This is a genomic window from Spirosoma lituiforme, assembly GCF_054776635.1.
Genome location: NZ_BAAHBO010000002.1, coordinates 346029 through 403426, shown reverse-complemented (window position 1 = coordinate 403426; position 57398 = coordinate 346029). Strand labels below are relative to the sequence as shown.

58 protein-coding genes and 1 tRNA gene (1 of these 59 only partly in view) are annotated in these 57398 nt (G+C 48.7%); 20 read left to right on the top strand and 39 right to left on the bottom strand.

Annotated features, from left to right (window positions below):
* The 5 genes from ACYU87_RS10135 to ACYU87_RS10115 form a co-directional block, all read right to left on the bottom strand.
* Positions 1-803, bottom strand: the 5' end (the start) of a protein-coding gene (locus ACYU87_RS10135) for an NADP-dependent malic enzyme (RefSeq protein ID WP_461133951.1). It extends 1465 nt beyond the left edge of the window; the window shows 803 of its 2268 coding nt (coding positions 1-803); it begins with the start codon at positions 801-803; its stop codon lies off the left edge, out of view.
* A 76-nt stretch (positions 804-879) separates the two neighbouring features.
* Positions 880-1908 (bottom strand): hypothetical protein, encoded by a 1029-nt coding sequence (locus tag ACYU87_RS10130; protein ID WP_461133950.1) that lies wholly within the window; start codon positions 1906-1908, stop codon positions 880-882.
* Between the two features lie 48 nt (positions 1909-1956).
* Positions 1957-2370: a putative toxin-antitoxin system toxin component, PIN family gene (locus ACYU87_RS10125; RefSeq protein WP_461133949.1), complete on the bottom strand. Its 414-nt coding sequence runs from the start codon at positions 2368-2370 to the stop codon at positions 1957-1959.
* Positions 2367-2615: a hypothetical protein gene (locus ACYU87_RS10120; RefSeq protein WP_461133948.1), complete on the bottom strand. Its 249-nt coding sequence runs from the start codon at positions 2613-2615 to the stop codon at positions 2367-2369. The genes ACYU87_RS10125 and ACYU87_RS10120 overlap by 4 nt, the downstream gene beginning before the upstream one ends.
* A gap of 72 nt (positions 2616-2687) precedes the next feature.
* Complete coding sequence (locus ACYU87_RS10115; protein ID WP_461133947.1) at positions 2688-3104, bottom strand: hotdog fold thioesterase; 417 nt, start codon at positions 3102-3104, stop codon at positions 2688-2690.
* Positions 3105-3235: 131 nt separating this feature from the next.
* Between ACYU87_RS10115 and ACYU87_RS10110 the strand changes: the two genes are divergently transcribed.
* From ACYU87_RS10110 to ACYU87_RS10085, 6 genes are all read left to right on the top strand, one after another.
* Complete coding sequence (locus ACYU87_RS10110; RefSeq protein WP_461133946.1) at positions 3236-3871, top strand: histidine phosphatase family protein; 636 nt, start codon at positions 3236-3238, stop codon at positions 3869-3871.
* Between the two features lie 125 nt (positions 3872-3996).
* The gene (locus tag ACYU87_RS10105; protein ID WP_461133945.1) at positions 3997-5094 is read left to right on the top strand and encodes a sensor histidine kinase; all 1098 of its coding nucleotides are present in this window, start codon (positions 3997-3999) and stop codon (positions 5092-5094) included.
* 47 nt (positions 5095-5141) lie between these two features.
* Positions 5142-5879, top strand: coding sequence for a LytR/AlgR family response regulator transcription factor (locus tag ACYU87_RS10100; protein ID WP_461133944.1), 738 nt, complete (start codon positions 5142-5144; stop codon positions 5877-5879).
* Positions 5880-5947: 68 nt separating this feature from the next.
* Positions 5948-6745 (top strand): RsiV family protein, encoded by a 798-nt coding sequence (locus ACYU87_RS10095; protein WP_461133943.1) that lies wholly within the window; start codon positions 5948-5950, stop codon positions 6743-6745.
* 237 nt (positions 6746-6982) lie between these two features.
* Positions 6983-8410 (top strand): hypothetical protein, encoded by a 1428-nt coding sequence (locus ACYU87_RS10090; RefSeq protein ID WP_461133942.1) that lies wholly within the window; start codon positions 6983-6985, stop codon positions 8408-8410.
* Positions 8407-8694 carry a hypothetical protein gene (locus tag ACYU87_RS10085; protein ID WP_461133941.1) on the top strand — a complete coding sequence of 96 codons (288 nt, stop codon included), beginning with the start codon at positions 8407-8409 and terminating at the stop codon, positions 8692-8694. Before ACYU87_RS10090 ends, ACYU87_RS10085 begins: the two co-directional genes overlap by 4 nt.
* Before the next feature lie 70 nt (positions 8695-8764).
* Here ACYU87_RS10085 and ald read toward each other — a convergent pair whose 3' ends face one another.
* Positions 8765-9895: an alanine dehydrogenase gene (gene ald / locus ACYU87_RS10080; protein WP_461133940.1), complete on the bottom strand. Its 1131-nt coding sequence runs from the start codon at positions 9893-9895 to the stop codon at positions 8765-8767.
* Between the two features lie 175 nt (positions 9896-10070).
* Here ald and ACYU87_RS10075 point away from each other — a divergent pair, with 175 nt between their 5' ends.
* The 4 genes from ACYU87_RS10075 (at position 10071) to ACYU87_RS10060 (ending at position 13760) form a co-directional block, all read left to right on the top strand.
* A complete protein-coding gene (locus tag ACYU87_RS10075) occupies positions 10071-10535 on the top strand; it encodes an Lrp/AsnC family transcriptional regulator (RefSeq protein ID WP_461133939.1) in 465 nt (154 codons plus the stop codon).
* Between the two features lie 124 nt (positions 10536-10659).
* A complete protein-coding gene (locus ACYU87_RS10070; protein ID WP_461133938.1) occupies positions 10660-11625 on the top strand; it encodes a Kelch repeat-containing protein in 966 nt (321 codons plus the stop codon).
* Between the two features lie 29 nt (positions 11626-11654).
* On the top strand, positions 11655-12554 hold the full coding sequence (locus tag ACYU87_RS10065) for a 3-keto-disaccharide hydrolase (RefSeq protein WP_461133937.1): 900 nt from the start codon (positions 11655-11657) through the stop codon (positions 12552-12554).
* Positions 12555-12587: 33 nt separating this feature from the next.
* Entirely contained in the window at positions 12588-13760 is a 1173-nt protein-coding gene (locus ACYU87_RS10060; RefSeq protein ID WP_461133936.1) for a DUF1624 domain-containing protein, read from the top strand.
* Between the two features lie 129 nt (positions 13761-13889).
* Here the strand turns inward: ACYU87_RS10060 and acs are convergent, their stop codons facing one another.
* From acs to pdxH, 4 genes are all read right to left on the bottom strand, one after another.
* On the bottom strand, positions 13890-15785 hold the full coding sequence (acs, locus tag ACYU87_RS10055; protein ID WP_461133935.1) for an acetate--CoA ligase: 1896 nt from the start codon (positions 15783-15785) through the stop codon (positions 13890-13892).
* Between the two features lie 149 nt (positions 15786-15934).
* The gene (locus ACYU87_RS10050; RefSeq protein ID WP_461133934.1) at positions 15935-16153 is read right to left on the bottom strand and encodes a DUF6814 family protein; all 219 of its coding nucleotides are present in this window, start codon (positions 16151-16153) and stop codon (positions 15935-15937) included.
* Between the two features lie 93 nt (positions 16154-16246).
* Positions 16247-17827, bottom strand: coding sequence for an MFS transporter (locus ACYU87_RS10045; protein ID WP_461133933.1), 1581 nt, complete (start codon positions 17825-17827; stop codon positions 16247-16249).
* 147 nt (positions 17828-17974) lie between these two features.
* Entirely contained in the window at positions 17975-18622 is a 648-nt protein-coding gene (pdxH, locus tag ACYU87_RS10040) for a pyridoxamine 5'-phosphate oxidase (protein ID WP_461133932.1), read from the bottom strand.
* 94 nt (positions 18623-18716) lie between these two features.
* Between pdxH and ACYU87_RS10035 the strand changes: the two genes are divergently transcribed.
* The 3 genes from ACYU87_RS10035 (at position 18717) to ACYU87_RS10025 (ending at position 22190) form a co-directional block, all read left to right on the top strand.
* Entirely contained in the window at positions 18717-20978 is a 2262-nt protein-coding gene (locus ACYU87_RS10035) for a DUF349 domain-containing protein (protein WP_461133931.1), read from the top strand.
* A 139-nt stretch (positions 20979-21117) separates the two neighbouring features.
* Positions 21118-21201, top strand: a tRNA-Thr gene (locus ACYU87_RS10030).
* Positions 21202-21443: 242 nt separating this feature from the next.
* Positions 21444-22190 (top strand): DNA/RNA non-specific endonuclease, encoded by a 747-nt coding sequence (locus ACYU87_RS10025; RefSeq protein WP_461133930.1) that lies wholly within the window; start codon positions 21444-21446, stop codon positions 22188-22190.
* A gap of 129 nt (positions 22191-22319) precedes the next feature.
* On the opposite strand, the gene ACYU87_RS10020 is transcribed toward ACYU87_RS10025, so the two are convergent.
* From ACYU87_RS10020 to ACYU87_RS10010, 3 genes are all read right to left on the bottom strand, one after another.
* Positions 22320-23195, bottom strand: coding sequence for a hypothetical protein (locus tag ACYU87_RS10020; RefSeq protein ID WP_461133929.1), 876 nt, complete (start codon positions 23193-23195; stop codon positions 22320-22322).
* Positions 23195-23770, bottom strand: coding sequence for a hypothetical protein (locus ACYU87_RS10015; protein WP_461133928.1), 576 nt, complete (start codon positions 23768-23770; stop codon positions 23195-23197). Before ACYU87_RS10015 ends, ACYU87_RS10020 begins: the two co-directional genes overlap by 1 nt.
* Before the next feature lie 472 nt (positions 23771-24242).
* A complete protein-coding gene (locus tag ACYU87_RS10010; RefSeq protein WP_461133927.1) occupies positions 24243-24587 on the bottom strand; it encodes an NINE protein in 345 nt (114 codons plus the stop codon).
* A 233-nt stretch (positions 24588-24820) separates the two neighbouring features.
* On the opposite strand from ACYU87_RS10010, the gene ACYU87_RS10005 reads away from it, so the two are divergent.
* Both ACYU87_RS10005 and ACYU87_RS10000 read left to right on the top strand, forming a co-directional pair.
* A complete protein-coding gene (locus tag ACYU87_RS10005) occupies positions 24821-25330 on the top strand; it encodes a helix-turn-helix domain-containing protein (protein ID WP_461133926.1) in 510 nt (169 codons plus the stop codon).
* Positions 25331-25340: 10 nt separating this feature from the next.
* The gene (locus tag ACYU87_RS10000) at positions 25341-25865 is read left to right on the top strand and encodes an IS630 family transposase (protein ID WP_461134362.1); all 525 of its coding nucleotides are present in this window, start codon (positions 25341-25343) and stop codon (positions 25863-25865) included.
* A 257-nt stretch (positions 25866-26122) separates the two neighbouring features.
* On the opposite strand, the gene ACYU87_RS09995 is transcribed toward ACYU87_RS10000, so the two are convergent.
* Both ACYU87_RS09995 and ACYU87_RS09990 read right to left on the bottom strand, forming a co-directional pair.
* Complete coding sequence (locus ACYU87_RS09995) at positions 26123-27406, bottom strand: Y-family DNA polymerase (RefSeq protein ID WP_461133925.1); 1284 nt, start codon at positions 27404-27406, stop codon at positions 26123-26125.
* Positions 27407-27450: 44 nt separating this feature from the next.
* Entirely contained in the window at positions 27451-27921 is a 471-nt protein-coding gene (locus tag ACYU87_RS09990; protein WP_461133924.1) for a S24 family peptidase, read from the bottom strand.
* 100 nt (positions 27922-28021) lie between these two features.
* Here ACYU87_RS09990 and ACYU87_RS09985 point away from each other — a divergent pair, with 100 nt between their 5' ends.
* From ACYU87_RS09985 to ACYU87_RS09975, 3 genes are all read left to right on the top strand, one after another.
* Entirely contained in the window at positions 28022-28219 is a 198-nt protein-coding gene (locus ACYU87_RS09985; RefSeq protein ID WP_461133923.1) for a hypothetical protein, read from the top strand.
* A gap of 420 nt (positions 28220-28639) precedes the next feature.
* Entirely contained in the window at positions 28640-29401 is a 762-nt protein-coding gene (locus ACYU87_RS09980) for a hypothetical protein (protein WP_461133922.1), read from the top strand.
* 152 nt (positions 29402-29553) lie between these two features.
* Positions 29554-30567: an acyltransferase family protein gene (locus tag ACYU87_RS09975; protein ID WP_461133921.1), complete on the top strand. Its 1014-nt coding sequence runs from the start codon at positions 29554-29556 to the stop codon at positions 30565-30567.
* A gap of 244 nt (positions 30568-30811) precedes the next feature.
* Here the strand turns inward: ACYU87_RS09975 and ACYU87_RS09970 are convergent, their stop codons facing one another.
* Positions 30812-30940, bottom strand: a complete 129-nt coding sequence (locus ACYU87_RS09970; protein ID WP_461133920.1) for a DUF4113 domain-containing protein — start codon at positions 30938-30940, stop codon at positions 30812-30814.
* The gene (locus ACYU87_RS09965) at positions 30937-33585 is read right to left on the bottom strand and encodes an NHL domain-containing protein (protein ID WP_461133919.1); all 2649 of its coding nucleotides are present in this window, start codon (positions 33583-33585) and stop codon (positions 30937-30939) included. Before ACYU87_RS09965 ends, ACYU87_RS09970 begins: the two co-directional genes overlap by 4 nt.
* Positions 33586-34204: 619 nt before the next feature.
* Between ACYU87_RS09965 and ACYU87_RS09960 the strand changes: the two genes are divergently transcribed.
* On the top strand, positions 34205-34462 hold the full coding sequence (locus ACYU87_RS09960; protein WP_461133918.1) for a hypothetical protein: 258 nt from the start codon (positions 34205-34207) through the stop codon (positions 34460-34462).
* 198 nt (positions 34463-34660) lie between these two features.
* Here ACYU87_RS09960 and ACYU87_RS09955 read toward each other — a convergent pair whose 3' ends face one another.
* The 4 genes from ACYU87_RS09955 to ACYU87_RS09940 form a co-directional block, all read right to left on the bottom strand.
* Positions 34661-35902, bottom strand: a complete 1242-nt coding sequence (locus ACYU87_RS09955; protein WP_461133917.1) for a tyrosine-type recombinase/integrase — start codon at positions 35900-35902, stop codon at positions 34661-34663.
* A gap of 340 nt (positions 35903-36242) precedes the next feature.
* Complete coding sequence (locus ACYU87_RS09950) at positions 36243-36581, bottom strand: hypothetical protein (RefSeq protein ID WP_461133916.1); 339 nt, start codon at positions 36579-36581, stop codon at positions 36243-36245.
* Entirely contained in the window at positions 36581-36979 is a 399-nt protein-coding gene (locus tag ACYU87_RS09945) for a hypothetical protein (protein ID WP_461133915.1), read from the bottom strand. Before ACYU87_RS09945 ends, ACYU87_RS09950 begins: the two co-directional genes overlap by 1 nt.
* A 200-nt stretch (positions 36980-37179) precedes the next feature.
* A complete protein-coding gene (locus ACYU87_RS09940; RefSeq protein WP_461133914.1) occupies positions 37180-37389 on the bottom strand; it encodes a helix-turn-helix domain-containing protein in 210 nt (69 codons plus the stop codon).
* 339 nt (positions 37390-37728) lie between these two features.
* Between ACYU87_RS09940 and ACYU87_RS09935 the strand changes: the two genes are divergently transcribed.
* Positions 37729-38241, top strand: coding sequence for a hypothetical protein (locus tag ACYU87_RS09935; protein ID WP_461133913.1), 513 nt, complete (start codon positions 37729-37731; stop codon positions 38239-38241).
* Between the two features lie 148 nt (positions 38242-38389).
* Here the strand turns inward: ACYU87_RS09935 and ACYU87_RS09930 are convergent, their stop codons facing one another.
* The 18 genes from ACYU87_RS09930 to ACYU87_RS09845 all read right to left on the bottom strand — a co-directional run bounded on the left by ACYU87_RS09930 (position 38390) and on the right by ACYU87_RS09845 (position 57308).
* Entirely contained in the window at positions 38390-39004 is a 615-nt protein-coding gene (locus tag ACYU87_RS09930; RefSeq protein WP_461133912.1) for a hypothetical protein, read from the bottom strand.
* Between the two features lie 224 nt (positions 39005-39228).
* Positions 39229-39729, bottom strand: coding sequence for a DUF6169 family protein (locus tag ACYU87_RS09925; protein WP_461133911.1), 501 nt, complete (start codon positions 39727-39729; stop codon positions 39229-39231).
* Positions 39730-39940: 211 nt separating this feature from the next.
* Positions 39941-40585 (bottom strand): hypothetical protein, encoded by a 645-nt coding sequence (locus ACYU87_RS09920; RefSeq protein WP_461133910.1) that lies wholly within the window; start codon positions 40583-40585, stop codon positions 39941-39943.
* A 109-nt stretch (positions 40586-40694) separates the two neighbouring features.
* Positions 40695-42731 carry a hypothetical protein gene (locus tag ACYU87_RS09915; protein WP_461133909.1) on the bottom strand — a complete coding sequence of 679 codons (2037 nt, stop codon included), beginning with the start codon at positions 42729-42731 and terminating at the stop codon, positions 40695-40697.
* Between the two features lie 26 nt (positions 42732-42757).
* Positions 42758-44257 (bottom strand): terminase large subunit, encoded by a 1500-nt coding sequence (locus ACYU87_RS09910; RefSeq protein ID WP_461133908.1) that lies wholly within the window; start codon positions 44255-44257, stop codon positions 42758-42760.
* A complete protein-coding gene (locus tag ACYU87_RS09905) occupies positions 44254-44661 on the bottom strand; it encodes a hypothetical protein (protein WP_461133907.1) in 408 nt (135 codons plus the stop codon). The genes ACYU87_RS09910 and ACYU87_RS09905 overlap by 4 nt, the downstream gene beginning before the upstream one ends.
* Positions 44662-44713: 52 nt before the next feature.
* Positions 44714-45448, bottom strand: coding sequence for a hypothetical protein (locus tag ACYU87_RS09900; protein WP_461133906.1), 735 nt, complete (start codon positions 45446-45448; stop codon positions 44714-44716).
* 29 nt (positions 45449-45477) lie between these two features.
* The gene (locus tag ACYU87_RS09895) at positions 45478-46920 is read right to left on the bottom strand and encodes a replicative DNA helicase (protein WP_461133905.1); all 1443 of its coding nucleotides are present in this window, start codon (positions 46918-46920) and stop codon (positions 45478-45480) included.
* 7 nt (positions 46921-46927) lie between these two features.
* Entirely contained in the window at positions 46928-47122 is a 195-nt protein-coding gene (locus tag ACYU87_RS09890) for a hypothetical protein (RefSeq protein ID WP_461133904.1), read from the bottom strand.
* Positions 47119-47871, bottom strand: a complete 753-nt coding sequence (locus tag ACYU87_RS09885; protein ID WP_461133903.1) for a hypothetical protein — start codon at positions 47869-47871, stop codon at positions 47119-47121. The genes ACYU87_RS09890 and ACYU87_RS09885 overlap by 4 nt, the downstream gene beginning before the upstream one ends.
* Positions 47872-48152: 281 nt before the next feature.
* Positions 48153-48518: a helix-turn-helix domain-containing protein gene (locus ACYU87_RS09880; protein ID WP_461133902.1), complete on the bottom strand. Its 366-nt coding sequence runs from the start codon at positions 48516-48518 to the stop codon at positions 48153-48155.
* 67 nt (positions 48519-48585) lie between these two features.
* Positions 48586-49539 carry a hypothetical protein gene (locus tag ACYU87_RS09875; protein ID WP_461133901.1) on the bottom strand — a complete coding sequence of 318 codons (954 nt, stop codon included), beginning with the start codon at positions 49537-49539 and terminating at the stop codon, positions 48586-48588.
* Positions 49529-50791: a phage integrase SAM-like domain-containing protein gene (locus ACYU87_RS09870; RefSeq protein WP_461133900.1), complete on the bottom strand. Its 1263-nt coding sequence runs from the start codon at positions 50789-50791 to the stop codon at positions 49529-49531. The genes ACYU87_RS09875 and ACYU87_RS09870 overlap by 11 nt, the downstream gene beginning before the upstream one ends.
* A 353-nt stretch (positions 50792-51144) precedes the next feature.
* Positions 51145-51603, bottom strand: a complete 459-nt coding sequence (locus ACYU87_RS09865; RefSeq protein ID WP_461133899.1) for a hypothetical protein — start codon at positions 51601-51603, stop codon at positions 51145-51147.
* Positions 51604-51659: 56 nt separating this feature from the next.
* A complete protein-coding gene (locus ACYU87_RS09860; protein WP_461133898.1) occupies positions 51660-52271 on the bottom strand; it encodes a class I SAM-dependent methyltransferase in 612 nt (203 codons plus the stop codon).
* Between the two features lie 88 nt (positions 52272-52359).
* Complete coding sequence (locus ACYU87_RS09855) at positions 52360-52785, bottom strand: PLAT/LH2 domain-containing protein (protein ID WP_461133897.1); 426 nt, start codon at positions 52783-52785, stop codon at positions 52360-52362.
* Positions 52786-53145: 360 nt separating this feature from the next.
* Positions 53146-55587 (bottom strand): hybrid sensor histidine kinase/response regulator transcription factor, encoded by a 2442-nt coding sequence (locus ACYU87_RS09850; protein WP_461133896.1) that lies wholly within the window; start codon positions 55585-55587, stop codon positions 53146-53148.
* 77 nt (positions 55588-55664) lie between these two features.
* Positions 55665-57308, bottom strand: a complete 1644-nt coding sequence (locus ACYU87_RS09845) for a ligand-binding sensor domain-containing protein (protein WP_461133895.1) — start codon at positions 57306-57308, stop codon at positions 55665-55667.
* Positions 57309-57398 lie beyond the last annotated feature (90 nt).

Sequence of the window (57398 nt, the reverse complement as noted above, 5' to 3'; positions counted from 1 at the left end):
ACGATGCCGCCCTTCGATAAGCCAATGAATACATCGGCTCCGGCAAAGGCATCGGCCAGCGACTGGATGTTGCGGGTGGTCGCAAAGGGACGCATCAACTCGCTCAAATCGGTGCGATCCGTGCGAAGGGGGCCATTCACGTCGAACATGACCATGTTCTCGTGTTTGGCCCCGAGGGCAATGTACTGGCGGGCGCATGAAATAGCGGCCGCACCGGCTCCCAGAATCACAAATCTGGCCGTATCGATAGGCTTATGCACCAATTCGAGCGCATTGAGCAAGGCGGCTCCACTGACAATGGCCGTACCGTGCTGGTCGTCGTGCATGACCGGGATGTTCATGTCACGCTTGAGCCGTTCCTCAATCTCGAAGCATTCCGGCGCTTTGATATCCTCCAGATTGACACCCCCGAAGGTGGGTTCCATGATTTTGACCGTGCGGACAAACTCGTCGATATTTTTCGTGTTCAACTCAATATCGAAGACATCTATATCGGCGTAAATTTTAAACAGCAGGCCCTTTCCCTCCATGACGGGTTTGCTGGCAGCAGGGCCAATATCGCCCAGGCCGAGCACGGCCGTACCATTGCTGATTACGGCAACGAGGTTGCCTTTGGCCGTATATTTAAACGCATCGTCGGGGTTGGCTTCAATGGCTAGGCAAGGCTCGGCTACGCCCGGCGAGTAGGCTAATGAAAGGTCACGCTGGGTACTGTATTCTTTGGTCGGGATGACTTCGAGTTTCCCCGGACGCCCTTTGGCATGGTAATCGAGGGCATCTTCGCGCCGGATTTTCTGGTTCATACGGATGTTGTTGATGCGTTATCTGTCTCAACATTGGGAGCGCGAAGGTACGGAAAAAGTGAGCCGGGATGCCAAATCAATTCGCCCGGAGAATTTTATGCCGGTCTACATACGCCCAGCCTGTCCAGCAAAAAAGGAGCAAGACACTTAACAGAAAAGTGCGTTGACCAGGATTCGTATGGGTCGGTTCGTGAACGGGTCTGGTCGTTTGGAGCTGAACAGAGCCAGTTTGCCTGACGCCAAACGTCGGGATCTGTTTGTAGTTGCTGAATTTATCACCGAGCGTAAGCGGCTCGGTTTCTCGCAGCTTTTTGCGGTAATCGCTTTCCCGAATGAGCAAGTCAACGGGTTGCCGAAGTCTGATCGATGCCATCAGCCGATCCAAATGAATATCGTAATCTTTGCGGGACACATAAAACGAAAAGGATGGGTAGCTCCGCAGGGAAAAAGTTACGCCTTTGAGCTGACCTTTGGGCCGGTCTTCACGAACCTGCTCAACAAGGTCGGTAACCGTAACCAGCCGGGCCGGGGCTGGATCCGCCGGGTCGTGGGCCAGGTAGGCAAAGGCGATGTTAGCCAGAATAAACAACGCTAATCCGCTGATCATCCACCGGAGTCGGTTACGTTCCGCCAGCGTCATCACTTTCAGATAGGTCGTGGGCTGAGCCTGGGCAAGCAACCCTTCTTTCAGCTGTTCGTATTCGTCAAATTCATTTGATTTAATGATAAAAAAATCATCGCTCAGATATATTGTCAGGACATTGAACTGATCTCCCCGCCCAAAATCCAACCGCTCGTTGTAGGCTAGACTATCGCTGTAGCTGAATCGCTTTGGCCTTTGGGCAAATTTCTTGATGGTGAACTGAGTCTCCTCTAGCTGTACTGCTGTTGTTTGCCGCCAGTATTCAGCCGCCAACGGAACCCAGATAAAACCTGTCATGGCGAAAAAGATCGGGGCTATCGTCAGGTCGGGATAGCGCTGACCGCTAACGGCAATCATAAAAGGCACAACGATCGTCGACGCAACGAGCAACAAAAGCGGAAGCCACTTCAGAAGCAGCGTTTTTCGTTTAATCCTAAACGACTTTGTTCGGTTATCTACCATCGGCTGTGCCTGGAAAGTTTTGAATCTGAAGGCGGTTGTTCAGACTTATCACACAGCGTCAAGAATAAGACGGAACTCGTCTAAACCAACAACATTAATTTTAGGGAAGTCGATGTCTGCAAGCACATCAAAGTGGTGATCTTCAGTAATCAGATAGTTGGCTCCCGCGGCTATCGCACAATCAGAAAACTTATTGTCATCCGGATCAACCGTGATAAGCCACCAGAAGAACGACACGTTTATTTTTTCGACAAAAGGTGAATTGATAAGGGCCTCAAGTACACTATCTGTTATATCACGCCGGCGAAATCCCCACTCAATAATTTCGTCATATTCTTCTAAAATATCTGTCGTTACGCAAAGCGTAAATTGACCAGTAAAGATGGCTTTATATAGCCAATGTGACTGCGATTTTGACGAAATAGAGCTGAGTAGCTGGTTCGTATCAAGAACAACTCTCACGATTGTGTACCGGCTTCTGGTCGAACTATGTAGGCAGTGCGTAAATGGGTTTGCCGCCATTTATTCATTGTCTCTTCCGAAAGATTATCCTCATTCCACGCATCGTCAGCCAGTTGCGCGGCCTTGTGGGCGAAGTAATTTGATATAAGTGCCTTTATTTCTTTTAAATCGTCGTCGGGAACATTTCGAGAAAAAACCTTCAGTAATTCCAACTGAATATTTGAAAGGGGAAGTTTAGATTCCATGTAGTTTCTAATTGATGTAAACAAAAATAGGTAATTTGATGGATTAGAACATGCACTGGCTTATTTACGAGATTACCCCCCAATTACCGCAACCGTCAGGCGGCTTACGCATACGAGTTTGCCCTGCTCGTCGGTGATGCGAATGTCCCAAACGTGAGTTGTGCGCCCCGTATGAATGGGCGTACAGCGGCCATACACCCAGCCATCGCGTACGGAGCGAATGTGGTTGGCATTGATCTCCAGACCTACCGCCCGCTGCCTGGTGGGATCGTCCAGCATCATCCAGGAGGCAACGCTGCCCAGCGTTTCGGCCAGTACCACCGATGCCCCCCCGTGCAAAATACCGAAGGGTTGATGGGTACGTTTGTCGACGGGCATCCGGGCCAGCAGATAGCCTTCGCCTGCTTCAACGAACTCGATACCGAGGTGCTTGCCAAGCGAATCGGTATCGATGAAGCCAAGGGTAGTCAGGTCGAAATCAGCTTTCATAACAGTAACTTTACGTGAAGTTGGTGATAATGTTACCCGCGAAACCTTATCGCTGAGACAGATAAATGCGGTGTTTTTTGTAATTTTGTCTTCAAATTTGGAAAAATTTGCCAATAGGCAAGTCAATACGCTTGATACAGAAAACGATTTATCTGATTCGCCACGGCGAAACCGACTATAACCGGCGGGGAGTGGTACAGGGCAGTGGCGTCGACTCGGACCTCAACGATATGGGAAGAGCACAGGCTCAGGCTTTTTTTCAGGCCTACCAGCACGTGCCGTTCAGCAAGATTTATATTTCCGGTCTGAAGCGAACTTACCAGACGGCCGAACCTTTCATTGAGCTTGGGTTACCTTTCGAAAAATTAACCGGTCTGAACGAGATCAGCTGGGGCGTTATGGAAGGAAAAGCACCCGGCAATCTGGAAAACGAATACTACCGTGATCTGATCGAATCCTGGGCGTCGGGGAATTCAGCTAAAACAACCGACGGCGGGGAGAGCCCGGATCAGGTGGTAGCCCGTCAGAAGGTGGCCATTGATGCCATTCTCGCCCATCCCGAAGAAGAAACCGTTCTGATCGCTATGCACGGCCGGGCCATGCGCATTCTGTTATGCTGGATTACCGGGCAGCCGCTTTCGTTGATGGACCAGTTCGAGCACAGTAATCTTTGTCTGTACAAACTACAGTACAACTACGATACGGCTGTCTTTACCATTGAGTCAGCGAACGACACGGCGCACCTGCTATCATTAGCAATGGCGTAACGAGCTCCTCCGCTTCTTTGCCCGGCCTTCCCGCTTTTTTTCCACTGGTGTAGTATGTACCTGCTTACCGGGGCCAAACGATTTATATTCGCTGATTGACGAGTAGCGGGCCGTAACAGAAAGGTATGTCTAAGCAAAGAATATATTGGTTTTGTCAGCTGTTCGGCTGGTCGCTCCTCATTTTGGTGGAGTACCTGGCTTATCTGCTTGAAGATGGTTTTCAGGCCGACGAACTGTATCTGGCGATTGCCAATATTTTTCTGGGTATTACCCTGACCCATCTTTACCGGCTTATGATCCGGCGCTGGAACTGGGTGCGGTTGCCGTTCTTTCAGCTGGCACCCAGGGTGTTACTATCCGTTTTTGTGCTGGCGCTGATCATGACGATGGTCAATCTGCCCATGGATCGGCTTATTGTTCCGCAGCATTTGATGGACGAACCCTGGCCGTTGTTCGGCTACATCATGACCTGGGGTAAAACCATGCTTGCCTGGGTATTGAGCTATACGGCCTACCATTATGTGGAAGAAAATCGCAACGCCGAAATCGAAAAGATTTTACTGAAAACGAGCATTCGGGAAACGGAAGCCAAGGTGTTGCGGTCGCAGTTGAATCCCCATTTTGTCTTTAATGCCCTGAATAGCATTCGGGCGCTGGTCTACGAAAACCCGACAAAAGCCCAGCAGAGCATCACCCAGCTTTCCAACCTGCTACGCAATTCGCTGCTGGCCGACCGGCGTAAAACGGTCGAACTTCGCGAAGAAATCAAGACCGTAGAGGATTACCTGGCCCTCGAAAAAGTGCGGTACGAAGAACGCCTGGAGTCATCCATTGAACTCGACGGCCGGACGCTTTACTGGCAGGTGCCGCCCATGATGCTGCAAACATTGGTCGAAAATGCCATCAAACACGGCGTATCGACGGCGGTAGGGGGTGGCTTTATCGAAGTGAAATCCAGCCTTGTAGCCGATAAGCTTCACATCATTATTCGAAATACAGGTGTTCTGGGTGATAAAAAAGCATCCGGCGGCTTTGGTCTAGCCAACACCTCGCAGCGACTCGAACTACTTTATGGCCCCGAAGCCCGGTTTCATATTTTTCAGGAAGGCGATAGCCACCAGGAGAGTCCTGTTGTTTGTGCCGAGATAACCATTCCTGCCCAGTCGGAGGGGATGTTCAGGCGTGAAAAGGTGAAAAGCCAGGAAGGACGGGCGATACTGTAGTTTTACTCACCTATACAGAACCAATCAATTATTAGTCAATCTCTACAATGAAAACCCTGATTATTGACGACGAACGACTGGCTCGTAACGAGTTACGTCGGTTGCTGGAAAATTTTCCTAAAATTCAAATCATTGGTGAAGCGGCCAATGCCGATGAAGCCCTTCCCATGATTGACGAGCTGGAGCCGGACCTGCTGTTTCTGGATATTCAGATGCCGGGAAAAAACGGCTTCGAGCTTCTGCAATCCATTGAAGGAAAAACGCCGGAAGTGATCTTCACAACGGCGTTTGATGAATACGCTATTAAGGCGTTTGAATTCAACGCGCTTGATTACCTGCTTAAACCCGTAGAACTGGCCCGATTGTCGGAGGCCATTCATCGGGTGGAAGAAGAACAGCACAACCAGGAATCTTCCCATACCACATCAATTGGTACGTCGACAAAAATACTGGGCGAAAATGACCAGGTCTTCGTGAAAGACGGCGAAAAGTGCTGGTTTGTTAAACTGGGCAAAGTGCGGCTTTTTGAGTCGATGGGTAACTACGTAAGATTGTATTTTGATGATCAGAAACCACTGGTGCTCAAATCATTAAATGCGTTGGAAGATCGTCTTAACCCCGCTACGTTTTTTCGGGCAAACCGGAAACACATTATCAACTTGCAGTGGATTGAGAAGATTGAGCCCTGGTTTAGTGGCGGATTACTGGTCACGTTAAGAGGAGGAGATAAAATCGAAATTAGCCGCCGACAGGCTATCCGGTTTAAAGATTTGTTAAGTTTGTAGTACAGGGTACTTGGTTTGTTCCGGCTTATTTTCTGGCAACAAAAGGCTGCTGTTACGACAACGTCCTCATGAAGAACACGTTAGCCTTGCTGTTTTGCGGCTTAATCTATTGCGCTACGGCTTGCCATTCGACCAGTTCAACACCACCCGCTCTGGAAAAAAAGCAGTATGTATTCACGGGTTCAAGTCGTTGCGATACGGCCAAAAATGCCGGGGTGGATGTCTCCGTCGCGTTTGTGTTACTCAACGATAATACGGAGGGCTCTCGCAAAATAAATGACAGTCTGCGCCAGCTGGCCGCCAACAGCATTGTGGGCTGGCTCGATAGTGTAACGGTAGCTGAGCATCCCGATGCCAAAACAGATTTGGCCAAAGCGGCCTCTTTGTTTGCTACCGATTATGAGGCTGTCCGGAAAGATATGGGTAATCTGGGCGGTTGCTGGGAGGTAAAAACGACGGCTGATACGGTTCATGTTGGCCCTAAAGCCGTAACCGTTAAGTACGAAACCATGGCGTACACGGGCGGGGCGCACCCAAATTCCAGCCTGTCTTTCTACAACTTCGACCGGGAAACAGGGCAGATGCTGACGCTGGCTGATATGGTTTCGGATACAACGGCGCTACTCGGTCTGGTGGAAAAGGCGTTTCGGGAGCAACAGCAGGTAATGCCTCAGAACAACCTCGAAGAGCGGGGGTACTTTCTGCGTGATGGTCGTTTTTTTCTCCCGGCCAACGTTGGGATGAGTCCCCGAGGCATGGTATTTTATTACAACCCCTACGAAATTGCCGCGTACGCTGTCGGCCCCATTCAAGTTACGGTGCCGTATGGACAACTCGACGGAATTCTGCAAAAAGATTGGTATTGAGTGAGTTGCCGCAGGGCCATACCCAGTTACTAAATTGATCGGCCAGGAAGCCGTTTGCCCATCGTAATTCCGTAAGTTTGCCCGCCAGATGTGCCCGTCGCGGCCTGGCGATGGGTTCCTGATTTATGTATGAGAACAAAGTGGATTGCTCCGGTTGCTGCCAGTAGCCTGATTTTACTCTTATTTTTTTGGTTTAAGGTTATTCGGTTCCAAGGGTTATACTACACCTTCAATGACATGTACATCTTTCTGCAGGCGTCCTGCAGCTGGATGAATGGCCGACCAGTACTTTACGAAAACATCTGGGGATATGATGACCGGATCCATAACAACTACGCCATGTTGCTCTGGGGACCGTTCATTTACGTGGCTGGTCCGTATGCCGTGTTTGCGATCCAGACGGGACTTTCGCTGTTGAGCTACGGCTTGTTGCTACGCCAGCTTAGCAGCCGAATGGCGAGCTGGGCCCTATGGCTTGTACTGGCGGTACTGCTGGCTGGACCCGTCTGGTTCTGGTTCAACGATCACCCCGGCATTGGCTGGCATCCTGAGCTTACGTATTTCCCGCTTTCTATCTTGTTCATGCTGGCTTTGCAGGCAAACCGCCCCGGTTGGTTTCTGCTGACGGCTTGCCTGATTGTGCTGGTTAAGGAAGATGGTGCGTTGCTGGCCGGGGCTATTCATCTGGCCTTTGTCAGCATTCAGTATCTCGCTACCGATCGCCGGCGAACCATCTTTGGCGTGCTGACACAGCCGAAGTTCTGGTTTGTGCTGGTAGGCTGGGCGCTGGTGTTTATTGCTGGAATGGCTTTTTTATCCTACAAAAACCACGCAGCCGAGCCGGAGCCCCGTTTGCAGCAGGCGCTTACGGCGATTCAAAACGGGTTACACGATCGGGTCTTTATCCGTCGGAATGGCCTGTTGCTGCTACAGACCATAGTCCTGTTGCTACCTTCTGTGGGGGCGTTGCTGTATGGGTTGTATCAGGTAAACTGGCGGCAAACAGGGAGCATTTTACTCGTATACGTAGTAGCGCAGGCGGCCCTGCTGCTATCGAACTGGGTACAGGGCGCAACATATTATGGCACCAATCCTTACTTCGATCTGGTTTCGCTAACGTGGCCTCCCCGGTTTGTACTGGTTTATGCCTTTTCCGTAACCTACTGTCTGCTCGTATGGGTACTGTTTGGGGCAGGCAAATCCGTGGTTAGCTGGAAACCGATATTGGTTGGTCTACTGCTGCTCATTAGCCAGTTACCCATCGTTCAGGTCGGACGGCCAGACTACCAGTGGAGGGCTCTGGTTCGTAACCTGGTGAAGCATCGGTACGATCCGATTAAGGAACCTATGCTACCAGCATCCGATGTGGCGATCATTCAAAACCTGGGCCAGGCAATTCCAGCACATTCCAATGTGTTTATCTTCGATTTTCTGATTCCGTTTTTCTACCAGCATTACAATATCTGGCCAACCGAGAAGCATTGGGAAGATGCCGATCTGGCCATCATACCCAAAAACGATTTTCAGAATCTTGGCGAACATTTGCCCCGGGTCATGAAACATCCTTACCGGGCTATCCAGTTAAAGGATTACACCATTTACGTTACACCGGCTTACGAGCCGTACGTAAAGACTTCGTTATCACAAAAAATCGTGCTGAAATGACGCTGGAACAATTCAACGATACCCTGAGCCAACCTGAACCCCCTACTGATGTACATCCGGTATTGAAAGGGCTCTGGTACGATGCCAACGAAAACTGGGAGCAGGCTCATAACATTGCCCAAAGCCGCGAAGGAGAGCCTAGCTACGATCGTCTGCACGCCTATCTGCACCGGAAAGAAGGAGACCGGTTCAACGCAAACTACTGGTACCGGCGCGCAGGAGCCACGTTCTTTCCGGGCTCTCTGGATGAAGAATGGAACGCGTTGGTAACGCAGTATTTATAAGTTCAGTATAGAAAAAAAGGCCGCACTCTTGCGAATGCGACCTGCGTCTGTCGATGAATAAGTAATATTGTTAGGCCATTTCCTCGGTCGTCAGCAGCGTGCTAACATCGGTCAATGGCAAATTGAATGCTTCAGCAACACCTTTGTACACCACTTTGCCATCAACGACATTCAGTCCCATTTTAAGGTCTGTGTTATCGAGGCAGGCCTGCTGCCAGCCTTTGTTGGCCAGTTGCAGCGCATAAGGCAGGGTGGCATTTGTTAAGGCAAGGGTACTCGTATAGGGAACAGCACCCGGCATATTGGCGACGCAGTAATGAACAACACCGTCGATAATGAATGTCGGGTCTTCGTGTGTTGTCGGGCTGCATGTTTCAATGCAACCGCCCTGATCAACCGCTACATCAACCAATACAGTACCGGTCCGCATCTGTTTCAGCATTTCCCGCGTAATGAGGTGGGGGGCTTTGGCGCCGGGAATCAGTACGGCACCAATAATCAGGTCGGATGTTTTGATCATCTCCCGAATATTGTATTCGTTCGACATCATTGTTTGCACGTTTGGCGGCATAATGTCCGACAGGTAGCGCAAGCGGGCCAGACTAACGTCCATGATGGTTACGTGAGCACCGAGACCGGCAGCCATTTTAGCGGCCTGCGTACCAACAATGCCACCACCCAGAATAAGCACGTTCGCTGGTTTTACACCTGGTACACCCCCGAGCAGAATACCCCGGCCTTTCAGTGGTTTCTCTAAATATTTCGCTCCTTCCTGAACCGCCATCCGGCCAGCTACTTCCGACATAGGAACCAGCAATGGCAAACTACGGTCGGGCCGTTCAACGGTTTCGTAAGCCAGACAGACCGCCTTTTTTGCCAGCATGGCCTGTGTTAACTCTTCCGACGACGCAAAGTGGAAATAAGTGAATAGCAACTGGTTCTCCTTGATCAGATTGTATTCAGCCGCAATCGGCTCTTTCACCTTCATGATCATCTCGGCGATACCGTAAACGTCTTCGATGGTGGGTAGCATGGTGGCGCCAGCCGCAATGTACTCTTCATCTTCAAACCCGCTGCCCTCACCGGCATTTACCTGCACATAAACCGTATGGCCATGCTTACGTAACTCGGTTACACCAGCGGGCGTTAATGCCACGCGGTTTTCGTTGTTTTTAATTTCTCTTGGAACACCAATAACCATGACAAGTAGATACGATTGGGAGGTTGTTTATTTCCTTGTCACAAAGGTAAAGTGGCTATATTTGTTTTCTAGCAGAAACTAAGTTTTCAGGATAAAAGGCTAATGAATGTCTATATGACAGGAAAAAAGTCTATATATGATTAACTAAAATGGCTGAAGCCGTAAAAATGCCGCTATGGAAGGTTTAGACAAAACAGATCGCCAGATCCTGACGCTGTTGCAGCAAAATGCCCGTTTGACAATACAGGAGATCGGGCAGCAGATTAACCTCTCGAAAACGCCCGTTCACGAGCGTATAAAACGACTCGAACGGGAGGGGGTCATTGCGCGCTATGTGACCATTCTGGACAAGAAGAAATTAGGCAATCTACTGATCGTTTTCTGCCAGGTAACCCTCGATCGGCAAACCCGCGATGCTTTCGCTGATTTTGAAACGGCAGTGCGTGTTCTGCCCGATGTGCTGGAGTGCAACCGTGTATCGGGCACGTTCGATTATTTGATTAAAATCGTCAGCCGCGATATGGAAACGTATAATTACTTCTATCAGGAGCAGTTGTCCGTTATACCGGGTACGCTGCACATCAGTAGTTTTTTCGTTATGGCCGATGTGAAAAATTCCACCGTCATTCCCATTGAGTAAGCCACACAACTAACTTATTGATCCGATCAGCACGATTGGTCTGGTAAAACGTGGACTGGTTAGAGTAGTATCCCGCGGTATTCTGATTTATTAATTCGTCATCCTTTTTCTTCTATTCGTGTTTATGAAGGTACGTTACTTGCCCCTTTTTTGTCTGCTAGGCAGTTGGTTCACCGGGTATGCCCAAACCTGGCAGCCCGTAACCACACAGAATACCTGTTCGACCCGGCATGAGAATGCTGCTACACTGATTGGCGATAGTCTATATGCCGTTGGCGGGCGAGGCATAAAACCGCTGGAAGCGCTGAATCTGAAAACGCTCGTCTGGCAAACGCTCCCAACGCCACCCGTTGAGATGAATCATTTTCAGGCTATTACGTATAATGGAGAACTGTACGTAATGGGCGCGTTTCAGGGGAAGTATCCGCACGAAACACCCCTGCCAAACATCTACATTTATAGTCCCAAGCAAGGTAAATGGCGAACGGGTCCCGAAATACCAAAGGAACGGTTGCGGGGATCGGCCGGGGTAGTGGTCTATAAAAACAAGATATACATGGCCTGCGGCATTATTGATGGACACTACGATGGGCATGTCGCCTGGTTTGATGAGTACGACCCGAAAACAAATTCCTGGAAACGGCTGCCCGATGCACCGCGCACCCGCGATCATATTACAGCTGCCATGGTCGGCGACAAGTTGTACCTGGCGGGCGGTCGTAATTCAACAGCGCGGATCAATAAAGTACTCGAAACCACGATTGCTGAGGTCGATGTGTATGACTTCAAAACGGGACGTTGGGAAACGCTTCCGGCAACGTCCAATATTCCAACACAGCGGGCCGGGGCCACGGCTGTAACCCAAGGCGGCAAAGTCTGGATCATCGGGGGCGAAACTGTGCAGCTGCTGGCTCACAACGAGGCCGAAGCCCTCGACCCGAAGACAAACAAATGGACCGCCGGGCCAAGATTAAACCAGGGTCGACATGGTACGCAGGCCGTTGTTCATGAGGGTAAGATATACATCGTTGCGGGCTCGGCCAACCACGGCGGAGGACCGGAACTGAATACCGTAGAAGTATTGAAGTAGTAAACCCATTCCATTCTTGACCATCACTTATGAAACCATTCCTGCGCGTACTGTTTGTTATTTTGTTTCTATCCAGCGCGTCGTTTGCGCAAAAGGCGGCCAGTCAGGAAGATTGGGTGTCCATTTTCAATGGCAAAGACCTGAAAGGCTGGGATATTAAAATTGCCGGGCGACCGCTGAATGACAATTATCAAAATACATTCCGGGTCGAAAACGGGGTCATGCGTGTTGTCTATGACCAGTATAAAACTTTCGACGGGAAATACGGCCACATCTATTACAAAAAGCCCTATTCGTACTATCGGGTGCGGTTCCAGTATCGATTTTTAGGGAAGCAAACGCCAGAGGGCGATTCCTGGAATGTTCGGAACAGCGGCATCATGCTCCATTCGCAATCGGCCGAAAGTCTGTCGCTCAATCAAACCTTCCCGGTCTCCCTGGAAATGCAGTTACTGGGTGGTCTGGGTAAAGGAGAGCGGCATACGGGCAACCTGTGTACCCCCGGTACGCAGGTACACATGGACGGTAAACTGCTAACGGAACATTGCACAGACTCCGACTCGAAAACGTACGATGGCGATCGGTGGATAACCGCCGAAGCGATTGTAATGGGCGACTCGATCATCCATCACCTCATCGAGGGTGATACCGTACTGACTTACCAGCGTCCGCAGGTTGGCGGTGGCTTCGTTAGTCGCGACCACGACTGGAAGGCCGGTCGATTCGATACCAATGCCGAGAATCACTGGATCAGTCGGGCCGACACACCGCTTGGCGAGGGATACATCGCGTTGCAGGCCGAGAGCCATCCAATTGACTTTCGGAAAGTAGAGGTCCTGAATCTTAAAGGCTGCATGAATCCGAAAGCCCTGAATTACAAGTCATACTACGTGAAAGCGGATAACACACAGTGCCGGTATAAGAAATAGGAAACGGCTGATTCCGGACCAATCATCACCCATATGAAGCGCGTCACCGCCATCGACATAACCCGTGGCCTGGTCATGGTCATTATGGCACTGGATCACGTTCGTGACCTGCTGCATACGCCCGCTCTTACCCAGAACCCCACCGATCTGGCCACGACGACGCCGGCTATTTTCATGACCCGGTGGATCACGCATTTGTGTGCGCCGACGTTTGTTTTTTTGTCGGGTACATCGGCGTACCTATCATTGCAAAAACAACGGGCGGCCAGGGGCGATGACAAGTCGGCCCGCCGGTTTTTGCTGAAGCGGGGCATCGTGCTGATAGGGCTCGAACTAACGGTTATCAACTTCGCCTTCTGGTTCGATATTCGGTTTCAATCGCTTCTTTTACAGGTGATTTATGCGATTGGCGGTGGCCTGATAGTCCTATCGTTTCTGGCCAGATTATCCGTTAAATGGGTCGGTATGATTGGCTTGATTATCCTGTTCGGTCATAATATTCTCCAACTGGTTCCTGCGTTCACAAATGTGGTCGCCAGATTCGCGTGGGCGTTGTTATTCAAAACGGATTTCTTTCCGCTTAATCCACACTTCACCATGGTCGTGCTTTATCCGCTTATTCCCTGGCTGGGCATTATGCTCGTCGGATTTGCGGTTGGCCCGCTGATGGAACGGTCCATTGACCAGCGAAAGCCATTGTTGCTGCGGATCGGTCTGGGATCTCTGCTGTTATTTATACTGTTGCGTTTCCTGAATGTATACGGAGACCCGGCCCCCTGGTCTGGTCAGAGAACTGGGTTGCTTACTTTTCTGTCATTCATCAACGTTACCAAATACCCGCCTTCGCTTTTGTACGCGCTGCTCATGCTTGGCCTGATGCTGCTCTTCCTGTCGGTAATTGATGGGAAGGAGAACACCCTTACCCGCTGGCTGACCGTGTATGGCAAAGTGCCGATGTTCTATTACATGTTGCACTGGTATCTGGTACACCTGGCTATGATCGGAATGAGTTTGCTACAGGGGTATTCACTAGCCGATTTACCAACGGGACCGCTAAACTTTGGTCGGCCACCCAACGCCGGTATCTCACTGGGAGGAGTATATCTGGTATGGCTTGGCCTGGTCATCCTCCTCTATCCAATTTGCAAAGGGTATGGCCGGTATAAGGAAAATCATCCCGAAATCGGATGGTTACGGTACGTATGAGGAAGGATATTCTGGCTGGATTGGTCAGTAAGGGCAGACGGTCTTGAGGAGTGAAATTAGCTTAACGAAAAATGCAGCAAGCCGGGCGACTAGTCGCCCGGCTTGCTGCATAGTGCACATTCTCGTTTGTTACAAAGCGCCCGCTTTGATGTCCTCCACAACGGCAGGGTCGAGGAGGGTGGAGGTATCGCCAAGACTACCCGTTTCGCCCTCCGCAATTTTGCGCAGAATCCGGCGCATGATTTTACCCGAGCGCGTTTTGGGTAATCCTGTTACGAACTGAATTTTATCCGGTTTGGCAATGGGACCAATAACCCGGCTGACCGTGGCCAGAATATCGCGTTTGGTCAGGTCGGCATCGTGACCCTCGGGTATCTGATCGGTAATAACGTACGCGTAAATACCCTGACCTTTGATGTCGTGCGGGTAGCCTACCACGGCGCTCTCCACCACACCCGTGTGCATGTTGATTGCATTTTCTACTTCGGCCGTGCCGATGCGGTGGCCCGATACATTCAGCACATCATCAACCCGCCCCGTAATCCGATAATACCCGTCTTCATCGCGCAGACACCCGTCGCCCGTGAAGTAGAGCCCCGGATAGGTTGCGAAGTAGGTCTGGCGGCAGCGCTCGTGATCCCCGTAGGTGGTACGAAGCAGCCCCGGCCAGGGAAACTTGATGCATAAATTTCCGCTGACGCCGTTACCTTCGATTTCGGCCCCGTTTTCGTCAACGAGAATTGGCTGAACACCTGGCAACGGAAGCGTGGCATAGGTGGGTTTGGTCTTGGTAATGCCCGCCAGGGGCGAAACGAGAATACCGCCCGTTTCGGTCTGCCACCAGGTATCGACAATGGGACAGCGATTTTTACCAATGTGGTCGTCGTACCAATGCCAGGCTTCCTCATTGATGGGTTCGCCCACCGAGCCAAGAACCTGCAAACTGCTTAAATCGTGGTTGTCAACCTTGTCCAGCCCCGCACCCATCAACGACCGAATCGCGGTTGGGGCCGTGTACAGAATATTGACCTTGTGTTTATCCGTAATATCCCAGAAGCGTCCGGCATCCGGGTAGGTCGGTACGCCTTCAAAAAGTATGGACGTCGCGCCACTGGCCAAAGGACCATATACGATGTACGAGTGCCCCGTGATCCAGCCGATGTCGGCCGTACAGAAGAAAATCTGGCCTGGTTCGTACTGGAATACATTCTGAAAGGTGTAGGTCGCGTATACCATATAGCCCCCGCAGGTATGGACAACGCCCTTGGGTTTGCCCGTCGAGCCGGAGGTATACAAAATGAACAACATGTCTTCGGCGTCCATTTCTTCTGCTGGGCAATCGGCGGTGACCTGCTTCAGTTCCTGTTCCCACCAGACATCACGCCCTTTGAGCATCGAAACGGGGGTGCGCGTGCGCGTCAGCACGATCACCCGCTTAACCGTTGGGCAACCCAGCAGCGCATCATCGACGGTGCTTTTCATCGGAATTTCTTTGTTTCCCCGGTAAGCACCATCCGAGGTGATGATCAGTTTACACTGGGCATCGTTGATCCGGTCGGCGATGCTCTGGGCCGAAAAGCCACCAAACACAACGGAATGGACGGCCCCTACGCGGGCACAGGCCAACACCGCAATGGCCAGTTCGGGAACCATCGGCATGTACACACAAACCCGGTCGCCTTTCACTACGCCATTGCGTTTCAGCACGTTGGCAAACCGGCACACCTGATCGTGGAGCATGCGGTAGGTGAGCGTAACACCGGGTTCGTTCGGGTCGTTCGGTTCCCAGATAATGGCGGGTTGGTCGCCCCGCGTGGCCAGGTGACGGTCGAGGCAGTTTTCGGTAATATTCAGTTTGCCACCGATGAACCATTTTATGTTCGGTTCGGTGAAATTCCATTGCAGGGTTTTAGTCCAGGGTTTGCGCCACTGAAATTCCTGGGCTATTTCGGCCCAGAACGATTCGGGGTCGTCAACACTCTTTTGATAAGCTGTCTGGTATTCGTCAAAGGTTCGGATACGCATGGGTTTGTGACGTTGTTGGGGAATTGTTGCATTCAGCCGTTAAAGGTAAAACGGTCTGCGGAATTTTGGCGCACGTTTACCGGCCAAACTTCCTGATGGACCATAGACGGGTACCTTGTTGACAGGATAGTACCCCTGTTTCTGGTCCATCAGTCGTCGTATTCGCCCTGTAGCGCATAGAGGCCAAATCGAATCAGACCGCCCACAATAAGCGGCATCAGCACAAAAACGATGATGATGCCGAAAACCAGATCGTCGGTTTTGCCGGATGTGAGTTTGGGTAAACCCAGGGTCGTAATGCCAAAATAACCAGCCAGGGCAGCCAGGGCCAGCCAGACAATACCCAGGTATCGTTTTACTGCGTTCATCGTGTTAAAAGATTAAAAGTCGGTTTGGTATAATCAGGCTTCTCGTTTCCTAAGTTGAAACCCGCTGAGATGAAAGAGAACGACAGACCAGTATCAGTCGATGACTTGCGCCCGGTTCTTGATATAAAAAAGGCCGATCAATAAACTGACACCTGCCACAATGATGGGGTACCAGAGTCCTTCCAGATAAGGAGCCGTGTAGGGCAATGTCTTTCCCGCTTTATCCGCAGCCAGATTGGCCTCGTTGGCTCCGGTCGCCAGATACGTCGCCACGGCGGGTAGTAAGCCGCCAAAAACACCATTGCCGATATGATAGGGCAGCGACATAGACGTGTACCGAATTTTAACGGGAAACATCTCCACCAGAAAAGCGGCAATCGGGCCGTATACCAGCGTCACGAAAATTACCTGGATGAAAACCAGCCAGATCAGCCGCCACCGATCACGGTCATTTACGGTCACCGTTCGTTTGATATCGGGTCTGGCTGGTTCAGTGGCTGGGTTTGCCGAGCGCTTTAGCCTGGTGACCTCCGTTAGTAACGTGCCATCGGTATAGGCACGTTTACTGGTTTTGATCAGGATCGTGCCCCCCGCCACTTTCGGGTCAGGCGTCACGGTCGAATCAGTTGAAAAGCTGGCCGTAATCTCCTGCTTGTTATTCACGTTAGTCGTCTGGTACATCGACTCATAAATGGTTCGGTAGGAAAGAATGGCCACCAGCATACCAAACAGCATAATGCCCTTTCGGCCGATCTTATCCGATAGCCAGCCAAAGACCACGAAGAACGGGGTGCCCATGAGCAGCGCGACGGTCATCAGCTCATCGGATTGGATGGCGTCGACGTTACAGACCGTTTTAACGAAGTTCATGGCGTAAAACTGGCCAGTATACCAGACAACTCCCTGCCCCATGGTTGCGCCAAACAGAGCCAGCAACACGAATTTGAAATTGTATTTATTGCCAAAGCTTTCCTTAAGCGGGTTCGTCGAGGTTTTACCCTCGGCTTTCGCTTTGGCAAACAGGGGTGACTCGTGCATATTTTTCCGGATGATGTAGGAGATAAGCACCATCAGAATTGACACCAGAAAGGGAACGCGCCAGCCCCATTCATCGAAATCTTCTTTCGACATTGATTTCCGGGTGAGCAGAATGACCAGCAGGGATACAAACAGACCAATGGTTGCGGTGGTCTGTATCCAGGATGTCCAGTAACCCCGTTGCCCCACGGGTGAGTACTCGGCTACGTAGGTAGCGGCTCCCCCGTATTCACCGCCCAGCGCAAGGCCCTGCAAAAGTCGGAGCACCAGAACCAGCGTAGGAGCCAGGTAGCCAATGGTCTTGTAACTCGGAATCAGGCCTATGAAGAAGGTGGCACCACCCATCAGCATGAGGGTGACCATGAATGTATATTTACGCCCGATCAAATCGCCGAGACGGCCAAAGAAGAGAGCACCGAAAGGCCGGACAATAAACCCGGCTGCAAACGTAGCCAGCGTTGACAGAAAAGCGGCTGTTGGGTTACCTTCCGGAAAAAACTTGGTGGCCAGCACCGTAGCCAGCGATCCGAAAATGTAAAAGTCGTACCACTCGATGAGCGTACCAACCGATGAGGCCCCGATGACGCTGATCAAACTGCGTGTGCCGGACGTAGTTTTGGGTGCTTCTGTAAGCATAAAAAAGTAAGAAGTTAGGAATAGGCTTTAGGTAAAAATAGGGAGTACGTCGTATCTACTCCCTATTTTCATGTAAGCGGCTACAGCCGTGCTTCCTACTGTATTCGGGCTACACCGAAACAGATTATCTGGTGTTACAAATGCTCGTTAGGGGGCCAGCCGCTCCAGTTGCCAGGGTTTGGTAACCTCCGCTCGATGATACTGAATACGGTCGTGTAACCGGCTGGGACGACCCTGCCAGAACTCAAGTGTATAAGGAATCACCCGAAACCCACCCCAATAGGGTGGGCGGGGTACGTCTTTTCCGGCAAATTCCGCTTCCAGATCGCGCTGCCGTTTCTCCAGTACATCACGGCTATCGATAATTGTACTCTGATGCGATACCCAGGCTCCAACCTGGCTACCCCGCGGGCGACTGTTGAAATACGCATCCGATTCGCTATCGCTTACCTTTTCGACCACGCCCTCAATGCGAATCTGGCGTTCGAGCTGGGGATAAAAAAAGGTCAGCGCGGCAAAAGGCTGTTGAGTCAGTTCGCGTCCTTTGCGGCTTTCGTAGTTCGTGTAAAAGGCAAACCCCGTCTCCGATACACCCTTGAGCAGTACGATTCGCCCGTCAGGACGCCCCTCGGCGGTTACGGTGCTCAGGTGCATGGCATTGGGTTCGGGAACGCCCGCCTGAAGGGCCGCATCGAACCAAAGCTGGAATTGCGCAAACGGGTCCGCTAAAACATCAGTGGTGTCTAACCCGTTTAGGGTGTATTCATTTCGTAAGTCGCTGATTGCTGAAGGCATTGGCTGAGTTGTGTTAGTGGCTTTTCCATGACTCTGCTGCAAGAAAATCCGCATATTGTCGTACTTTTGCAAAAGTAATCGGTACGTTCCCAACATGGCAAACCAAGAACAGGAAATTAACCAGCAGCCGGAGGCTCAAAACCTGGCTACTGACTCGCTGGCAGTAAATACACCCGAAGATATCTCCACACCCGTTTCGGAGTCAACCGCTCCAGAACCTGCTGTAGAGGGTAGTGAAACAACTATGTCCGATCCAGTAGATACGGCTGAAAATACACAGCCAGCGTCCGTCGACGCCGTTACATCAACGGAAACCCAACCTCAAACACCGGTTACTGAAACACCTGCGTCCGTTGAGCCCGTTGCATCAGAAAATACCAATCAGCCGGCGTCCGAAGCAAGTGAGCCGGTTGCTGAAACAGCTCAGGCCGATCCGACATCGGCGGCTGATGACAGCCCATCGCAGCCAGCATCTGAAGCCGCCGTTGATGAAGAGATGACGGCGCAGTACGCTGAAGTTCACGAACCTGAAGACGAAGCGCTGGCTCCATCGACAATCGATTACAGCCATTTCTCGAAGCAGGATTTCGTCAATCTGCTCGAAACGCAGCTGGCGGCTATCAGCATTGCTTCCGTTACCCCCGGTGACTTCAAAAAAGCCGACCAGGTGTTGAAAGACGTGAAGCCACTGTTCGACCAGATGAAGCGGGCCGAGCGGGGAGCTGCTTCGCAGGTGTATGTTACCGAAACCGGTTCTGAGGAAGGATTTGAGTATAAATACGACGATTCTGTTCAGCGGTTCGAAGAATTGTACAAGCTGATCAAGAGTCAGAAAAATACATATTTCCAGAATCTGGACAAGGAGAAAGACACCAACTTTGCGTCAAAAACGGAGTTGCTGACTCGCTTACGTGAACTGGTCGAAACCGACGAGAACAACGCTGGTGATCAAAAACTGAGCTGGAACGAGTTCAAGAAAATTCAGGATGAGTGGAAAGCGGCCGGGAATATGAATTCCCCGCACAACGCTACGCTCTGGGCTACTTACCACGCCCTGGTCGATCGCTATTACAGCAACCGGAACATTTACTTCGAACTAAAAGAGCTCGACCGGAAACGCAATACCAGCCTCAAAACGGAGGTGATTGAGAAGGTGGAAGCAATGGCTAAAGCCGCGGAAGAAACGCCCGTTACACGCCAGACAATTGACGAAGCCAACACGCTGTTCGAAGAATACAAACACATTGGTCCGGCGCCCAAAGCGGAACAGGAAGTGCTGTGGGGCCGTATGAAGGCTGCTCTGGACGTTTTGTACGATAAACGCCGGGGTCAAACCAACGAGCAACGGAAAGAGTCGGCGCAGTTGTACGAAGAGAAGTCAGCTATATATGAAGAACTAGTGCCCATTACGTCATTCACGTCGAACAGTATCAATGACTGGAACGATAAGACGAAAGCGGTAATGGCTTTGCAGGATCGCTGGAATGCCATCAAAGGGCCAATGCCCCGCGAAGAAGGCAAAGAACTCAGCAAGAAGTTCTGGGCTGCACTGAAAACATTCTTCCATAATAAGGGAGAGTTCTTCCGCCAGTTAGAAAGTAAGCGGGAAGAAAATTTGCGTGCCAAAACGGAGCTTTGTGAGCAGGTGGAAGCTATCCTGGCAGCAGGGGAGGAGTCGCCCGAAATCACACAGACCGTTATTGACCTGCAGCGCCAGTGGAAGAACATCGGACAGGTTCCCGAAAAGCAGAAGAATTCTATCTTCGATCGGTTCAAAGCAGCCTGTGATGCATTCTTTAATAAAAAGCGGTCGAAAAATCAGGAAACTGAACGGGAGTTTGAAGGTAACCTGACCAGTAAAGTAGCGCTGATTGAACGGATTGAAGCAGCGGCAACCGCAAACGCTGATCTTTCTCAACTTAACGAGTTTAAGAAAGAATGGAACAGTATTGGCTTCGTTCCCAAAAAGGACATGCAGTCGACCCAGAAGCGGTACATCAACGCGATAAACGCACTGGTTGGCGCAACAGGTAAAATTCCGGCCAAGGATAAAGAGCGGATCATGCTCCAAAGCGAAGCTGAAGCAACCCGTGCGGGTGGCCGGGGCGACCGCGACCGGGGTGATTATAGTCGTGGCAATCGCGATGGTGGTAATCCTGACAACAAGCGGGAAAGCGATATCCGTCGGCGCATTACCTCCATTGAAAATGATATTGCTACCTATCGGAACAACATCGAGTTTTTTGCCCGCTCGAAAAACGCCGATAAACTCCGGGCTGACATCGATAGGAAAATCGCAGAAGCCGAAAAACAGCTGGATGACCTCCGTCATCAGTTGCGTGTAGCGCAGGCGTAAGCCCCTGATAAACAAAATGAAAAGTGGTCTGGTGTCAATCAGGCCACTTTTTTTATTCTTTTTTTTGTCCGTGATCTTGCACCAAAGGGTTAAAAGCACTACTTTTGCATCACAATTCGGAAACGAACTGGGAATTGTTGCCAGTGTCGGATAGCGGTCGATTCCGCCTGATTTGTAATCAGGATGCGCAAGCGCGTCGGGGGTTCGAATCCCTCCACTGGCTCATTGACTACCAAGTAGTTACAAACAGAAAACCGCCTTCAGCAACGTTGGCGGTTTTTTGTTTGCATACGTATTTGCATACAATGTCTTTTACAGGCGACTCACCTTTATGTCTTATCTATGTCGTTTCGTAATCAAATTGGCAGGGTTATAATTTGTCTTTTACTCATTGTATCTCTTGATCAGTGTAAAAAGCCGAGTGTACCTGTTGTAACCAACACACCCCCCACTCGCGACGACAACATGGCGATGGGCAATCCTGATGGAGCAAAGTCGTCAGAGTCAAGCCCAAACACTTATCTGATTACTCGCTCAACCTATTCACTTTCTTATAATCAATCCACTGGCATCGCTAACTGGTGTAGCTGGCATTTAAGTTCAGCCTGGAAAGGATCGGCTAGCCGCTACGCTGGCAACTTCATTCCGGATCAATCTTTGCCCTCTACTTGGTACCAAGCCCGGCATGCTGATTATACGAATACCGGCTTTGATCGGGGCCACCTCTGCCCTTCAGATGATCGGGATAGTACAGCCGAAGAGAACAGAACTACTTTCATTCTAACCAACATTGTCCCTCAGGCACCGCAGCACAACCGGCAGGCATGGAAGAACCTGGAAGACTACGCTCGTGGGCTAATAGCGCAGGATAATGAGCTATATATTATTGCCGGCACGTATGGCAAAGGTGGTGAGGGCGACAATGGAAAAGCCACAAGCATAGCCAGTGGCAAGCTAAGCGTTCCCGTTGCCCTCTGGAAGGTGATTGTCGTGCTGCCTGTGGGTTCAGATGATGTAAACCGCATAAACGCTCAGACGCGAATCATTGCGGTCTGGATGCCAAACACAAATGCAACAGGCGAACAGCCCTGGTCAAGCTATAGGGTGAGTGTCGATGATGTTGAAAGGCAGACAGGGTATGACTTGTTGTCGAATGTGCCGATAAGTTTACAGCGTACAATCGAGCCAACAATTGATGCTGAAAGCATTTAATTTAAAAAACTGCATCCTGAGCATCACTATAATTTTATCGAATACTCCTATGCTTCTTTATGTTTATTTGTTCCTGTATATCTACAGCATCTTCTTGAGCGGCAAACCAGCAATGAACACTGTGGCAATCTATTGAGCATCAATCGTGCCAGAGGGTAGTTGAATGACTTCTGATATGGCAGGTAGTAAGTTGTAACTATCGAGATAAATAGGCTTGCGGTCAGTGAATTCCTCTAACTCTTGTAAATACATTTCTGACGAAATTTTTTCGTAGCCGGGTGCTTTGGTGTTGATTATGGCAATCCGTTCGTAATAAAGCTCGGGCAGTGCTGCATCACCCAATATTTTGAAGTTGATGGATGCTTTAGTTGCGTCTTTTATAAACAAATCCTTTCGATTGCCTGTGATGTACATCATGCAATAGTAAACCAGATTTTGGTTGGTTCTCACATTTAGCATGGCACTAAGCTTAATCTTTCTATTATTCTTCAAAGGCATGCTATAATTGGGATACACTTGCCGTGCCCCATAAAATGATTTTAGCTGTTTATTGATTTTGGATTGAAATTGAGTCGAATGAGCAACGTCAGCCACTGGATCACTGAACTTAGTATGCATTGCAGTAACGAACATGCTAATAAAATGCCCTACATCATGCACAATGGCAGACAAGTATTTCAGCTCAGAACAAGTCTTGTAGTAGTAAATGATCCCACCACTGTTAGTGGTTAGTTTTATGTCATAATAGGCAATGTATTGTCGGGTGATACGGCTCACCATTTCTTCATCCTGTCCCTCTTCCTGCTCATAAACTGCGCTATCTATCCATCCCCCATCTGAAGAAATAAATTTACTACCATCCCAACTGACAAAAACCGATACCATCGAATTATTTATGGTAGGAATGCCCGTCAGAATTTCTAACGTATTACCGTGCAGCTTGTAGTCGAGTAAACCACAAAAGTCGGCCTTAACCGCATCATATATTTCTTTCAGGCTTACCATCAGGCAAATTTAACGTTATTATGAGGATCTTCTGGTGGTAAAAAACGAAACAAGTTCAGTTGCTGCAATATCAACAACCGTGGCCCTGATTTTACCATCAATGAACATTCCGCACAGTACTCACGCAGGCCCATATTTACATCATTGAGTATCTCTTCTTCGTTCTCCTCAATATATTCTGTTCTATATGCGTATATCACACCATCTTCATTAAAACGCTGAAAGTGTGGAGTTTTCACTGACCGCTCCAGCAGACTTAATGTTGCATTTTTAGGATTGTTATGACGTGTACCGGTTGATTCGAAGCGAAAAATAGCATCAGCCGTAAATGACTTGACGAACAATTGAAAACTATAGCTCCTCAGATGGACCATGTTCTGGCGGCACCGAAAATAACCAGTTTCGGAACTTATATGTTCGAATGGAACTGTGCCTACACCGATACTATCCCGGCCTCGATCTTCGGGCTCCAACCTCAAAGTGTTTTCGGAAGCAAATTTTGGTAATAGTATCAAGTCTTGATACACACTACTTGACTTCTTAACCTCCAGATTTATTTTATCACACTTACCCATTTTTCTATTACTGTCTATTTCTTGCCGAGCTTAACCAAGTTGACTTCAATAGCATATTTTACATGGGATGTAACCCATGCTTCTTGCTTCGTTTAAGCTCACCCGGCTCACTTCTGATCGGCATCTATTGAGGCCATGACATTCGTAGCTATGGTAAGCATAGGCGCTTCGACTTCCGCAGACTAAAACCGTTGCAACAACTGGCCGCTTACTAACCTCTCTACGATGGTGTGTCCGCGTAGCCGTCCCTTGCCCAAAGGCTGTGACAGCCGATAGAAAGCAATACAAGAAGTATCGCACTATAAACTTGGCGTTCATATAGATAATGTCTTGAATGAGTCGAACGGATTGTTACAGTGTCAGATATTGAAAGGAGATACCACAAACGCTATTGAGCTATTGGCCCTGAAGCAAAACCAATAGTGGCAATAGTGGCCATTGAAAATTGTCGTAAGCCTACATTGAATAGATATTAGCGCAACACTTGACGCTTCTGTTGGTCATACTCATCCTCTGTCAGCATGCCTTTCTCACGTAGCATGGCTAGCTTTTCAAGTTGTTCGACTGAGGACAGAGAAGTGCCTTGCATATTTGTCTGCATGAACTGCAAAGCGCCTTGATTGTATTTGCTATTGAATTTTTGCTCATCCATTGTCCAAAATATGATGGCATCAATCAAGGCCACGATAGCTGGTATGAAAGTCCAGCAAAAGACTAGGTAGAGGAAGCCAAGTCCGGTTTGGCTGAGATAAAAGCGATGGACACCTAAACCACCGAGGAAGAAGGCCAAAAGGCCAGCAGTAGATTTGCTTTTCATTGTTTGTGTGGAGAGCAGAGATTTCGTTCATAAGTGAACGAGTCGGCAATTATAATGTAAATACTATGTATGTATTTTGATTAATCTATTAATCGGTATCTAATCTGCTCATGATTAAAAGCTACACTTGTACGAATATTGAAAACTTTTTGTCATTTAACTTTCTAAAAAATAACTATGATTAAAGTATTTCTGGCCGGGACGGATGAAGACTTATTCCAACTTATTGACGTGTGAGTAAGTCTGTCATGTGGGATGCTTTTTCTAGTATGGCGACCTACAAGCAATCCGATTACGAAGCGCTAAGACGACGCTGCGTTGAACTTAGTCAGGCCGGTTGGCAGCAGTTAGCAATTGCTCAGGCGTTTGGCTTAACCCAACCCTGGGTAAGCCGAACCTTAAAGAAATACCGCCAGCAAGGAGTGACAGCCTTACAGGAAGGTAAACGAACAGGAGCACCAACCCGTTTATCGGTCGAACAGCTCAACCAACTAGTAAGTGAACTCCATAAAGGTGCTGAACATCATGGTTTTAGTGGGGCCGTCTGGACACGCCCCCGGGTCAATGAGGTGGTGAAAAGGCTCTTTGGCGTTAGTTATGATCCTTCTCAAATAGGTCGTATTCTAAAAAAGGTCGGCTGGAGTCGACAGAAGCCACAGCGGAAAGCCCGCCAGCAGGACCCTCAGGCTATGACTCGATGGGGAGAAGAGCGCCTACCCGAACTCAAAAAAAGCCAAGGATGAAGGTCGGGTTATTTTATATGTCGATGAGTCGGCGTGTTATTTATTACCCTTATTAGCCCATACTTGGGCGCCTTGTGGCCACACACCAGTACTCATTGAGCAAGCGGGGCGTACTCACTTGAGCTTGATTGCCGCCATTGCTCCTAACGGCCAGATTTATGTAGCGGGGCAAGACCAGTCCTTTACTAGTGAGGACATCGTGTGGTTTCTTACCAAGTTGTGTGGTCGTTATCGCAAACGGAACATGCTTATTATCTGGGATGGAGCAGCCATCCATCGCAGTGAGGTGGTAAAAGCCTTTTTGAAAGAGCGTCCAGGACGGATTCATCTGGAACGTTTACCGGCATACAGCCCCCAACTCAACCCCGTCGAGCTAGTCTGGAGCCAGTTGAAACGTTGTTTAAAGAACCAAGTTTTTACGAACCTAGAAGAGCTAACCGTAGGGGTTCTTAATCAAGTCAAACGTCTAGAAAGCAATCCAAAGCTAGTGCAGGCCTTCTTCAGCAAAAAGGAAATTGCCTTTATTACAGACTAATGCACGTATCAATAATATGAGTCCGGCTCCGTTGGTAGGCGATGAACTGATGCTGAATGATGACCCCTACCTGATCACCAACCGTCGCTTTGTGATAGAAGACACTGAGCGCAATACGAAAAATGTGGACTACACAATTCTATTTGTTCGAAAAAATTGGTAGCACAACAAATACTCCAGACTATCACACAGTATAATTTCTGAACAGGTAAAGGTGTATGCTGGCTAAATCAGATCGATGGTACAGATAAAAGCACTTAACCAATCTTAAGAATATCCTCCCAGCGTGTCGTGTAGCGGGGTGATAAATAAGATGGTTTCATCGGCCACTCGGGGTTATACATCTGGGAGGCCATCCTAAGCTTATCCTGACCATACCGCTTATTGACCTTGTCTATAACAGTCGAGAGTCTAATGAGCCGCTCGTCCGGTCCTTTGGTGAATACGCCTACCTGCCGGTAGTCGGCCGGCACCAGGTCCGTGAGCATAATACCGACCCGCTGGTAGTTGTAGCCAAACTTGAAGATGGCTTTCAACCCCGATTCAGCATACCTAATGATCTCCAGCGTGGAACTGGTCGGATGAGGAAGCCGTACCGTTACACTATTGCTGTACTGTTTGGCGGGCATATAGTTGCCGGGCGTTCTGCGATGCGGGTTGGTGCGCAGCCATACCGTAACCGCCCCACAGAGCGACTCCTGTTTACGCAGCTTCTCACAGATGCGGGATAAATGGACCGTCAGGGCATCCGTGATGTTGTCTAGGTCAGGAATCACTTTCCCAAAGCCCGGCTCCGTACAAATCGATTTGCGGGGTGGAGGGTTTACCTCCAATAGTTTACAAGGTAGTCCACGCAACTCATGAACCAGCCGCAGCCCGTTGACGGTCATTACTCGCCCGATCCAATCATCATTGACCTCTCGAAGCTGATACGCCGTGCGGATGCCTTGTTTCTTCAACTTACTGGCTGAGCGGCTACCGACACCCCACAGATCATCAACCGGAAAGCCCCACAGTGCCTCGTCAATCGCCTCCTTTGTATCCAGCACACAAACGCCATTAAGTTCTGGCTTTGTCTTGGCCAGCCGGTTGGCTACCTTGGCCAGCGTTTTGGTGGGTCCAATGCCCACGCCCACCGGGAGCCGCAGCCATTGTTTTACAGATTCCCGAATGGTCTGGCCCAAGCCTCGATAAGATGGGTACACGCTCGTGTATTCCTCCAGCTGTAGAAATGCTTCATCGATGGAATACACCTCCACATCGGGCGCAAACTGCGTGAGCAGGCTCATTAACCTAGCCGAGATGTCACCATAAAGTTCATAGTTGGAGGAGAAGACAACTACCCCATGCTCGTCAACAAGCTCTCTTGTCTCAAAAAACAGTTGCCCCATCTTGATGCCTAACGCTTTAGCCTCAGCACTTCGAGCCACCACATTGCCATCCCGGTTAGACAGCACAATCACAGGCTTACCTTCCAGCTCGGGCCTGAATATCTGATGGCAGCTGGCGTAAAAACTATTGGCGTCAATGAGTGCGTACATAATGGTGGTGTTTACCCTGATGACCAACCCGGCTACAATCACTATCAGCGATAGCGGGCATACCGGGGTGGTTTTGAGATGATGTAGGTGACTTCACCGAGAACAGCTACCTTATCCCGATCCGGGTGCAGATACATGGGTGCATAGTGCTCATTGCTCGACTCCAGCATGATCATCGGGCTCTTATCGATGTAGCGTTTCACGCACCAGCCCTCATTGACCCAGATGACAATGACCATACCCGTTTCGATCGGCCTGGTGGAGTCAACCACCAGAATGGAACCTGGAAAAATGTAATCACCCAGCATACTCTCTCCGGTGGCTTTAACAAAGTAGGTATTGTCAGGGTGCAGTACGCACAGGTCTTGCAGGTTCAGCCGCTGACGGATATAGTTATCAGCCGGATTAGGGAAGCCTGCCTGCACGGCGGCATCGAAAAAGGGCAATTCTTTACGCCGGGTGGGGTCAGTCAGGTAGATGTTTTCGGGAGGTATGTAGTCGATCCAATCAATCATATAGCAGCGTTTAAAGTCAACAAACCGCTATATAATACATTTGTTATATATGTTGCAACTATAGTATATTGAATTGATTTTGTGCAAACATGAATTGGATATGAAAATGGTCATTTCTCCAGGTGATCGGGTGCGGGTTACTCACCAAATCAATGGCTATGAACGGGGGCATTATAAGGGCACGGTAGTTGCCTGGACAGATAGTGGCAAGATAAAGGTTAAAGCAGACAGTGGGTCGATAGCTATTGTATCGAGTGAGTTGGTGAAGAAAGTAGCAGATGGGCAGCCTAATGGGTAAGCGTTGATGAGGTAGAGAATCGAATGGTATATGACTTGTTGTCGAACGTATCAGACAGTATAGAGCCAATAATTGAAACTGAGATAGGTAGAATTAGTATTTAAAGACAAAATAGCCCAGTCAATCAGTGGCTATTTTTGTCCATTGAGGAGATTCTCCTGCAATCCTTACACTTTAGGGGCCAGCTAATAGCCGATGAGATTTCGGGGAAGAGTACTGGGTGTGTTCGCCATCCAAGTCAAGAGGGCATTGGGTGAAATCGTCAATAAAATGGAGTGTAGGCTGGTCTATTGACCGGCCTATTTCGTGTTCACCTAAATGGTATTGCGTCAAATTAGGCGTCCATTTAATAAAATAACTTATGAATTAGTTTACACTTATCATATTTTTATACATTATAGTTTAATAATATTTATTAAAATGAACAAACTGCAATCTATTTCAAGGTTCTCAGCTATAACAATTACCCGAATATTTCCTCAAAGTAAATGGTATAGAATTGCTTACGTGGTATCTGGCATACTAGCTAAAGGAACTGGTATGCTAACGTTTATGCGGAAACCCAAAAAATATAAAGATACAGTTGCTATTGATCATGCCTTTAAGTTGAATCATTTTTTATCGGTGATGACTCAGGGTGGGAAACCTTTCCCCATTCCGACTTTTGCTCAAGGAATAGAGCTATTTCGCAAGCCAAGGCCTAATGGCGTAGTACTTTGTTCTACACATATTCCACTGTCTAAAGTGGCTGCACGCCATTTGATTGAACATAACTTTATGCCAACAATAGCCTTGGCAGCCGATCCCACTCTCATTAATTGCATTTCAATTTGGGGGATTACCGAGAAGGTTCCTGCTGTACGTACTGGATCACATGTATTGCAAAAAGCTAAAACTGTTTTAAAGGAAGGGGGGTCCGTTGTTGCTCTGGTCGATAAAACCTTAGGGGAGGTTTATTCACCTAATATCTTTCGCTTAGCGGAAAAGATCAATGCTGATATAATCTTTTTTGATGCGGCATTGCAGCCCGATGGAATAATTAAGGTGCGTTTCCATGAATCCAGGTGGAATGGTTATGAGCAGATAGATAGTGTACAGCACCAACTAAACGAGCTATACCAGCATACAGAAACGTTATTACAGCAGTACAATAACTCTGGCTATCTTACTGCTCCGTGCTAATAATCAGATGCCTATTTTTCCTTTTTCGGCTGTATTCATTGCTTACTTGCTCCTGACTTTTTAAGTATATGATCGGCAACGCCCTTGGTCAAGGGTACCCCCTTCTCATCGAAATTATCTAACCTTACCCCTTTCTTTTTCAAACCAAGTAAATGAATAGAATAAAAGAAATTGATGTGCTAAGGGGTATTTCTGCCCTGGCGGTGTGTTCCTATCATTACCTTTTTAGACACTTTGAAATTGATGCTTTTCAAGAGGGTAGACTAGGAGTTCAGCTGTTTTTTATAATTAGCGGATTTGTTATTTTTTTAACAGCAACTAGGGTTAATGACCCGCTCGATTTTGTCATAGCGCGTATTTCTCGCCTTTACCCGGCCTATTGGGCCTGTATTTTACTGACTATTTCAGCCTATATGTTAGTTGGCAATACCAGCCTTCCTCATAACTTCAAGCCGATCACAATAACTCAGGTCTTGGTGAATTTAACTATGCTTCAAAAATTCCTTAAGGTGCCTGCTATCGATGTGGTTTACTGGACACTAGCTGTTGAGTTGCTTTTCTATGGATTCATCTTTCTTGTATTGGTTTTTGGGAAATTAAAGCAATACCACCAATGGTGTTCCTTTCTGCTTCTGGTGACAATTGCCGGCATGTTAATGTCAAACAAGCCCACTTCGATAAATTATTATTCCCGATTTTTCCCCTTTTTTGTTGCAGGTATTTACTATTACAACATTTACATCAAAGGTAAAATAGAGCTTTTGGACGGGATAGGGGTCCTTATTTCCTATGTCATTGCCTGTTGTTCACAATACAATTTCGGCCAAAACACAATGCCTAACTTTCTATATGTCACATTGATGTTTACTGTTTTCCTTCTGATCTCAACAAAAAGGCTTGCTTACTCAAAGTATCTAAAAATCTTTCTCTGGTTCGGGCAAATATCTTATCCATTTTATCTGCTGCATACTCACCTTGGAATCATTCTAATGGATAGACTTCAACTTGTTGGCATCACAAATAATGCTTCACGCATTACCATTGCCTTTGGGACGGTAACAGCTTTGTCTTTTGTCGTGCACAAGCAAATTGAAGTTCTCTTTTCAAAAAGATTTCGCACATCTCTGGCTGCACTTTTAGCAAAGGCGCATTATCGCACAGCCTGAATGAAAGCGGCCAGCTGTACCGCCATCTAATAATAGCCATCACTATGAGGGTGTGCGTTTGTCATCATGCCGGGTATCTTATAACAGACCCAAGCTCCGCGGGTAGCGCATGGTAACTTTTGGGTCACCATGGCGATTGTGCCGCATGAGCCTAGTTAAGTCTTTACGATCAGCGTAACAATGCAGGTTTCAGGTATATTGATGACCGAAAGTGTATGCTCAATTAGATTATTACCTGAAGCAATCAATTAGCAGTTATAATATCGTTCCACTCAGTGGTGTATCGAAGTGACAAGTATGATGACTTCATCGGCCGCTCAGGGTTGTACCTCTGTGCAGCTATACTGAGCTTACCCTGACCAAATCGATTCATTGCAGAGCGTTGATATTGCGAGCATACACATTGTTAGCCGGGTTACTATCATAGCTGTGACTTGCATCATCGTTTATATTTACTGTGATATTGGCCGTGCCCACACTCGCTCCCGTCCGTGTCAGGCTAAACCCAATCGCGGACCGACTATTGGCGCTGACCTGCTTACCTTGGTTGAGTTTCAATGTCATCTGCGATGAACTAGTGGCACTCACCGACCAGTCCTGATTAGTTACACTTACTGGGTTTGTCGTTCCTGACACTGTGATAGACGTCAGTGAATTATCAAAGGTTAGACTGTAGCCAAGTGGCGCGGTAAGTGTAATAACGACTCTGCCAGCAGTGGATATTCCATTTGTTTCCTCGACCAGCATGGTAAAGTTTCGGGTGGCATTACTACCTGAGGCCGTGAAATTAGCCATGGGTAAACTTAGGGTAGGTGCCAGATCAACTCCTTTAACCACCAGCGTAAAACTTGTAGTAGCGGAGAGCCCACCGGCATCAACAGCGGTAATAGTTATGATGCTGCCCCCAGTGGTCGTGGGCGCACCTGAGATGATGCGCGTGCTGGAATTGAAGCTTAGCCCATTAGCGGGGCTAATAACGGCTGAATAGGTCAGGCTAGACGGCGTTTCAGTGTCGGTGAAGGCATTGACTGTGTAAGAAAATGGGCTCCCCACTCCAGCGGTTTGGTTGATATTGGTGGTAGCTATTGGTGCGGTGTTGGCAGCAGCACAACGACCAGTCCCGTTAGCGCAAAACTGGGCAAAGTCTCCACCACCGGGTAGGCCAGCGTTGGTCGAGAAATCAATGACTCGGCCTCCCCCACACAGGGCTGATAAACTGGCGGGCCAACAACCCGTTAATTGGTTTTTATTAAGCAGGAGAAATTGCAGTTTAGTCAGCGCATCCAAACCTGCCGGGATGGATCCACTCAACTGATTGTTGCTCAGATCGAGACCAGTCAGGTTAGTGAGTGCACTCAGACTCGCCGGAATCGTACCGCTCAACTGATTATTAGCCAGGTAGAGTGATTGCAGGTTAGTGAGTGCACTCAAACTGGCCGGAATGCTACCGCTCAACTGGTTATCGTATAGGTAGAGGCCTGTCAGATTGGTGAGCGCACTCAAACTGGCCGGAATGCTACCGCTCAACTGATTACCAGATAAGTTTATAGCCGTGACCTGGCCACTACTATTACAAGTAACTCCAGCCCAACTACAGGGACTACAGCCATTTAGCCATTTGCTCTTTCGGGTCCAGTTGGCTCCCCCCGTGGCCTCGAAAAGCTGCGCTAGGACTGCATAGTCGGGGCTCAGCGTACCAAGGCAGGCAGTAGTCGAAGTGATGCTGAAGGTGGTGCTGGCCGATAGACTACCCGGATCGGTGGCCGTCACGGTCACGCTACTCACCCCACTGGTCAACAGCGTACCCGAGATGACTCGCGTTTTCGCGTTAAAACTTAGTCCGTTGGTTGGGTTGATACGGGCGGTGTAGGTCAGGTAGTTCGGCGTTTCAGCATCGGTGAAGGCGTTGACGGTATAGGAAAACGGCGTTCCTACCATAGCCGTTTGGTTTGTGTTGGTTGTGGCGACCGGAGCGGTGGTGGTCAAAGCAAATGTCACCTTACGGATGCGGTAGTTGAATAAATCGGCGATATAGATATTGCCTAATCTATCTATGGCCACCCCACTGGGCGCGTTCAGTTGAGCTAAAGTGGCGAGACCCCCATCACCAATATAGCACCCTGTGTGATAATTGCACTCCGAGCCAGTACCAGCAACGGTAGTGATGGTGCCGTTGAGGCTTACTTTTCGGATACAGTAGTTACCCGCATCGGCGATGTACAGATTACCTAAGGTATCTAGGGCTATCCCAAGGGGGTTATTTAATGAATTGGCATCATACGCACTTAAGCCATTACCGGCAACGGTGGTGATGGTACCATTGAGGCTTACTTTTCGGATGCGGGAGTTACCCGGATCGGCGATGTACAGATTGCCTAATCTATCTATGGCTATCCCGGCGGGGTGGTCTATGTTTGCAGCGGTAGCTGGCCCGCCATCACCAATATAATCCCGGTTGCCTGTTCCAGCGACGGTAGTGATGAGACCATTGGTGCTTACCTTACGGATGACATTATTTCCAGTGTCAGTAATGTAAAGATTACCTGACCTATCCAAGGCCACCCACTGGGGACTTTTTAATTGAGCGGCCGTAGCTCGCCCCCCATCGCCACTGTATCCCTGAGTGCCCGTTCCGGCGACGGTACTAATTATACCAGCACTACTTACCTTGCGGATGACGTGATTATCCTGATCGGCGATGTAGAGGTTACCTGCAGCATCTATAGCTAACCCATTAGGTCGGTTTAGGTTCGCAGCGGTGGCAAGTCCGCCATCGCCACTGTATCCCTGAGTGGCTGTCCCAACAATAGTGGTGATGATACCATTAGTACTATTTACCTTGCGTATGCGGTTGTTGCCACTATCAGCGATATAGATATTACCTGATGCATCCAGAATTATATGTTCAGTAACATTTATTTTCGCAGTGGTGGCAGGTACCCCATCGCCACTGTAGCCCTGAGTACCCGTTCCAGCAACGGTACTGATAATTTGAGCCTGGCAATGGATTAAGGGCACTAACAAAATGCTAATAAGAAAGATCAGCCCCCAGTGTAAAGATAATCTTGGCCAACGTATAGAGTGGTTCATGCGAATGATTTTAAAATGGATAAGTCAAATGAGAAGGCGATACCGAGGTGGGACATTGGACTACGTTAATGGATAGGCAAGCAACTTTGATGATTGCTGACTTTGATGCCGAATAGATAAAGCAAGTTTTTGATTCTACGTAAACGGCAGATTGATAAATGGGTATTGTTAAGCTAAATGTATGGTTTTTAAATATACATTCTTGCGTAACGAAAACTTAATATTAACAATTATAATTATAAGTACACTAAACTATCATACATGCGACGGCAACGCTAGTGTTGCTACTACTCGGGTAATGAATACGCAGAACTGACCGTGTATAGTAGTTTCGCAAGTATGTTCACCAATGATTACATTCATCAAAGTGCATCAACGGCTGGCAGCGAGACGCAAATGTCAAAACACATGAAGTGAGTAAATCGAAAGAGATGATCGATAATAGTCGGGAAATGAAGGCCAGCCAAAAGAGCAGTAGTACTTCAAGTTCATCGAGTAGCAACTAAGTTACATGCCGTGTATGCGTGGAAGCCCATTTGAATCGCCCATGGCATCGCTTATGCTGGCCAGTGAAGCCTTTTCTTGTCTTGAGCCTACGGATGATGTATCTGCGGCTTTTGAGGCCTTTAGAGCCAAGCTATGGACCATGATTAAGTTATCCAATGACCCCTCACCCTATACGCAAGCCTGGAATTTAATTAATTTGTATGCTCAGAATAGTTTAGCGGAGTTTTCTCAGGGTAACATCGAAGCGCTGGACAAATTAAAAGAACGCGTCAAAGCCAGTATTGAATTGATGCCGTAGAGCCGTTACAGCGTACATTGAGCAACAATTCTTATGAAGTTAAAAGCACAACAAAAGAAGCTCGGGCATAATGCCGTCAGGCTCCTTTTATTTCACTACCACAAGCGCGTCCGTTGGCCCGTTTCTGTTCAATGGATTTACTGCTCTGCAATTCATTGGCATGCGTATGGTCATCGGTGAAGCTGGTGTTATCTGCAGCTATATCCTTCGCTCGTCATCAAGTCGAGTGTCCATCAAAATGCCCAACGAGCGTAGGTAGCGCATGGTAACCTTTGGATCACTATGGCGATTATGCCGCATGAGCCTCAGCAAATCTTTATCTTTCATGTACAGGTGGACATTGCGAGTATGCTTCCAGGCGTACAAGGTATACTCTTTATCGATCCCAAGTTTATCTAACAACTCACGATACGTTTCAGAGAAAAAATTCACGCCTACTGGCTTAGGGCCGGGCCTGGCATCGCAATAGTCCCCCGGTACGCCCTTACCTTGGTTGCCAAAAATGTACCAATCAGCAGGAAGGTCAGCTAGACTCATACTTACAATAACTTCTTCCAAACCTGGTGAAATATCAACCGGTTCAGCTCGGCCATTCTTGGACACATGGGCAGGCACAAGAATAGTGTTAGTCTGCCAGCGAATGTCACCTACTTTGAGGGCTAGTAATTCTTTTGGACGAATGCAGGTGTAATAGAGCCAACGGATGAACTGATACAACTGCCAAGCCTTTGGTGTGTCAAGCCTTTTCAGGTGGCTTGTTATTGATTCAATGTGTACATCACTGTAGGCTGTGTGACGACGAATCTCCTCGCGAAGACGTTGAATATTGTTGGCTGGGTTTACGCGGATAATCCCTCGCTTTTGCCAGTGGGTAAAGAATGCACGGACGGTACTTAGCTCCGAATTATGAGTTGTGGCAGCCCACTTTCGGTCCGTCAACCCGTAGAGGAAGTACGGCTCCAGATCAACAGTTGTAAACTCATTTAAGGGTACACTCCATAAACCTCTCCGTTTTGCCCACTTCAGTAGAATGCTGAGACCAGATTTATACCCTTTCATAGTTTTCTTTCGCAGGTTGGTTCTCTTAAATCGCATGTAAGCCTCTATTGCTTGTCCCAGTGTAGAAACTTCACCGAATACCTGCTCCTCTGGTGGCAAGAATGGATTGTACCCTTTCTTAAGTAACCCGGTAAACTGCTTGATTAATAGATCCGCGTATTTATGGCGATCGGCCTTTATTTTGATCTGGTTCAACTTACCAACCTCTCTAAATCGCTTGAATTTTCTGGTCTCAGGATCGAGGTAGGAGTAATACACGAACCAACGAGTGGGTTTACCGTTCTTGTCCGTCAGGCTATTGCCACAATCATACAGTTTGGGAAGTTTGTAGGGCTTGATGATACCCCTTTCTAAATGGGAGAGAGATTGTTTAAGCGGCATATTGAGTAATGTTTGAGTAATAGCAGAAACGATAATGCCTGCCAACTAATTAGAAGGCAGGCATTGATATGTAACTACTTCTAGAATTTTTTGTCTCTACCAAACATCACGGCTTAAATAGTCTTTTTGCACTCTTCGACTCAATCTAGCTGCGAGTGACGTATTTCAATTAATGCCTTCTTGACCATGAGACCAAGATTTAGGCTAGTGCTAAGCCGTTTACGTAGAGCCAGCAAGTATTGTGTACAACTTGTTTTGTCTCTTAAAGGTCACGGCTACTACTTGCGCTTTTTATCATAATCCAATGGTTCAGCAGGTCCTTAACGTAAAGCCTCCTCGCTCATGGAGCCGTACTTACTCCGGCCGGGCCATCCTTGTGCACCTGAGTCATGAGCCGCTTGACATCTTCAATTTGCTTACATTGGTCGAAAACCTTCACAATGAAGTTTACCACTGTCAGTACCTCTTTAAGTTGCTTCTTACTGCGCTTCTTGGTTGAGGTCGTCAGCCAGTGATAGAGCAAGGTATTAATAGCCTCCACCGGATAGGAGGCATAGTCATCCTCAACGAATGAATCCACGATCTTCAGTAGTTCGCTTTGTGCTTTGTATACGTGAGGGTTCACTGTAGCCGATGAGGCCACTACTGGCTTGTTTGGTTGTTGATCTGGTGTGTTCATTATGGTTGATCGTGTTTAATGTTGTGGAGGATAGATGCTGATTCAGAAAGGCGGCTGTACATGCGGTCAAGGATCGTGTCTCTCAGCTCATCAATGAGGTCAAGGGTGAGTTCCGTGTCTCCTGTCCACTGACGAACCGTTTTTTCGTAAACGGTGAGAGCTGACAGCAGAACATCAAGTTGAGAGACCTCGACACGACCATCCTCTTTACCCTCAACGTGCAGGTAGATTGGCACATTGATGTAAGCAGGGTCGAAGGGTATTGAATGCGATGGCCGATTGTCAGCCGCAGGAGTGGTTTGGGCCTGTGTATTGGCCATTGGTGGATTTGGGGTAGCCGTTGGCTCATTGAAGGTTGTAGAATCCCCTTTCCCCACGTAGTTTTGCTCCGTGTTCATTTTGACTTCATGGTTAGATGTTACACTTGCCCCTCTGCTGCTCCGTCGAAAGCTCAGCACTGGGGCTTTTCTTTGTCAACTCGGTTCGTACGGTCCAGCGGGCAACCTCCTCGGCACTATATCGCCTTTTCTGTTCGTCATTGACATAACAAAGATAGCTAACTTGCCATAAATAGCAAGTGTGCTATTAAAAAAATATTCTACTTATGGAAAGTTATTCTAATCTGCATACCTAAGGCATCCGCTATTCTTTTGAGTGTTTCGACAGTCAAATTTTGTTTCCCACCTTCATACTTATTTACGGTCGGTTCGCCAACCCCTATCTTCTCACCCAACTCCTTTTGGGTTAGACCCTTCTCAATACGAGCCTGCCTAATTAAATTACCTGTTTCAACTTTGAGGTCTGTCATATCTGTTCTAAATCTGGTGTAAATATAGTACTTCGAGCTTCTATATATGGAAAGGTTAGTTTGCTATTTGCCGGGTGTTATTAAACGGTAGCAATTTACGTGCTTCATAGAAATGACTATTCAATTCCATATGCGTAGTGAGTGAAGCTATATCCACTTTGTTAAAAGGGGTATTTTTCCCGTATGTAATTGACATCTCGATGCAGTTATTGCGACAATAGTAAAAAGCTAAAATCTCAAGATTTTCGGTTAATTATTCAGATGTGTAAATTTTTAGGTTTTGTTTTACTCTGTAAACGAGTAGGTTAGAAAAAATTTAACAACTCATTATCATTATAAATGGAATCCGAAACAAGATTGCCCTTTGTAGGGCACGAATTTGAAGTCGTTAGGTATAGACATGAAGATCAATCAAAGCTTTTACAATTAATGGCTCAAGTTGACCTCCAGCTCTTTAGTGGCTTCTTAACAGTTCAACTTGCTTTTGGAAGTTTTCTGGTACAACAAGATCTATACAATAATTATGTCAGATTTGGTCTCATATCCGTTAATCTTAGTCTCGCGTCAATTTGCTTTATCTTATTGAGAAACAACTATAAAAGAAGGAAAGAAGTCGTTGCCACGCTTAAAAATTGCAATGAAGCATTAGGGCTTAATCAGCAGGGAGCCTTTATACCGGGAAAATCAATAAATTCAGATACGAAATTCAGACCTTGGTTTCATTGGTATTCAATTGCCATTTTGCTAAGCTTCACAGGTATTTGCTTAATTTTATTTAGCCCCAAAAAGACTGAGCAAAAAGCAGCAAATGCAGAACCGGTTAGGACACAAATAATAGACAACCGGCAGTAGCTAGGCTGTTCTCACATAAGATAGTAGTCATACCGTGTCAAGAGGCATGCGCGGAGTGAGGCTGCATAAATAAACTAATTATTGTATATGCAGCCTCCTCCTCCTCGACATATTAGTACGGGATTAGCATCATGATATCGGTTTGTAATCAATCTGGTCGTTGAGTCATGGTTAATCCTAACTTTCTTATTTCTTCACCTATTACCTTATACTCTGAAGCAAAGTCAATATCGGTGAGGTCAAGCACCATCTTGTCGTTGATCTGCTCTTTCCAGTTGAGACGCTCAGTTAGTTCAGGAAACTCAACCCCAATATTCATTGTAATCAAAGCCAATAACTCAGAGAGAAGCTTTATTTCATTGTTAGTGAAAGGAATATTATAGCTAAGGCTCTTGTCTTGATGGGAAAATATGGGCTTACCATTTATTCTTAGATTATGGGCAAGAATTTGATTACGATACGTTTTGAAATCTTTCCACTTATCAATTCGCTTAGTAATGGGTTTAACTTGCCGTCTGAAGTTTAAGATTCGGGTGGCAAACTCAGGGTGTTTATTTGATGTAAACTCTGTATTGAACTCATCAAGAATTGAGCTGCATAGTAATAAACTGTGGTTATAAAGAGTTGCACCAACTGTAAGGTCAGAGTGAAAGCGGGAGGCATGGCCATCCAGTTGAATTAATTGCCTGAACAGTATTTGTTGTTCTTTTATTTTTTCCGCAGCATGAATCATCAAAGTCACTTGGGTGAGTTGATGAAGCATTATTTTAAAGCTGTTCAATAATCCATCCATGCTCATTAAATAGTCAACCTCACACAGACTTATAGATTTTACGCAGGCAAGTACTCTCAGGTAGCAAATAAAGTAAAAATGTATTCACACTGGGTCTCCGTGCGATACGATTCTGCAAGGGGACCCAGCTTTTACCTTTACACTCGAAAAAGCTCGTTTGAATAGAGTGTTGCGGGTTTTTCTGTTTGCTTCAATTATTTGCCGAAATAGATACCATTGAAACTACTCTCAATAAGGTCTCGATAGGGATTGTCATTCCTGTAGATGGCAGCTGAATATATACCCTCGTTATCTGTGTGCTGGACCCGGGCAAATCCAGGCCCATGCATATTAAACCACCAGCCAAATAAAATACGCCTGTGCCTCTCCTGTCCATCAGCGGCGCTACATATATAAGTAATCACCAAGTTTGGATTCTCTTGAAACGCTACTGTCAAGGCGTAATCTATAGTCAACCTAATCCTGTTATCTCTCTCGCCTACACGTCCATTTTTCGACTCGATAGCAAACGAAAAAACCGATTCCGCAAACGGGTAATCGGCTAAATAATCCGCATCGGACATGAAGATTAATTGATAAGAGACGCCACCTTCCGTGGTAAAGGAGTAAACAATACCCTTACTCGTTTCCCTTAGAACAAGCGGATAAGGGGATAAGTGAGGCAAATTTGATGCCTTTGATTTCTTCGGAGTCATTCCCGGTTTTCAGGTATTGAAGTACCTTGTTTTTCTCTTCCAACCTTTTTTGATTTAAGGTTTTGGGAGGGTTTGCGAGCTTATTCATAATCCGGGCCGATAGGAGTATGATGAAAATGTATATACAATCGTATATACAACACCACAAATAAAACGAAAAGTTGCGTAAAATGTAGACAAGCAATCAAGACTTATACTTTTCTTGTTGAGGTTACACTATCTCATTTAGCTTAGGATAGTAGAACCACCTCAACGGAGCGCGATGAAGGTGAAACCATGGTGTCTCTGGTCGCCACCGATAAAGCTGAGCAATAGCATCCGGCCAGGTACAACCCCAGTCTTCAGCACATTGCTCATAGTATGCCCGCTTCTCAGGTTCATTTAGGCAGGTCTCAATGATTTCGGCTATCTTCTTATCAAGCCCGACTTGGTAAATCTCCTCTAAACTTTGGCCAGTGAAGTTAACCCCTACCTCATCAGCCATAAATAAGGTTCGTATGTGTCGAGTGAATAGCTTATCAACCATACCCTTACCCACAATGGTTAAGTACTCAGGAGCAATGTGAGCCTGCTTCACCCGAACGTGATACTGGCCACCGAAGGATGAATCGTCACAACTTTTCAATGGGCTTTTTAAAGCCTCCAGGTCAAGCTGAAATACACAGTAAGGATTCTCAACGGTTTTCCTCATGTGAGCCGCTACAGCCTCCCTCGTTGAGATGGATACACCTGAGCGGTGCGTCAGAGTAGTGTCCACGAAGAAATAAATATACCCTTGATGGTCGCATCGCAAGCCTTGGCGCAGAATGGCCTTTATATTAGTTTCAGGGGTTACGTGACACAGGGAGATAGTCATAATAGCAAGATTGATAGTGCTGCAAACGGATTCAGATGTTGGCTCAATTCTGTCATGAGGAGGCTGCATAACACTAACTTAGGGTAGTTTGTGCAGCCTCCTCCACGTCTCAATAAGGAACGAGGACCATTGTACACGTTCGGCCGGAGATGTAGTTGGGGACCTTGCTGAGGTAGTAAAAATTATCGTTCAAATCGAGTGACCCGGCCCGAACGGCCCGCAGTCTGACCGGCGCATACAAATCGAGCGTGGCAAAGTCCACGGGTCGAAGGTACACGGAGGGGGTAAGTTGCCGCGGCCTCCTCAGCATCCGGCGCAGCGCATTGAAATACCGCTGACTCATGGTCTGCTCACGGGTGTACACACTTAATGGTCGATCAAAGCCAAGGCCGAATGCATTGGCAACCGTCACCACACCCTCGGGCCTGGCATGCCACCAGCACCCCGTGAGCGGAATAGGTGTTTTACTCACAGAAAGGTCATCATTGACCACATTCACGGTCACCATCACCGTGCGTGTTGGCTCGGCTAAGAGTAGACACGGCGGTGCGGCCTGTCGTGACACCTGAACGTTTGCACCGGATCCCGAGATAACCCGTGTTTTGATGAACGGTGGACTACCATACCCGGCCAATGACACCGAGGAGGAGATCACCGCTGAGAAGGGAAGTTCAAACAGGGTGGCTTCCAAAGGAATGTTCTGTGCTCCACACGTGATGACCCCATCTCCCCAACCAATCAGGGTCTTGTCGTCCTGTTGCTTCCATTTAAGTAAGTTCCTTTGACCGTAGGGCGAGATGGTCACCGCGTTCTCGGGTTCGGTTGATTCCTCAATGCAGTGGCTCAAATCCTGCGTGTTGGCTTCGTTGGCAATCACGGCGTCAAGGGTGCGCAGTTCAATCGTTCTGGCCACTTCGTTGACTTCATAGGTGCCCGACATCATCAGGGCCACGGATTTAAGAAGCTCGGCACAGGTCAAATCGGGCATGTTGGTCGATACAAGCCATGTGTCACCGGCTTTGATGGCCACGTCTGGCTGAAAGAATGCCCAAGTACTCTCCTCGCTGATGACACCAACGCGGGTGAACTGCGCGAACGTGGTTTGCTTGCGACTGATGAAGCGAATTTGAATCTGATCACCGGCCACGCAGTCAATGTGTTCATCCAAATTGATAAATAGATTGGCGCCAGGAAATGTGAACGCGCCCCAAGGCCCGCCGTGCGCCACCCGCTCCTCGGCCACGTGCTGTCCGTTTTTCTCTATGGCGAGTATGGTTTCGACCGCCCCGAAATCCACCTTCAAGCTAGACGTATGGGAGGCCGTGACGTGTAGCCGCATGGCCACATCACACACGTAGCGGAATGACTCAGCTTTGAAATTATTCTGAGCGCCATCAACCCATCCGGCCAGTGGTTCGGCGTCCCGGTTAAATTCTAGAATGGTGTCGATTGATCCCTTTGGGCCGAGAATCCTGACTCCCGTGACGGTTACTCTGGCCATCCGTGCTTGTTGCCAGTCAAGATCATGGGCCACCGGCTCATCTTCGACAAATGGGATGATGAGCCGATTATAAAGCATATCCTTCTGCCAGTCACCTACGGCCCGGTAGCTGAACTGGTTAAGCATGGTATTGATGACTGACTTGGCATAGATGGCCGGCGTAAGCGTATCCTGCGCAAACACACCGTTGTCAACCGATCCGTAATCAATGGCCGGATAAATCACACCCTCTGATTTGCCCGCCAGTGAGATGATGGTGGGAATAGTCCACGGGTGGTCATACCGGCTGAGGTCAAGGTTAGCTAGCTTGAGGTCGGCCAGTTGCTCAAACAACCCTTTGAGGGCTGCGGTGAGTGATACCTTCCAGCCGCCTTGGAATGAAAGCAAAGCTGCGTTGCCGGAGAAGATCACCTCTCCCTCATCGATGAGCTTGGCCGGAATGAGCCGGTACGGATCGCGGCCACCCGCATCGACCTGCTCAGCGTTCTGAAGCAGGGAGCGAATGGCCGACGTATCGGGCAAGGTGAACAGGTTGGCGTAATTGGAGTTGATGGCCGTGGGGTTAGAGAGGTCGTTGGCCTGTTTGGTAATGGCCACCTCGACCTGAGCTACCCAGGTGTTGTGTAAATACAATCCGTCTTGCATAATTGAAGCTGTCAGTTAATGAATGATTAATAAGTTCTCCCTTGTTTGGCTTGGACTCGTTTGGCCGTAGTGTTGCCACCCTGCGGCTTTCCCTTCCTGGTGAACACCGCCGAACGGATGCCGTCTAATGCGTGGTTCCATTCACCGATCGGTGTATTGGTGGCCTTACCACCCTGCGTTATCCAAGTGTAATTATCCCGCTCGGCTTTGATGTTGCGGCTGCGCTTCGTGTAGAACACGTTGTACTCCTTTAGCTTGAGAATGCCCGCATTGATTGATCCCGGCCCTTTGTCACACCCACGGGCGTTGAACCCCTTCATGTGCACATTGCCCGGTTTCCAATAGCCCCGGCGTATCTCTTCAATGCTCTTTGGCTCGGCCTTATCGCATATTGTGTCCATTGTGGAGGGCAAGCCCGTCAAGTGCAGGTTGTCAATGATGTCCTGATTGGTCAAATCGGTCTCATAGAACAGTTCATCGAGATAGATATTGCGGCCCATGATACCGATGCGGGTGGCTGCGGTGGGGTCATTGCTGAACCCGAAGTCAAGGCCAATGAACTCCTCATCCACGTGGTCAGGGTACTCATCAATCTGCATCCAATCGTAAAAGATGGTCAGCTTACTTGATGGCTTGGGGTCACCCTGATACAGCGCGTTGAATGTTAGCTCACTATCCCGCTGCTTCTTGAGCATCCTGGCTTTTGAGTGCTTAGCGGGCCACAGTGCCTCACCCTCATCCCGATCATCATACGGCACGATGTCAGCCGTTTTGAGGGCCGGAAAGTTGAGTAGTACCCACCCATCGGGATTGTCTTCCGAGTAGTACCCGTCTTGATCGAGGAACCGACCAGCCGGATCGTCAGAGTGCCAACGGGTGGTCACATACAACAGTTGCGAGTCGTTATGAAACCGACTATCCACCACTGATTCAATCCAGCCCCATGCTTGTTCTCGGATCGTGGGCGACTGTGCCTCTACCAAATCTTTGATCAAATCGTCAAGTATGCCAATATCAACCGGGTCGCCGGTCAAGGCTCCACGACGCCCAACGACCTTGAGGTTGCCACCCGTACCGACAATATCAAATTCCTGTTGCGTTTTGGTGAGCCCTTCATCACGGGCCGTAGCTAGTCGGATGTCAGGAAATACCTCGCCATATTCATCCGAGTCAATGCGTTGTTGTATTTCACGCGAAAACTTGGTGGCCTTACTCGCTGCGTAGGAGAGCACCGCAATCTTTAACTCCGGCCGGACGCCGAACAGATAAGCCGGAAAGTTGCGGGTAGATAGCTCACTCTTACCATGCTGCGGTGGGCATGTGATCATCAGCTTTTTGATCTTGCCCTCAGCAAATAGTTGCAGATGGTCAGCCATGACCGCATGAAACGGTTGGGTTTCATACTTGGGGTTGACGTACTCCACGAAGTCGAGATAATTGAGCCTGGCTAACTTACGCGCAATCATTTTCTCTTTTCGCTCAAGGGCTGCATCAATGTCAGCAATATCTATATCCTCAAGTGTCATTTCCCTTTGCTGTTTAGCTCTTTACGAAGTTTGCGGAGCTCGGATACCGTTAGATTATCTAACTCATTAGTGATGATGGTGCCAGAGTGTTCGATGGATCGTGATGGTGCGCCGTAACCAGAATCCATGATGGCTTTATAAGCTGAGGTGTCACCAGAAAGCGCTTTGATAATTTGAACAGCCGTGAGCAATGCCTCCGCTTCATCGTTGGTCGCAAAGCCCATCTTTTCCAATAGACTTGCATTCTTCTTGCTATAGTTGGCCATATTGACCACCTGGCCAAGAAGCTCTTTCACAATAGTAGATCGATTCCTCTTGCCTATGGTTCGGCCTTTCTTGGCGGGTTGGTTTTCAGCCGAGAACAACCCTTTGGGATTTCCTGATTCTCCTTTTGGAAACGGCATGTCATTCGGTTTTTATTGGGTTTTTTTATGCCACGCATCATGACGTGTTAGACTAGTCGATGGGCATAAACTCTACACTAAATGCCAGGTGCTTACCCGTAGCGGCATACTCGCTATTGTACTGGCCGATCAGACTGGCCGCATAGCCCAAGGCATCGTAGAGCATGAAGCTCAGCCGAAGCCGAAGTTTCATTCGGGTTTGCTTCTGGCGTTTAACTAGCTCCGTCATGGCTGCATCGGCATCACCATCTTCAGACACCACCTGGTCAAGTAAATGCTGATCACCAGGTCCCAGAATGCCCACTAGAGCATAGCCAAAACCCGGTGGATGGCCATAAGAGCGATAGTATTCGTACTCAATAACTAAGCCGCCAACATTGTCGAAGATGGCTTCGGGTGTTTCAACGGCTTCATCTACTGCGGTGGGGTCTATCGTCAGTGCCAAGGGAGACTCAAGACGGTCAAACGCTGGATCTACATCCATTGTCAGGTTGAGGGTGTAGGCATCCGTTTCGGGTACACGTTTGCTGCGGTGAAATCGACGCTTGAAAACCTGCGCAAGGAAAGGAGTCTCAGCCTGACCGTCGTTGAACTCAACCAAATGAATCTTCACCGTTACTACCTCAGTTGGAGACTTCCTGGCTGCCAGGGTTTGGGCGAACTGATGAGCGGATTGCCGGGCAGTCAGTAAGTCGGCATCAATGAATGATCTTGTCGTGTTCTGGTCAGGCTGCTCCCAGTACTGGACCTCGACAATGTATCCGGCCGTTGGTGTCTGTGTGTTCATGATTTCAATGGTTTAGCTGTGAATTGGTCTTAGAAAGCGGTACTGGCTGAGGACTGATGATCAAATGAATTCAGTGAAGGCTTTGCCGTAGTCGGCTTTGGCTTTTCAACGGGTGGGGCCTCATCTGCAATGCGGTTCGTGGCCACATCGACCCACAACACAGCCGTACCTGTTTCACCATCCCTGCTCTTGATGATCCCGTACTCAAGCTGCTTGTCAAAACGGGGTTCTTCATAGTGGCCTCCATTGGCCTCCGCAGCATCACGAGCCGCTTTCTCTTTGTAGTAGTCATCTCGGTAGAGCATGATGATTACCGTGGCATCCTGCTCGAACTGACCCGTTGAGCGCAGGTCAGACATACCTGCCCGTTTGCTACCCTGTCGGCTCTCGACGGCCCGGCTCAGCTGAGCAAGTTCAATGATGGGACAGTTCAGGCGTTTTCGCAGCCGCTGGAGCTTATTGGAGACACTGGTGAGGATGTCATACTCAGCCGATGATTTGATGGTGCGGTCGGTCAGCTTCTGCACATAGTCGATGATGACCAGACCAATATCATGTCGCTTTTTCCAGTGGAGCAGCTTGTAAGACAAATCATTTACATCGGCGTTGTGATCATCATAGAAGTGAATGGGTAGTTGCTCGATCCGGCCAATGGCTTTCTGAATCATCGCAAACTCATCCCGGCTGACAGTACCCCGCTTGATTCTGGAATAGGCAATGCCGGTCTCGTTGGCAATGACGCGGTTCATCAGTGATTTGGCGGGCATTTCCAGTGACAGGAAGGCCACCGGCACCCCTTCACGGGCCGCAGCAATAGCATGAAAAACGCCTGCAATACTTTTGCCCATGCCTGGCCGACCCGCAATCATGACAATATCCGAATCCTGCCATCCACCCAGAACCCGGTTAAGCTTACCCAGGCCCGTATTGACACCCGTGAGCCCACCGGTTTTATTCATGGCCAATTCAAGAGAAGTTACTGACTCCCGAATGATGTCAGTCAGGCTTTGATCAGCACCCACAGCTAAACCTGCCGATACTGAGTCTGTGGCTTTATTGAGTACATCGACAATCTGACTGATTGTATCGCCAGATTGAACACTGGCCAGAATGGCTCCGGCCGACTCGATGGCCATCCGCTTGACCCATAGCCCCCTGAGGTGTGTACAGGTATCGACAAACTCGGAGGTCTTGGCCTCAGCCGGTAGGCCCATCAAACTGATGCCCATATCGATCAGCCTGGCCGAGGTACCGTTGGCGTTTATACGTTGCAGAACGGAACCAAATTTGATGGCTTTCCCCTCATCGTAAAGTGCGCAAAGAATATCGAACAGGATACGGTACCCCTCATGGGTCAGCACCTCACCCGTACCGAGCCGCTCCCGAGCATCGGGCATGAGCTTAGGCGAATCCAGAAGGATGGCTACTAACGCTCGTTCAGCGGCTGAGTCAGTCAGAGAGGGTGTTTCCATACCTGAATTAGTAACCTCGCTGGTTTTTCGTGTCTTGTAGTTGCTGCTCATAGTCAAGGAGTAGTTTTGCTTCTTCTAAATCATCCTGTTCTGTGACAGGCACCGGATAGGTCAAATCAGGGGTTGGCTTCAATCGTGAGCTGTTGAGATGCCGATAGCCAGTTCGATTTGAAATTTTAGTGATTGGTTCAGAGCGTGTCATACGAGTTCGCGGTAAGGTTTGTTGACAGAGGTATTATGTTGAGGCAAGGAGGTGAGACTTTCTGTCCGAGCGTTAGACTTAAGATCAAATAGACCTTGCCAGCCATTCCGAATGCTCTTCTCAATTATGGCTATTGCATCAGCCTCGCTGTATTGGGCCAATAGCTTAAGTTGCTTATCGACCGAGCTAGGAGTAAGAATTTTTTTCTGTTCCCTTCGAAATAACTCCCATTCCTTCCAGGCTAGTTTGAACGCTTCAGATTGGTGTTGAAATGTTGAAGGAAGATTGGCAATCTCTTCCCCCATGGGGGATTGAGGGGGTTTTCTTGTTTTATCTGTTTTATTAGTTTTAGTTGTTTGCACTTGTATTGCAGTGGTATTGCACTGTAATTGCATTTCTGCAATTGCCACATCCTCTTTATTTGCATCGCTATTGCAGTGCTTTTGCAGAAATGCAATAGCGAGTTTAACCTTAGTACCATGCCCTTTACTCTGCATGAGCACCTCAATCAATCCCCACACAGCCAGGTCATCAATAGCTTTTGCCAACGTATGCTGTGAGCCAATGAATGTCATTTGCATCGTGTATAGCACCGGCAAATCCAGAATTTCACGGTTTGTCCGATTGCGCAACTCACAAATCCAGGTGTATAAACTCTGGTGGTGAGACTTACAACCCATCTGCATCGCTTCGTTCTGCTCTACCTCGGCGTAAAAGGCTTTGGTTAGCTGATATCCACTGCCAATCATAGGAATAGTGTTAAAGTAGCCGGGGGGCTATGCTGCCTGGAGAGCTCGTTTTGGAGTAAGAGAGTTGAGCCAGTTGTGCAGGCTTTCGAGGTCAGAGACAACGTGCGTTTGACTACTTGGTTCAAGGGGGATACACCTCATCGGTTTACCAGCCGAGAGCGCAATAATTCGGCAAGGTTGACCTTTTATGAATGCACGAATGATAAAGCCGAATGAGGCAGGGCCACACAGTAATACCTCACCATTTTTGGCTCGTATTGCCGAAGTAATTTGGCTGAGAGTCATACCTTTTGCCCTCCTCTCTGTGCCTTAGACTTACTACGGCGATCTAATCGATTCGCTATCTGCTGACGTGCCTGCTCCTCTAATTCTTGCGTAGTTGCCTTACGACCATTTTTCACCCATTCCAGCAACTGATCTCGATTAAAATATAACCGGCCACCTGGTTTGTTAAATGGTATACGTTTTTCATAAACCAAGCCGTAAATCGTGGCTGTAGTCAAATCAAGTAAATCAGCGGCTTGTTTGACGGTTAGTAGTTCGTCAATTGGTAAAATAGAGGCCGATGCAGGCCGGTGCTTTATGTCAAGCAGTAGTTCTTCTATACTGCTTAGTCTTCTTGCAATCGTTTCAAAAGGATTTTCCATTGCATCAGTGTTTGTTTGACTGATGCAAGGTTACGGAGAGATATAGCTAGTAAGGGGCAGGTAAGGGTTACGTAAGGGGCTTACGTCCTTCAGCAATCAAAAGCTCATCCTGCGCTAACTTCTGAGCATCAGGATATTGGGCTAGCATCGTTATTACGGCTTTAATAGCTTCAATGTTGCCATGAGCTAACCTATTATTCCTTATGCGTAAGGAGTTATATTTCATCTGGAATGGCTTCCAGGCTAATCCATGTGGTTGAGTTACTTCAATATAAGCTGCTTCTTTTTTACCTTCAGGAAAGGGAGGACGATAGCCTTTTTCGATGAGATAATGCCAATAAAATGCTAACTCGCTTTGAGATATCTTCTTGATTGACTCTACAACTGACTTGCTTTTTGCAGCAGATGTCATACGTTGAATAATGATGTTCTGTCGTTCAATTTCATTGACGCACTTCACTTCAAATGCTGTTTCCTCAATAAAGCCTTGTTCAAATTCATTTAGTGAATGCCATTTTGCAGTAAGTAATCGTAACCTCCCTTTTAAGATCTCAATCTTTTCATTTGGATCATCTAACTTTTCAAGCTCCTTCTTTAAAATATCATAATTAAATTCTGGGCAAAAATTTAACACATCAGGATCTTTATCGTAAGGACTCAGCCCATGTCTATAGTTGGTTAGAAGAATAAAAGCCTGCTCTAATTCACTACTTCTTGGACTATTGATTAAAAGCCTCAGCACTGAGTCAATTAACATTAGAAGGTCTCCTTCAGCTTCATATCTTTTCTTTCCTTCTGCAGCCAAATATTCAAGACAAGTAAGAGGTCTAGCATAATTCTTTAAGTAAAATGAATAAATCTGGTCAAGTAGACTCATGTAATCTATAACATAATCGTCAGGAATTATTTCACCAGGCTTTGTGTGTACCTCAATTATTGCCTGCATCAATTTGTTGAATCCCTCATCATCGGTATTCAAAAAGCTATCTAGCTTCTGGGCCTTTGAAATCTCATTTTTCATCTTTTATTTCCAGATTATGTAATGTCTTAAAGCCAGTCAATGCAGAAGCATATTGGTGCTTGATCTCATCCTCGAAACTGTCAAGATAGTTCTTCGTCGTACTGACGCTCTGGTGACCTAAACTCTCGCTGATAAACTCGGTAGGAGCACCAGAACGCTTCAGGATAGTAGCAAATGAATGCCGGGCCGTGTAGGTCGTCACATCTTTATCCACCCCAACCGCTTTGGCGATCTGCCGGATATAAATGTTTGTCATCTTGACGAATTGTCGGACTTTACCTAATTCCTGCTGCGGAGTGAGTCCAGGTGTCAGGATAGCAAATACGTGTTGATTAGGCTTCTTAGGCCGTTGCCCCCAACGGTCGATAATGGCTTGTACATCCTCCGTCAGAGGAATGCTGATTGGCATAGCATCGCGCTTGGTGCGTTCAGTTTTAGCCCGTACAAATCGAATATAGTTGCCATCGATCTGCGAGTAGGTCAACCGGCCGATATCTTTCGGGTTCATTCCATTGCAGAGGTAGGAAAACAACCAGATGTCACGGTAACGCTCTTCGCTGCTTCCTTCCTCAGCCGGATAATTGTATATTTTTTCTATGTCTGCCAGTGTCAGGGCTTTTTTGATATTACGGCCAGCGGGAATTTGATAGCGCCGTTTAGAGAAAGGATAAGCCTCACGGTCAATAATGCCATCCTCAATGGCTCGGTTGTATATTGTCCTTAAACTTCTCAGATAAATGCCCACGGTGGTCAAACTCCGTCCCTTGCCAGTCATCCACTGCTCGAAGCCTTTTAGCCAGACTGGAGTAATAGCCGAAAAGGGTAGGGGCTTCTTACTATCATGGTAGGCCTTTACTGCGGTCAGCCCGTCTTTATAACTGCTGGCCGTTCCGGCACGTCCTTCATCGGTGAGGTGTTGCAAATATTGTTCGAATACCAGTACCACATTGTCAGGTCGATCAGTGGTGCTGGTGGTGTAGCGTTTTTCAAACTCCTCAAAGCTAAATACTGGCAGGGCACCAATGATCCGCTCAGCACGTCGGCTGATAGCTCCTAACATCGCTTTTGTATCTTTGATAAAATCCTCACGAGGTTTGAGCGAGCTTACTTTTTTCCACTGCTCAGCCGTGAGGTTAATTTCTGTTGGGTAGTATCGCTGCTGACGCTGGTAGGTGATGCGTAGCTTGACCGGATAGGTACCATCCTGTTTCTGCCTGCGGGTATCGAAGTAGTAATTGGTGGTTGCGCTCATTGTGATCTGTGTACAAATAGTCAGGTAGGCCAGTGTCTGTGTCAGGCATCCAACCCATTTGCATACAAATTTGCATACACCTTTCCGTAAATACCAAAAATGGGACGAAAGTATTTTAAGCTAATGTGGCTTTAAGCGCGGTAGAGCTATAAATTCTCTTTTGAAGCTTTAGTCTTGTTTTTCTATAAAAACTGATTTGTAATCAGGATGCGCAAGCGCGTCGGGGGTTCGAATCCCTCCACTGGCTCATTGACTACCAAGTAGTTACAAACAAAAAACCGCCTTCAGCAACGTTGGCGGTTTTTGTTTGCCTATACATTGGTAGTTAAAGTAGTGCTATCCACAAAACCTGACTAATTCGTTTTTACCGGAAACAGCGTTTCGTCTACTTCCGTACCCTGACCAGCTACGCGACACCAGCCGGTGGAAGCCTTATGATAAACTTCCAGCCGCCTTACTTTCAGAGTCACATCACGGCCATCTACCACCAGCTGAACATTAGCTAGAAAATTGACCACCGCCATCTTACCTTCGTAGATGCGAATAAATTCGTGGCCCGGTACGGGCCTCACAGATTTAAAAACCAGTTTTTCCTTCGCTTGTGCGCCCTGCCATTGCTGATGGGAAAAGGAAATGTCGCCTTTAGGACCAACGGCGATGAAATCGTTGCAGTCAACGGATGCATCCGGTTTTCGATGCTGCATAAGTTTCTTTATTTCCTGTCTTTCTTTGGCGTAACTGGTTGTGTCGATCTGGGCAAAAACATTGTAGCGGCCTACTAGGATGAGCAGGAAGATGAGTATACATTTCATGAGTGATTGGTTGTTGTATTGAGCGGATAGAATGTTTGGCCTGTCAAGTCAGAGGGCTATTTTTCTACGCTATTGATGCCTGTCTTCTGGATTTTGGCGGCATGATAATAATGGTTTCCCCCTTCATCGTCAAACTCCTCAAGTAGCGAAAGGCCCCCCGCCCGCAGTAACGTTTTGTAGGTTTTGGTACCAAGAGAGATAGACTCACGTGTCGTCATCACATCGATCCAGGTAACGGGTTGGCGTGGAGCCGTAAATAATAGCTTGCCGCCGGTTGGCAAAGCACCCGCTATTTTTCGTAATACAGATGCCTGCACATCCATTGGAAGAAGAAACAGCAGCCCCCAGGCGATAACCGCATCAAATTGTCGCTCGAACATCAACGAATCTTCAACAGCTTCACAGGCAACAGGTGCCATAGGGAAATTCTGCCGGAAGTGCTGCACCAGCGTTGGCGAGGCATCAATGCCATAAACAAGCAACCCTTCATCCATCAGCAGTTTAGAAACAGGTACTCCTGTTCCGCAGCCCAGATCCAGCACCGTAGCCTGTAGGGGCAGCGTTTTGGCCCAGCGACGAATGGATGATGCGCCAATGACTTGTTGGCGACTACGGATAAAAAGAGTCGCGATGTCTTCGTACCCGTTTGATTTGTCGACTATTTTCATGGTAATTATACCCGAAAGATATCCACGATCGAATTGACAGAATCGTTGGATCGGAAAATAGAATAGCGTAGGAAGTGAACCCGATTTTCTATAACAGAAGGGGCCTGGGTTCGCCGAAATCCGTATTGTGTATGTTTAAAATCTGCGGGTTCTTCAGTGATACGACTACCCATTCGGTGTAGGAAGTCGGGTTGATCCATTGGTTATAGAAAAACTTGTACAGGTTTTTACTGTTGGAAATATGAACGTAGGCGGCTTCCAGCAGCCACTCGGGCCCGTTGTCATTTGCCTTTTTTACCCGCAGCCTGAGTTCGGTAACCTGACCGATGTTGGAGGGCAGTGTAAATAAGTAATAATCGAAGCTGCCTTGTTCGCGGTCATCGACGTTTTTCTGATCCAGTACGGTCCAGTCCATGCCACCTCCGTCAGCGGTTCGAAGGGCAGCCTGTACGTCCGCGTCGGTGCCCGCCTTTTTTTTCTTGGGCGTTTTCAACAGTATTTTAATGCTAACCATGCTTCGTTTCGTTAAGGGTACGGCTTAAAGGTATATTTTAAGCCATCGACCTCTGAAAATAAGTTCGTGAACGGTTCAAAAAAGCGAGCGTGGCTATTACCCAACGCGCAAGTCAACGGCAAGTCGAACGAGTCGACTTTTGATTAGCCTGGCTAAAACCACGACACGCTAACGCAATTTGGAAAAGGCGGTTGTCTGAATGGCTGTGATGGTTTCAACGGAGTTGTGCAACAGCCACGGGCCTTTAAAAAGACAGTAAATGGGGACTGCCGACATTGGCGCGCTTTGGCCAACCTACTGTGGACTAGCATAGCCCGGAAAATGGCAGAACTCCGCCAACCAATGGAAAAGGTCAATCGACTATTCCATATCCCGAAAGCTGCTGGGGGAAGTCCCTGTCTCTTCAGAAAAAACCCGGCTGAAATAGCGTGGATTGTCGAAGCCTACTGCGTAGGCGACTTCAGCAATGCTCCATGATGAATTGAGGAGTAGCTCTTCGGCTTTTTGCAGGCGAAGAGCCCTCAGGTAAGGAATGACCGACATGCCTGTCAGGGCCATCATCTTGCGGTACAACGAGTTGCGGCTCATGCCCATCAACTCACAGATCATGGCCGTGTCAAGGGCCACATTGTTCAAATGATGTTCCAGTGTAGTGCGTAGTTTGGTCACAAACTGGTCTTCCATCGCGTCGGTCCCATTGGCGGACACCGGGCCAGCCTGCGGGTTACCCAGCGCCCGCTGGCTGTAATAGTGCTGTAAAATCTGCCGGGTTCGTAGCAGATTGCCCAGCACGAGGAGTAGCTCTTCTCGTTGAAAAGGCTTGACCAGGTACGCATCGCCCCCCCGCCGTAAGCCCATCATCTTGTCGTGCACCGCGGCCCGGGCTGTGAGCAGGACAATCGGAATGTGGCTGGTGCGTTCGTCGTTCTTTAGGGTGTCGCAGAGGTCGAAGCCGTCTTTGACGGGCATCATCACATCGCTCAGAATCAGGTCCGGTGTGATGGCTAGAGCCTGGTCAATACCGATCTGACCGTTTTCGGCTCGTATGATTTGGTACTCCTCCCGCAGGCAAGTCTGGATATAGATGGCCACATCGTCATTGTCTTCCACCAGCAGCAGCAGGGGGTGATCAAGGACTTCCTCCCGCCCGGATTCGACTGGGTCTGGAGAGACCAAGTCTTTCCAGACCCAGTCAGTTGCAGACTGTATGGGCACGGGCAGTACATCGTCGGCCATGGGTGCCTGCCGGGTCAGAGGCAGACAAACGACGAATTCAGCACCCGGATTCAGACCCAGTCTGGAAAAACCGGGTTTCTCCAGACTGGGTCGGTTGCGAACGGCCAGACTACCCTGCATCAGGCTAACCAACTCCCTCACCAACGAGAGGCCAATACCACTACCACCACTGGCGGATTCAACCGCGTCAGGCCCGGCCTTACGTGGCCCGGTCTTACGTGGCCCGGCCTGATAAAAGCGGTCAAAAATCCGGGTCAGACTGGCTGGGTCGATGCCGGAGCCGGTATCGCTGACAGTGATTCGAATCCATAGGTCGTTCAGATGACTACTTGGCGTTAGTACCTCGTGGTAGCCTGCCTGGGCAAACGATTGCCAGCGGGGCTGAACAGCTACCTCACACGTTACCTGCCCCCCCGCCGGGGTAAATTTAAGGGCATTGCCCAGCAGGTTGACCACAATGTCCTGTAGCTTATCCGGATTAAAATCGGCCTCTTGGACGTCTTCTTCAACGTGTATGATCAACTGTATTTCTCTCGTCCGGGCTATCGAGTGAAACGATTCACCCACGTACTGAATAAAGCGGTTTAAGTCGCCCCGTACGAGTTTAATCGGCATCTGGCCGGCTTCCAGTTTAGTCAGGTCCAGAATCTGATTGACCAGCCGCAGCAGACTCTGGCCGTTGCGCTCAATCAGACTGGCCGACTGTCGCAACTGAGGGTCGGCCTGCTGCTGAAGCTGGTCGGCCATGCCTAGAATAATTGTCAGGGGGGTACGGAACTCGTGGGAGATATTGGCGAAGAAATGGGATTTAGCCTCGTCGAGCTGTTGCAGATCCTGTGCCTGCTGGGCAATGGTCCGGGTGGCCTGGTCGATCTGGCTTTGCAGTCGAACCTGCGCCTGCTCGTGTTTCCGGGTGCGCCACCGCCCCCACAACCACGTACCACCCAGTAGCAGAGATATCAGTAAAAGGAGAAACCAGCCGCGCAGATAAAACGGCCGAAGTACGTGTACCTCCAAGGAAAGCGGAGCCGCCGACATGCGACCGTCGGCAGCCTGTCCTTTAATCAGTAACCGGTAATCGCCGTAGGGCAGGTTGCCCAGCCGCAGGTACGGCTCGGTCTGGTAGTGCCAGCTGTCGCTGATCCCGCTGAACTGGTAGGCGTACGTATTTTTCCGGGCGTCGGTGTAGTTGAGTAACGCGAAATGGAGGAGACTGCTCCGGTCATCGGGTTGCAGCGTGATTTGCCCCGTTTTGAGAAGCTCCTTAGTTTTGTCAATCAGCGTGTTGCGACTGGCATCGAATAGACGAAAGGAAACCACGTGCAGGGGCAGGGCGGGCAGGGGCGGCTCGGCCTCGAAATCCTGGGGATTGAAGGCCGTTACCCCGTTCAGACCCCCAAAATAAAGCCGTCCCTGGGCATCCTGGTAATGGGCAATGCGGTTGAACTCATTGTTGGTGATGCCATCCTGCTCCGTATAGGTCCGGGTGGTGAGCCGGACCGGATCGAACTGCATGATGCCTTCGTCGCTGCTGAGCCACAGGTGCCCCCGCCGGTCGGCATACACGGCGTAAATATTGTCGTTATTCAGACCGTCGGCCCGCCGAAACTGGCGGTAGCTATTCCGGGCGCGATCCCAGCGTATCAGCCCCGTATTAGCCGTTGCCAGCCAGAATACCCCCTGCGGGTCCTGGTAAAAATGCTGGTAGCTGTCAGCTGGTAGCCTGAAAGCCCCCGGCCATTCCGCCAGTAGCGGCCTGTAACGCCCTTTTTGGGGTCGACGGTGTACAGCCCCGTTGTCGCGCAGAGCCAGATCGTTCCCTGCCGATCGGTGCCGATATGCAGGATGTGCGCCTTGGCTAATTCGGGGAATTGGTTATAGCTTCGGAAGGGAAGCACCTGATTAGCGATTGGGTCGACCAGCAACAGACCAGGATCGCCACCGGCCAGCAGCCGATAGGGTTTCGTCGAATACGGATGAGTACTCCAGACCATCATTCCCGGAGCAGGGGTCGGCATTATGGTCGTTTTTGTGGTCCGGTAGTCGTAGGCTATCAGCGTAGTAATCTGGGCCAGATACAGCTTCCCGCCCAGTGGAGCGCTCATACTATTGAAAACGTCCTGGCCCACCAGCAACTGGCGGGCCGATCCGCCCGAAAACGTACTGCTGAACAAACCCACATTTTCCAGATTCGTGTAGAGCGTTTTTCCCACGGCGGTAATGCCCCGAACGGCGGGTTTTTTCCCCTCGCCGGGTTCGTAGAACAAGCGCTGAAAGTAGTCTCTGCCCACTCGGATCTGGTATAGGCCAAAGCTGGTTCCCAGCCACATACTCCCCGTGCGATCCCGAAAAAAACTTCGGTCTTCAATGAGACCGCTGGGCAGCTGGCTGGTGATATCGAGGAGGACCCGGCCGGTGGAGTCGCGCAGTTGGCAGCCATTCCAGAGTAGTCCATGCTGATTAAACGCGTAGGCGAGTGGGTATTGCATTTTCGCCGATTCGATCAGGGCCGGGGACAGGGTCTGGCGATGACCCGCCCCGTCAATTTTATACAGCTTGTCTATGGCCCCCAATGGCCCATTCGTTGTTGTGTGTCGATAAATGAGTTCTGCACTGGCATTCGATTGACTCAGACAGGCGAAGACGGCGAATGGATGATTATAAATGCGCAACGCGCGCCCATCCATCGTTAATTCGACCAACTGGCTGTGGCTGTTAGCGACCCAAATCGTGTTTCGAGCCGTAACAGCCTCTAGCGTCAGGTTCTTGTACTGGGGTAACGACACCGTCCGTAACCCCGTTTTGGGATGGTACACATTGAGCTTGGCCGGCTGGTAATCGACAAACACAATGGTTCCATCGTTGCCACTCCGCAGCGACTGCTTTACCCCGAAAAAGTGCGTAGGTCGGGATCGGTGGAAGCGTTTCTCGAAGGAGGTGGCCACGCCCGTTATCGGATCAAGCAGCGTAATGTTTGATTGCCCCGACGGTCCCATGAGCCACAGCAGCCCATCGGCATCCTGCGCCATCGAGTGAATGTCATCAAAGTCGAGCCCGTTTTTCTCCCGGGTGTAGGTGGTGAACGTTGCCCCGTCGAAGCGACTAAGTCCCTGCTTCGTACCGAACCACATAAAATCCCGGCGGTCCTGGAGAATAGCGTTCACTTCGCGGTGGGCCAGGCCGTCTTCGGGCCCATACCGCTGGACGGTGGCCGCAAAACGTTGTGCCCCCGCCAACGAGCAGCAACCAGCTAAGAGGGCTAAAATCAGACCAACTATTTGTTTCAACGGATGTTCTCTTTAAGCCTGATTTTAGGAATGGGATGCAAATATAAGTAGTATCTTCTTGTGATACGTATACTAGAAGGGTAGCAGTCG

Coding starts and splice junctions, on each gene's coding strand:
- ACYU87_RS10130 (WP_461133950.1), bottom strand. CDS start 1,908: ATGGTAGATAACCGAACAAAGTCGTTTAGGATTAAACGAAAAACGCTG.
- ACYU87_RS10120 (WP_461133948.1), bottom strand. CDS start 2,615: ATGGAATCTAAACTTCCCCTTTCAAATATTCAGTTGGAATTACTGAAG.
- ACYU87_RS10115 (WP_461133947.1), bottom strand. CDS start 3,104: ATGAAAGCTGATTTCGACCTGACTACCCTTGGCTTCATCGATACCGAT.
- ACYU87_RS10105 (WP_461133945.1), top strand. CDS start 3,997: ATGTCTAAGCAAAGAATATATTGGTTTTGTCAGCTGTTCGGCTGGTCG.
- ACYU87_RS10100 (WP_461133944.1), top strand. CDS start 5,142: ATGAAAACCCTGATTATTGACGACGAACGACTGGCTCGTAACGAGTTA.
- ACYU87_RS10095 (WP_461133943.1), top strand. CDS start 5,948: ATGAAGAACACGTTAGCCTTGCTGTTTTGCGGCTTAATCTATTGCGCT.
- ACYU87_RS10090 (WP_461133942.1), top strand. CDS start 6,983: ATGTACATCTTTCTGCAGGCGTCCTGCAGCTGGATGAATGGCCGACCA.
- ACYU87_RS10085 (WP_461133941.1), top strand. CDS start 8,407: ATGACGCTGGAACAATTCAACGATACCCTGAGCCAACCTGAACCCCCT.
- ald (WP_461133940.1), bottom strand. CDS start 9,895: ATGGTTATTGGTGTTCCAAGAGAAATTAAAAACAACGAAAACCGCGTG.
- ACYU87_RS10075 (WP_461133939.1), top strand. CDS start 10,071: ATGGAAGGTTTAGACAAAACAGATCGCCAGATCCTGACGCTGTTGCAG.
- ACYU87_RS10070 (WP_461133938.1), top strand. CDS start 10,660: ATGAAGGTACGTTACTTGCCCCTTTTTTGTCTGCTAGGCAGTTGGTTC.
- ACYU87_RS10065 (WP_461133937.1), top strand. CDS start 11,655: ATGAAACCATTCCTGCGCGTACTGTTTGTTATTTTGTTTCTATCCAGC.
- ACYU87_RS10060 (WP_461133936.1), top strand. CDS start 12,588: ATGAAGCGCGTCACCGCCATCGACATAACCCGTGGCCTGGTCATGGTC.
- acs (WP_461133935.1), bottom strand. CDS start 15,785: ATGCGTATCCGAACCTTTGACGAATACCAGACAGCTTATCAAAAGAGT.
- ACYU87_RS10050 (WP_461133934.1), bottom strand. CDS start 16,153: ATGAACGCAGTAAAACGATACCTGGGTATTGTCTGGCTGGCCCTGGCT.
- ACYU87_RS10045 (WP_461133933.1), bottom strand. CDS start 17,827: ATGCTTACAGAAGCACCCAAAACTACGTCCGGCACACGCAGTTTGATC.
- pdxH (WP_461133932.1), bottom strand. CDS start 18,622: ATGCCTTCAGCAATCAGCGACTTACGAAATGAATACACCCTAAACGGG.
- ACYU87_RS10035 (WP_461133931.1), top strand. CDS start 18,717: ATGGCAAACCAAGAACAGGAAATTAACCAGCAGCCGGAGGCTCAAAAC.
- ACYU87_RS10025 (WP_461133930.1), top strand. CDS start 21,444: ATGGCGATGGGCAATCCTGATGGAGCAAAGTCGTCAGAGTCAAGCCCA.
- ACYU87_RS10020 (WP_461133929.1), bottom strand. CDS start 23,195: ATGGTAAGCCTGAAAGAAATATATGATGCGGTTAAGGCCGACTTTTGT.
- ACYU87_RS10015 (WP_461133928.1), bottom strand. CDS start 23,770: ATGGGTAAGTGTGATAAAATAAATCTGGAGGTTAAGAAGTCAAGTAGT.
- ACYU87_RS10010 (WP_461133927.1), bottom strand. CDS start 24,587: ATGAAAAGCAAATCTACTGCTGGCCTTTTGGCCTTCTTCCTCGGTGGT.
- ACYU87_RS09995 (WP_461133925.1), bottom strand. CDS start 27,406: ATGTACGCACTCATTGACGCCAATAGTTTTTACGCCAGCTGCCATCAG.
- ACYU87_RS09990 (WP_461133924.1), bottom strand. CDS start 27,921: ATGATTGATTGGATCGACTACATACCTCCCGAAAACATCTACCTGACT.
- ACYU87_RS09985 (WP_461133923.1), top strand. CDS start 28,022: ATGAAAATGGTCATTTCTCCAGGTGATCGGGTGCGGGTTACTCACCAA.
- ACYU87_RS09980 (WP_461133922.1), top strand. CDS start 28,640: ATGAACAAACTGCAATCTATTTCAAGGTTCTCAGCTATAACAATTACC.
- ACYU87_RS09975 (WP_461133921.1), top strand. CDS start 29,554: ATGAATAGAATAAAAGAAATTGATGTGCTAAGGGGTATTTCTGCCCTG.
- ACYU87_RS09970 (WP_461133920.1), bottom strand. CDS start 30,940: ATGAATCGATTTGGTCAGGGTAAGCTCAGTATAGCTGCACAGAGGTAC.
- ACYU87_RS09960 (WP_461133918.1), top strand. CDS start 34,205: ATGGCATCGCTTATGCTGGCCAGTGAAGCCTTTTCTTGTCTTGAGCCT.
- ACYU87_RS09955 (WP_461133917.1), bottom strand. CDS start 35,902: ATGCCGCTTAAACAATCTCTCTCCCATTTAGAAAGGGGTATCATCAAG.
- ACYU87_RS09950 (WP_461133916.1), bottom strand. CDS start 36,581: ATGAACACACCAGATCAACAACCAAACAAGCCAGTAGTGGCCTCATCG.
- ACYU87_RS09945 (WP_461133915.1), bottom strand. CDS start 36,979: ATGAACACGGAGCAAAACTACGTGGGGAAAGGGGATTCTACAACCTTC.
- ACYU87_RS09940 (WP_461133914.1), bottom strand. CDS start 37,389: ATGACAGACCTCAAAGTTGAAACAGGTAATTTAATTAGGCAGGCTCGT.
- ACYU87_RS09935 (WP_461133913.1), top strand. CDS start 37,729: ATGGAATCCGAAACAAGATTGCCCTTTGTAGGGCACGAATTTGAAGTC.
- ACYU87_RS09930 (WP_461133912.1), bottom strand. CDS start 39,004: ATGCTTCATCAACTCACCCAAGTGACTTTGATGATTCATGCTGCGGAA.
- ACYU87_RS09925 (WP_461133911.1), bottom strand. CDS start 39,729: ATGACTCCGAAGAAATCAAAGGCATCAAATTTGCCTCACTTATCCCCT.
- ACYU87_RS09920 (WP_461133910.1), bottom strand. CDS start 40,585: ATGACTATCTCCCTGTGTCACGTAACCCCTGAAACTAATATAAAGGCC.
- ACYU87_RS09915 (WP_461133909.1), bottom strand. CDS start 42,731: ATGCAAGACGGATTGTATTTACACAACACCTGGGTAGCTCAGGTCGAG.
- ACYU87_RS09910 (WP_461133908.1), bottom strand. CDS start 44,257: ATGACACTTGAGGATATAGATATTGCTGACATTGATGCAGCCCTTGAG.
- ACYU87_RS09905 (WP_461133907.1), bottom strand. CDS start 44,661: ATGCCGTTTCCAAAAGGAGAATCAGGAAATCCCAAAGGGTTGTTCTCG.
- ACYU87_RS09900 (WP_461133906.1), bottom strand. CDS start 45,448: ATGAACACACAGACACCAACGGCCGGATACATTGTCGAGGTCCAGTAC.
- ACYU87_RS09895 (WP_461133905.1), bottom strand. CDS start 46,920: ATGGAAACACCCTCTCTGACTGACTCAGCCGCTGAACGAGCGTTAGTA.
- ACYU87_RS09890 (WP_461133904.1), bottom strand. CDS start 47,122: ATGACACGCTCTGAACCAATCACTAAAATTTCAAATCGAACTGGCTAT.
- ACYU87_RS09885 (WP_461133903.1), bottom strand. CDS start 47,871: ATGATTGGCAGTGGATATCAGCTAACCAAAGCCTTTTACGCCGAGGTA.
- ACYU87_RS09880 (WP_461133902.1), bottom strand. CDS start 48,518: ATGGAAAATCCTTTTGAAACGATTGCAAGAAGACTAAGCAGTATAGAA.
- ACYU87_RS09875 (WP_461133901.1), bottom strand. CDS start 49,539: ATGAAAAATGAGATTTCAAAGGCCCAGAAGCTAGATAGCTTTTTGAAT.
- ACYU87_RS09870 (WP_461133900.1), bottom strand. CDS start 50,791: ATGAGCGCAACCACCAATTACTACTTCGATACCCGCAGGCAGAAACAG.
- ACYU87_RS09865 (WP_461133899.1), bottom strand. CDS start 51,603: ATGAAATGTATACTCATCTTCCTGCTCATCCTAGTAGGCCGCTACAAT.
- ACYU87_RS09860 (WP_461133898.1), bottom strand. CDS start 52,271: ATGAAAATAGTCGACAAATCAAACGGGTACGAAGACATCGCGACTCTT.
- ACYU87_RS09855 (WP_461133897.1), bottom strand. CDS start 52,785: ATGGTTAGCATTAAAATACTGTTGAAAACGCCCAAGAAAAAAAAGGCG.